Genomic DNA, 57,671 nt, shown 5'->3' on the forward strand with positions numbered 1-57,671 from the left:
AAATGAAAAAAAACTGTAGGCAAACTCGAAAATCTTCGAGTTTGTCTACAGTCTGCCGCTTACCTTAAGTAAGCGTTTTTTATTACTTAATTAATAAGACTGCCGTTCATTTCGAGAGTTTTCTCCCTTTCTACCTCAATTGATGAAACAATATATGCAAAACCATTTAGGACAAAAATCATTACATTTGATTGTACCCGTTCAATTTCCCCTAAATATGTGTTCAAAAGAATAATAACAGAATAAAGAACAACAAAAAATAAAGCAATCTTATTAAGGATAATCAAATCTACACAACTCCTTTAAAAGGGATCTAATATTATCTTATTTAGCAAATAGTAGTCTTATGTATTTTCTTTTAATGTGTTAACATAGTTTGAATAAGCTGGAACCTCTTAAATTCTTTCACGTGGGAACGAATTACATGTATAATATGAAGGGTTCTTTATGAATTTATTAATGAAGTATCAATCGGAAGGATGTATAGAATATGGAAATAATCGGACATACAGTTGAGAAACTTAATGACCCAACCGGAATTTTAGTTGGAGATCGGTATGAATTTTTTATTAATATTGATGTCCCTGAAGATGATGAATTGTTTTCTGGTAATGGTATACATATAAAGGTTATATTTGCGGTAGACGAAAATGGAGCTCGAATTGCCTTGTATCATCTTATTGAGAATGTAACGAATCAATACTTTGACTTTGAATTAGAAGATGATGAACTGGAAATGATAAGTGAATATTGTAAAAAGCATCTAGAATAATTCGCACAATATTAAATGTTTTTAATAAAAATATATAATAAAATATTGTAAATTTCTTTATCGAATACGTTACTTTGTGTAAAATGAAAAAAGTAATGGAAAAAGATTCTTAGTAAGTAAGGAGTAATTAAAATGGAAAAAGTATTCGTATTTGGTCATAAAAATCCTGACACTGATTCTATATGTTCAGCGATTGTGCATGCTGAGCTTAAAAAACAACTTGGAATGACAGTCGAACCAATCCGTTTAGGAGAAATTAATAGTGAAACACAATATGCATTAGATTATTTCAAGGTAGATGCACCTCGCTTAGTGGAGAATGTAGGAGATGAAGTAAATTCAGTTATTTTAGTTGACCATAACGAACGTCAGCAAAGTGCGGATGGAATTGAAAATCTACGCATTTTAGAAGTAATTGATCATCATCGTGTCGCAAATTTTGAAACTAGCGACCCGTTATATTTTCGTGTAGAACCAGTCGGCTGTACGGCAACAATCTTAAATAAATTATATAAAGAAAATAATGTATCAATCAGTAAAGAAATGGCTGGTTTAATGTTATCTGCTATTATTTCAGATTCATTATTGTTCAAATCTCCTACATGTACTGATGAAGATATCCAGGCTGCTCGTGAATTAGCTGGAATTAGTGGTGTGAATGCAGATGAATATGGATTGGAAATGCTTAAAGCAGGGGCCAATGTTAGTGATAAAACGGCTTCGCAACTAATTTCATTAGATTCAAAGGAATTTGCAATGAATGGAAGCAAGGTGCAAATTGCACAAGTAAATGTTGTCGATCCGTCTGAGTTAATGTCTCGCCAAGAGGATCTAGAGGAAGTAATGAATAAGGAAATTAATGAAAAAGGCTTAGATCTGTTCTTACTTGTCATTACTGATATTTTAAATAATGATTCGGTTGCAATTGCAGCTGGTGAGAAGGTTTCGGCTGTTGAGAAGGCATATAACGTAACTCTTAATAATAACACAGCTGTTCTTAAAGGGGTTGTTTCCCGTAAGAAACAAGTTGTACCAGTATTAACTGAAGCATTTTCAAATTTAGTTTCAAAGATATAAAGGTTAAAAACACCGTTCTTTAAATGAGCGGTGTTTTTCTAATAGTTAATAATCATCTGATACTAATTGGCGATCTAAATAGGTTTCGATCATTTCACTTATTTGAAAAGATACTTGTGGCAAGTCATAGTTTTCATACACATGTTCACATTCTTTTTTGTAGTCCAATGTATCATCATAATGCTTCATATGTTGTTCGATAACTGATTCTTCATCACCACGTTGTTTTTGCCGTTGATACACAGTTTCTCGGTCTGCATATACAAAAACACGTATTGCTTTTTCTCCATACATTTTCTTTAAAACTTCTGCTCCTTCTGGATTCAGTGTTAAATATACGATCTTGTGTTTTTTGAATAAATTAACAATATCTACTTCACGAAGGCCATAAAAGTGACCATCGATTTCCACGCTTTCAAGGAATTCATTTTGTTGTTTCATTTGTTGAAAAGTTTCCTTGCTTACAAAGTGGTAATCTTCTCCATTGTTTTCAAAAGGGCGGGGACTTCGTGTAGTGAATGAGGGAACAGTCTGCATGTCAAAAGCTGTAGCAACCATTTTGGCTAGCGTCTTTCTGCCAGAGCCATCAGGACCAGTGTAAATAAAAATCATTTCTTTTTCTTTTAATTTGTACATAAATACCTCCCTATATTGTTTAGATTATTAATTGTAGCAAAATTCTGTAATTTAAGTATAACATAAAATGTACGAGATTTTCTATCGTGACATAAAATGTTCGAAATTTTTTTCTGAATTGTTTCAGATTTTAATACAAATAGTACTCGCTATACATGACATTTATCATGTTTTGCACATGACATGTATGTCTACAGTTATTTCGATAACTCATTTATCATTAAACTTAACATAGTGAGAAGGGATAGATTGAATGGCTAACGAACTTAATCACAAACATTTGAAAAAACAAGTAGCACCTTATGAAAAATCAAATATAAGGGAAAGTGTTTGGCAACTTGTGAATACGCTAATACCATTTTTCGTATTATGGATCCTTGCCTATCAAACATTAAGCATCTCATACTTCATTTCACTTATTTTTTGTATCGTTGCTGCTGGATTCTTGGTTAGAGTATTTATCATTTTTCATGATTGTTGTCATTACTCGTTCTTTAAAAGCCGTCGTGCAAATAAAATTCTTGGAACAATTACAGGTGTTTTAACTTTATTTCCATATAGTCAATGGCAACATGATCACTCAGTACACCATGCCACTAGCTCAAATTTGGATAAGCGGGGTACAGGGGACATATGGGTATTAACGGTCGATGAATACCTAGAAGCAACGTTTTGGGAAAAAGTCGCTTATCGTTTATACAGAAATCCATTTGTTATGTTCATATTAGGGCCAATTTATGTCTTTCTCATTGAGAACCGTTTTAATAGAAGACGTGCTCGTATGAAGGAAAGACTTAATACGTATTTGACAAATATTTTAATCGTAGCAGCTGTTACTTTCATGTGTTTTGTGATTGGGTGGGAGTCATTTCTGCTCATCCAAGGAACGATCTTCATGATTTCAGGAACTTTAGGTATATGGCTATTTTACGTACAGCATACTTTTGAGGATTCTTATTTCGAAGAGGATGAAAACTGGGAGTATGTAAAAGCTGCAGTTGAAGGAAGTTCATTTTACAAATTACCAAAACTACTTCAATGGTTAACAGGTAATATCGGTTATCACCATGTTCATCATTTAAGCCCAAGAGTTCCAAATTATAAGCTTGAAGATGCACATAATAACACGGTTCCTTTACAAAATGTGCCTACAATTACATTAGCTACAAGTTTGCGCTCACTCAAATTTCGTCTTTGGGATGAAGAAAATAAAAACTTTATTAGTTTTAAAGAAATGAAACAGATTACAGTAAAACAAAAAAATAGACAAAATGTCCAGCTTCGTTAAATAAGCTGGATTTCTTTTTGAACTGTGATATCATACTTGTAAATTAAGTAAAATGAGGTTTTGTATGAAAAAATATCTTTTTTTTCAAAAAGGTTCGGGTATTTCTCCATATATTTGGGCTGTTTTTAGCATTCTACCTTTTTATTTTATATTTCAATCATCGTCTACACCTGAGATAATTGTTGGAATCACACTCACAATCATCTTTTTTATCGCACTTCGATTTGCTTTTATATCTAAGAGATGGCCAGTTTATTTATGGACATCAATTTTAATTGCTATCTCGATTACGATGACATTATTATTTCAATTTATCTATTTTGCATTTTATATTGCGTACTATAACGGAAATATTAAAAACCGGATTGCATTTTTAACACTTTACATTATCCACCTTGTTTGTACGACAATTTCGATCAATTATAATGTTGTGATACAAGATCCTTTATTCTTAAAACAATTGCCTTTTATTATCATCATTTGGATAAGCGTGATTTTACTTCCTTTTAATATATATAATAAAAAGAAACAAGGGCAACTTGAAGAACAATTAGAGTATGCCAATAAAAGAATATCAGATTTAGTAAAACAAGAGGAGCGGCAAAGAATCGCACGAGATTTACACGATACATTAGGTCAGAAGCTGTCACTAATTGGGTTGAAAAGTGATTTGGCTCGAAAAATAATATACAAGGATCCTGAGCAAGCAAAAAGTGAATTAAAGGACGTCCAGCAAACTGCAAGAACTGCTTTAAATGAAGTGCGTAAAATGGTTTCACAAATGCGTGGGATTCGAATTAAAGAAGAGCTAATCAGGATTGAGCAAATTTTAAAAGCAGCAGAAATTAACTTTATTTTAAATCATGAAAATAACTTATCTAACGTATCATTGTTTCTTGAAAATCTTTTAAGTATGTGTTTGAAAGAGGCGGTAACGAATGTAGTGAAACATAGTCAAGCCAAAACGTGCTGGATTGATATCGAGCAAACTGACAAGGATATCTGTATTAAGGTAAAAGATGATGGCATTAGTATGGATGAAAACTATGACCTAAGTAATGGTAGTGGTTTGTTGGGAATTAGGGAAAGATTAGATTTTGTAAATGGTAGTTTAGATATTTATTCCAGCAATGGAACAACATTAATAATGAAAGTTCAAAAGATAATTATGGAAACAGATAGGGAGGGTATTAAGTGATTCGAATCGTTATTGCTGAGGACCAACGAATGGTGTTGGGCGCTCTAGGTTCTCTGCTCAATCTGGAAGATGATATGGAGGTTGTAGGGAAGGCGAATAATGGCCAAGAAGCTATTACCCTCGTTCATGAGCTACAGCCAGATATATGTATGATGGATATTGAAATGCCGGAGAAATCAGGATTAGAAGCAGCAGAGGAATTAAAAAAACAAAGCTGTAAAGTCATTATCCTAACTACCTTTGCTCGTACTGGATATTTTCAACGTGCTCTGAAAGCAGGAGTGAAGGGGTATTTATTGAAGGATAGTCCTAGTGAGGAATTAGCAAGTTCAATACGTAGTGTAATGAATGGTAAGCGAGTTTATGCTCCTGAATTAATGGACGATCTATATAGTGAAGAGAACCCACTTACAGAACGAGAAAAAGTCGTCTTAGAGCTAGTTGCTGATGGGAAAAATACAAAAGAAATTGCTGATGAGCTTAGTATTAAAACAGGTACGGTTCGAAATTATATTTCTGCTATTTTAGATAAGCTCGAGGTAAAAAATCGCATTGAAGCAATCACACAATCAAAAGCAAAAGGTTGGTTTAAATAATAGTATGAAGTAAAACAAGTGTAATGATTGCACTTGTTTTTATTTTGGAAAATTATAAGTAGAAAGATGATTCAAAATAATTGTCGGTTTTTGTCGTATATTATATAATAGAAAATTATAGGTAAAAATGTGACAGGAGAGACGAAAGACATGCGTTTAATGGCGTTAGATAAATGTCAGTCTGGGTCGAAATTAGGAAAAACTATTTTTCACGAAGATGGCAGGGTACTGTTAGCACAAGGGGTAAAATTAACTGATACATTAATTCATAGTTTGAAAAAGATGAGTATATATACTGTTTATATAGAAGACGAGGCATCTACAGGGATTGAGATTGTAGACTCCATTCCAGAGGAATTACGTGCGGAGGCAGTAAATGTTATCAATGATGGTTTAAATTCAATTGCAAAATTGAAAGATGACAAACCAAATATACAAAATATGATGAGATCGGACCGTGCAATCAGAGGCTTTAAAAAAATATTTAAAGAAATACATAAATGTTTGAACGATAACCGTGCAGCATTAAATTTATTAGCAGCAACTAAAATTCATGAAAACCATGTGTATACACATAGTCTTAATGTAACAATTTATGCATGCCAATTGGCAATTGCTAATGGTCTACCGTTAAAAGATATTGAAGAAATTGGCCTTGGAGCAATGTTACATGATTTAGGGAAGCTATATATCCCATCTGAAATCCTTAACAAACCAGGTAAACTTACTGAAGAGGAATTTGAAATGATGCAATCCCATTCGGAACTAGGCTTTGATATACTCAGGAAAATTCATGAGATACCATTGCCAGTTTCACATTGTGCACTCCAGCATCATGAAAGAATTGATGGAACGGGCTACCCTAGACGTTTAAAAGGAGACGAAATCCATAAATATGCCAAATTACTAAGTGTTGCAGATGTGTTTGATGCTGTTACAAGCCACCGAGTCTATCGACCTCCAATGTTACCACATGAAGCTCTTGAATTATTATTCGCAGGAAATGGAACCCAATTTGAACATAGACAGGTTCAATTATTTAAAGAATCTATTGCCGTATATCCACCAGGGTTAACCGTGAAATTAAATGATGGGCGAACAGGTATCGTATCTAAGTATAATTTTTATGCAGTGGGAAGACCGGAAATAAGAATTATTAAAGATGAAGAGAATCAAGAAATTAAGCCCTATGAAATTGACATGGCCGCAAAGGAAAATTTAACGGTTAAGATTGTTGATTCAGATACTTTGTTGTAAGAGAGAAGTTGAATCAAATGCGCCTTGGCGTATTTGCGCCCAGATTTTTTCGAGCTTGCGGGAAAAGCTTCCTTTTAAAATCTGAGGCATCCGCCGGAGGCTTTAACTTTATTCAGTCGGGATTTGAACCCCCACTGAATTGGTAATTGATTTGCATTCATCTCACCACTTATAGAAGTGGGAGACTTCTGCTGAATAAAGTTAAACCTTTTTATTTGAATTATCAATGATGATGTGGGAGACTATATTATTGTTAAATGAGGGAGGTAAAAATAAATGAATAATTTACAAGCAACAACTACATTACATAATGGTGTTAAAATGCCATGGTTTGGTTTAGGCGTATTTAAAGTGAAAGATGGCCAGGAAGTGATTGATTCTGTTAAAGCAGCACTAAAACATGGTTATAAAAGTATTGACACTGCAGCTGTATATGAAAATGAAGCAGGTGTGGGACAGGCGATTAAAGAGGCAGGAATACCAAGAGAAGAGTTGTTTATTACAACAAAATTATGGAATTCTGATCAAGGATATGAAACTGCATTACAAGCATTTGATGCAAGTCTTGAGAAACTCGGGTTAGAATATATAGACTTATATTTAATCCATTGGCCAGGTAAAGACAAATATAAAGAAACATGGAAAGCACTTGAAAAATTATACAAAGATGGACGTGTTCGTGCAATTGGTGTAAGTAATTTTCATGTTCATCATTTAGAAGATTTAATCAAGGATGCTGACATTAAGCCGATGGTCAATCAGGTGGAATTTCACCCACATTTATCTCAAGAGGAATTACGAGCTTATTGCCAAAAAGAAGGAATCCAACTAGAAGCATGGTCTCCACTAAAGCAGGGTGAGTTATTATCAGACCCAACTATTATCGCGATTGCAGAGAAATATCAAAAATCTCCAGCACAAGTTATTTTACGATGGGATTTGCAAACTGGTGTAGTAACTATTCCAAAATCAATCAAAGAGCATCGCATTCGTGAAAATGCCGATATTTTTGATTTTGAATTACAATCAGAGGATATGGAGAAAATTAATTCATTAAATAAAGATGAGCGTGTAGGTCCAAACCCAGATGACTTTGAGGTTGGATTTAAGTAAATATAGCTTTAAACATGTAGATACTATTCTGCATGTTTTTTTTATTTTAAATTTGTGGAGATGATTGAAAATTGTTATGATTTAGATAACGATACTCATAATTTTATAGAGAAAGATTCTAGTTTACTAGGAGGGATATCAATGCGGGAAGTTGTAATTATAGAAGGTGTTCGGACACCAGTTGGGAAACGAAGAGGGATGTTAAGTAACATTCGCCCAGATGAATTAGCCGCCCAAGTACTTAAGGAATTAATGGTTCGAACTAATCTTTCACCTGAGCTTGTGGAAGATGTTATTATGGGCTGTGTTTCCCAAGTTGAAGAGCAAAGTTATAATATTGCTCGTACAGCTGTATTAATGGCAGGATTTCCACAACATGTTCCAGGAACAACAATTGACCGACAATGTGGTTCAGGTCAACAAGCTATTCATTTTGCATCACAGGCAATTTTAAGCGGTGATATGGATATCGTCATTGCGGGTGGAGTAGAGAGCATGTCACGTGTTCCATTAGGTTCATCGCGTCAACATTCAACATGGAGTGAAACATTAACCTCAAGCTATGAAATGATTCACCAAGGGTTGTCGGCTGAACGAATTGCTGAAAAGTGGGGATTTACCCGTAAGCAGCTTGATGAATATTCGCTACAAAGTCATAAAAAAGCACTAAAAGCACAAGAAGAAGGCAGATTTAATAATGAAATTATGCCGATTGTGGTTACATTAGAGGATGGAACAAAAGCAGTTATAAAGCATGATGAAGGACCCCGGAAAGAAACAACCCTTGAAAAGCTAGGCTCCCTTAAGCCTGTTTTTAAGGAAGACGGAATGATACATGCAGGGAATGCAAGTCAGATGAGTGATGGGGCGGCTGCATTATTAGTAATGTCAAAAGCTAAAGCACTTGAACTAGGGTTAACTCCTCGATTTCGAATTCTCACACGTACTGTTATAGGTTCTGATCCAACCTTGATGTTAACAGGTCCAATCGAGGCAACGAAGCGAGTCCTTAAAAGGAGTGGACTTTCAATTGAAGATATTGAAACTTACGAGGTTAATGAGGCTTTTGCACCTGTCCCGTTATGCTGGTTAGAAGAAATAAAAGCTGATCCGACAAAGCTCAATCCAAATGGTGGAGCCATAGCATTAGGTCATCCTTTAGGAGCGACAGGAGCAAGAATTATGATATCAATGATGAATGAGCTTGATAGAATTGATGGACGATTTGGCCTTCAAGCCATTTGTGAAGGTGGTGGTATGGCAAACGCAACAATAATCGAAAGACTTAAAGATTAACATAAATTGATGATGGTAACCTATTATTCTTAAAAAAATTTAACGATACTCTGGAGGTACATACAATGGCTGGACGATTTGAAGGTAAGGTAGCATTTATTACAGGTGGGAGTCGAGGAATAGGGAAAGGAATCGTTGAACTTTTTGCATCAGAGGGAGCAAAAGTAGCATTTATCGATGTGAATGAAGAAGCATTAGCAAGTACTACAAGTGAACTGAACGAAAAGGGGTATGCAGTATATTCAAAGATTGCTAATGTGATTGATGCTGAACAAGTGGAAAGCGCTGTCAAAGATGTGTATGAAAAGTTTGGAGCAGTTGACATATTAGTTAATAATGCAGGTGTTATTCGTGATAACCTTCTATTTAAAATGACTGATTCTGATTGGCAGTTAGTAATGGATGTTCATTTGAAGGGTTCCTTTAATGCAGCTCGTGCAGTTCAAAAATATATGGTTCAAAATAAATATGGTCGTATTATCAGTATTTCTTCTACATCAGCACTAGGTAATCGCGGACAGGCGAATTACGCAACAGCAAAGGCTGGTTTACAAGGATTAACGAAAACACTGGCGATTGAATTGGGTAAATATGGTATTACTGCTAATGCTGTTGCACCTGGATTTATCGAAACTGAAATGACAAAGGAAACAGCTGAAAGAATTGGGATTTCTTTTGAAGATTTGATCACAGTAAGTGTGAATTCGATACCTGTCGGGAGATCCGGAAAGCCTGAGGATATTGCAAATGCAGTTGCATTTTTTGCTGATGAAAAATCATCATTCGTTAATGGTCAAGTACTTTATGTTGCGGGTGGTCCTAAAAATTAAATTGGGGGAGTGGTTGCATAAATGTTCTCTACGTTAATAGGCAATGTCTCAAAAAAAGTGAAAAATACGGTTGAAAAAGGTGTAGTTAAAAAATTTGCTGAAGCGATCGGAGATGTACATCCAATTTATTTGGAAGAAGAGGTTGGGAAAAAGTCAATCTATAAAAGGAATATTGCACCACCCACATTTCCAATGGTTTTCGATTATGGGAAGATTGAAGGTATTGATTTAACAGTAAAAGGGTTAATTCACGGTGAACAAGTGTTTCATTATGAAAGGCCGTTATTAATAGGTGAAGATATTAATTGTTACACGGAAGTTAAGAATTATGTGGAGAAAAAGGGATCTTCGGGGACAATGGGTTTCTTAACCTTAAATAGTTATGGTGAAGATATGGAAGGGAAGACCATTTTTACAACGAAAATGGTTGTTATTATTAATGATGCAGTTAGAAAGGGGTTGATGTTGTCATGAAATTAGTTGAATTACAGATTGGTGATTCCCTTAATGACGTTCAGCTCAATCCTGTTACGAGGCTGGATTTAATAAAATATGCAGGTGCTTCTGGAGATTTCAATCCAATCCACACTATTGATGAAGATGCGAAAAATGCAGGATTACCTGGAATTATTGCCCATGGTATGTGGACGATGGGGAATTTAACAAAGCTTTTTACACCATTTTACCAGGAAGGCTTTATACAAGATTATGTCATTCGTTTTAGGGGAATGGTGTTTTTAAATGATACGATTACACTTAAGGCAACATTAACAGGCATAAATGAAAATGCTCTTCAATTCAACGTAATGGCACTAAATCAGACAGAAGATGTGGTGATTAAAGGAAATATTGTGTTCAAGATCCTTTAGTACAGTATCATACTACTATATTAATATACTAAAATTTACCAAATCTATTGACATTCGAAACCGCTGCCAATTAAAATAAAGTTAAATATTTAGCCAATAGGTAAAATTCTGAATAAAATATTATTATTCTAGGAAAAGGAGGCGATGTTGGTATTGATCATACCATAGTCGTCTCTTTTTCTGATTTCTGAATACCTAGACAGGCTAATTGGTAGGAGGATTCTTATGGTCGAATTAACCGGGCATTCATTAACCTTGGAACAAATAAAACGTGTCTGTTATGATGCGGAGTTAGTGTCAATTAGTAAGGACAGCATTAAAAAAGTAGAGGAAAGTAGAAATGCAGTCGAAAAAATTGTTAGCGAAAAGCGAATAATTTACGGTATCAATACTGGGTTTGGAAAATTCAGCGATGTTATGATTGCCGATGATGATGTGAATGACCTACAGTTAAACCTAATTCGCTCCCATGCTTGTGGAGTTGGGGATCCTTTTCCTGAAGTAGTGTGTAGAGCAATGGTGCTGCTTCGATTAAATGCATTATTAAAAGGGTACTCTGGGATACGGACGATCATTGCAGAAAGACTTGCTATGTTATTGAATTTTGGAATTCATCCAATCATTCCACAACAAGGCTCATTAGGTGCATCTGGAGATTTGGCTCCATTATCACATCTTGCACTTGTATTAGTTGGGGAAGGGAAAGTACATTACAACGGAAAGATATGTTCCACTTGTGAAGTATATAAAAAAGAAGGGATAGACCCAATCGTCCTACAGGCAAAGGAAGGCTTAGCTTTGATTAATGGTACACAAGCAATGACTGCAATGGGAGTTATTAATTGGCTAGAAGCTACAAATCTTGCTTTCCAGAGTGATTGGATAGCAGCAATGACTATAGAAGGACTTGAAGGAATCATCGATGCATTTCATCCTGCTATCCACGAAGCGCGTGGGTACTCACAACAAATCGATGTAGCAGAACGAATGAGAATTATTTTAACCGGCAGCAAATTAATTACAAGACAAGGGGAGAAACGTGTTCAAGATGCATATTCGCTTCGCTGTATACCACAGGTCCATGGCGCTTCATGGCAGGCACTTGATTATATCAAAGAAAAACTTGAAATTGAGGTGAATGCTGCTACTGATAATCCATTGATTTTTGATGGTGGGGAAACAGTAATCTCAGGCGGTAACTTCCATGGTCAGCCAATTGCAATTGCAATGGATTTTATGAAAATTGCAATTGCCGAATTTGCAAACATTTCGGAAAGAAGAATTGAAAGACTTGTTAATCCACAATTAAATGACCTGCCTCCTTTTTTAAGTGCTCAGCCAGGCCTCCAATCTGGAGCAATGATTATGCAATATTGTGCGGCAGCTCTTGTATCTGAAAATAAGACATTGGCACATCCAGCAAGTGTGGACTCCATTCCATCCTCTGCTAATCAGGAGGACCATGTGAGCATGGGAACGATAGCGGCTAGGCATGCTCATACTATTATTCAAAATGTGCGTAGAGTTCTTGCAATTGAGTGTATTTGTGCACTACAAGCAGTTCAATATCGAGGGATTGAGAAGATGGCGCCTGATACAAGGAGATTTTACGAAGAAGGTCGAAAAATTGTTCCTTCAATTACCGAGGACCGTGTATTTTCAGACGATATCGAACGAATGACAGATTGGTTGAAACAGGCTACTTTTTCGTTAATTCCATTAAAAAAAGAAAATAGTTTTCTAGAAAACTAAATGTAAAGGAGTTATAGAAATGACAACAAATACAAATCGAACAATTCGTGCAAAAAAGGGCTTGGAGCTAGAATGCAAAGGTTGGGAGCAGGAAGCTGCATTAAGAATGCTCTATAATAATTTGGATCCAGAAGTGGCTGAAAAACCAGAGGATTTAGTGGTTTACGGTGGGATTGGTAAAGCAGCTAGAAACTGGGAATCATTCGATGCGATTGTTAACACATTACAGCGCTTGGAAAATGATGAAACAATGCTCGTACAATCTGGTAAACCAGTTGCAGTTTTTAAAACACATCAAGCAGCACCGCGTGTTCTATTGTCTAATTCTGTGCTTGTTCCAAAATGGGCGAATTGGGAGCATTTCCATGAGTTAGATCAAAAGGGCTTAATGATGTATGGACAGATGACAGCAGGAAGCTGGATTTATATTGGGACTCAAGGTATTTTACAAGGCACGTATGAAACCTTTGCTGAGGTTGCGCGAATGCATTTTGGCGGCTCACTACGCGGTACAATCACATTGACGGCAGGACTAGGGGGAATGGGTGGTGCTCAGCCATTGGCGGTAACGATGAATGGTGGGGTTTGTATTGCGGTTGAAGTTAATCCTAATCGAATTCAAAAACGACTGGATACTAGATATTGCGATAAAATGACGAATTCCATTGACGAGGCAATTAGTTGGGCAGAAGATGCGAAACAAAAAGGAAATGCACTATCGATTGGTCTAGTTGGAAATGCTGCTGAAGTGCATCATGAATTGCTTAAACGGGATTTTAAAATTGATATTATGACGGACCAAACATCTGCACATGATCCATTAAATGGTTATATACCTGAAGGGTTTACTTTAGAAGAGGCAGATTTGCTTCGGAAAGAGGATCCGAAAAGATATGTTGCACGATCTACATCATCAATGGCAAAGCATGTTCTTGCAATGCTTGAATTTCAAAGACGGGGCACAATCACCTTTGATTATGGTAATAATATTCGTCAGGTTGCAAAGGATGAGGGTGTTGAACAGGCGTTTGATTTCCCAGGGTTTGTTCCTGCATATATTCGTCCACTTTTTTGTGAAGGGAAAGGGCCATTTCGTTGGGCAGCATTATCAGGTGACCCAGATGATATTTATCGTACAGATGCTCTTATTAAGGAACTATTTCCAGAGAATGAAGCCCTTATCAGATGGATTGACATGGCACAGGAAAAGGTTGAATTTCAAGGCTTGCCAGCTCGAATTTGCTGGCTGGGCTATGGGGAACGAGTGAAGATGGGTCTTGCCATTAATGAACTTGTTCGAAATGGAGAATTAAAAGCACCGATTGTTATTGGTCGAGACCATCTTGATTGTGGTTCAGTTGCTTCACCGAATCGGGAAACAGAGGCGATGAGAGATGGAAGTGATGCAGTTGGAGATTGGGCGATCTTGAACGCATTAATTAATGTGGCTGCAGGCGGTTCATGGATTTCTGTTCATCATGGTGGCGGAGTTGGAATGGGTTATTCCTTACATGCCGGTATGGTTGTTGTAGCAGATGGTACGGAGCTAGCGGATGAGCGACTTCATCGTGTACTAACAACAGACCCTGGGATGGGAATTGTCAGACATGCTGATGCAGGCTATGAAAAGGCAATTGAGGTGGCAAGGGATAGAGGTGTAGATATTCCAATGTTATAAAGTTTCATTACGATATCTTTAAAACGAACATTCTCGCAAGTGAAAGGATGGAAATGATGAACTATGATTTGATTGTTTACAATATTGGTCAGTTAATTTTACCTAAATCATCACCTAAGCCATTGAATGGTGAAGAAATGAAACAATTAACGATTAAGGAGAATGCTGCTATTGCCGTGCAAGACAAAAAAATCGCCTGGATAGGTTCAACTGAAGAGAGTTATAAATTGGATGCAAGAGAACGTATTGATGCAAAGCGAAGGGTCGTCTCACCAGGACTAGTTGATCCTCATACACATTTAGTTTTTGGTGGCTCTCGTGAAAAAGAACTTGCAATGAAACAAGCTGGAATTCCTTATTTGGATATTTTAGCTAACGGTGGCGGTATTTTATCAACTGTGGAAGCAACGAAACAAGCTTCTGAGGATGAATTATTTGAAAAAGCAGCTTTTCATCTAGATAGAATGATTTCCTATGGTGTTACAACTATTGAGGCAAAAAGTGGTTATGGACTAGATCCAGCAACTGAAATGAAACAATTAAGGGTAGTAAAACGATTAAAGGAAAAGTACCCAATTACGATTGTATCGACATTTTTAGGACCACATGCAATTCCGCCAACTTATAAAGGTAAAGAAGAGCGTTTTTTACACGAGATGATAGATTTATTGGATGATATAAAAGAAAATAAGCTTGCCGATTTTGCCGATATCTTTTGTGAAACAGGGGTTTTTACAATTGAGCAATCTAGGCATTTTTTAGAACGCGCAAAGGAAAAAGGATTTGGTTTAAAAATTCATGCTGATGAAATTGACTCATTAGGTGGAACAGAACTAGCAGTAGCACTTGGAGCAACAAGTGCCGATCATTTAGTTGCTGCATCTGACACTGGCATTAGCGATCTTGCAAATAGTCATACAGTTGCTGTATTACTACCTGGCACAACCTTTTATTTAGGTAAGGACTCATTTGCTAGGGCAAGAAAAATGATTGATGAGGGTGTTGCGGTTGCACTTGCGACCGATTTCAATCCAGGAAGCTGTGTGACTGAAAATATTCAATTAATTATGTCTCTTGCTGCATTAAAACTGAAAATGACAGCAGAAGAAATATGGAATGCAGTTACTGTGAATGCAGCCTTTGCGATTGGAAAACAGGATGAAGCAGGTATTCTTGAGATTGGTAGATTAGCAAACTTTGTCATTTGGGAAGTGCCGAATTATTTGTATCTTCCATACCACTTCGGTGTAAATCATGCAAACAGTGTATATCATAGTGGTAGTAAAATATGGGGGAGACATTGATATGAGGAAATTCACATATCTACAACCAGGGAAATCAGCAATTTTTAAGGACCAGTATGTGACGAAGGTAAATGAATGTTTAGTTCCTTATTCGCAAGGGATGACAGCGGAAATCGGTCTTATTGGGCTTCCATTTTCAAAATCATCCATTTCCTTGTCACAAGCTGAAGATGCACCAAAGGTAATAAGAGGGTGTTTGGGTAGTTATTCCACTTACTCTGGTGAGCGAGAAAAAGATTTTAATGAACAGTTAATTTTAGATTATGGGGATGTACTAACCCATCCGACTGATATTGACGGTACACTAGAACGAATATTTATAAGTGTAAAAGAAATGATTCATACAAAAGTCTGTGATCGATATATTATGCTAGGTGGGGATCATGGAGTAAGCTATCCATCTATTCGGGCCTTTCATGAAGCATTTGGCAGGATTGGAGTCATACAATGGGATGCTCATCATGATGTTCGTAATTTAGAGGATGGTGGACGAACGAATGGAACTCCATTTAGAAGCTTGATTGAGGGTGGGTATTTAAAAGGTGAGGACCTCGTCCAAATCGGAATCCGAGACTTTTCAAATGCGAAAATATATCATGAGTATGCGAAGGAAAAAGGAATTACTGTCTATACAATGAATGATGTTGAGTTAACCGGGATTCAAAAGATCGTCGAACAGGAATTGGAACGATTATCTCAACAGGTTGATATTATTTATCTTTCGGTTGATATGGACGTAGTCGACCAAGCATTTGCTCCAGCTTGTCCGGCGATCGGCCCAGGGGGAATAACATCAAGAGAGCTACTTTCTAGTATTTCTACCGCAATGAAGTATAAGAAGGTTAAAGCGATGGATATCGTTGAAATTGATCCGTCGAAGGATATTCGCGAGATGACAAGTAAGCTAGCGGCTCATGTCATGATGCGATTTATGTTCGTTTAATTTAAAAACCCCCAGTTACTGGGGGCATTTTTTTATTTTTCAGCTGTCATTTGTACAAGAGTTGAAATATCATTAGATATTGCTTTATATGGCACAGATGAAGATTTTAAATTTGTTTTAATCCGATCAATCAAATCAACTGCCTTAGGATTTGTTACAGTTAAAATTTGAACATTGCCATTAAATGCTTTGTTCATATAACTTTTTGCTTTATCCAAATTATCATCTGTTGCTTCATTATTATTTGAAGTTCCCTTGTCTTCACCTTTGCCAGACATACCATTTGTTCCTGTCAATACTTGGTTTTGCACGGAATCATATTGATTGGAAGTTGTTTGTGCAGATCCTCTAGCAAGTATGATCGTATCATCCAACACAAATACCTCAATACCATCGATCCCTTCACCACTCAGTCTAGATTCAAGATGAGCAGAAATACCGCCATCATGCAATCCAGAACTACCAATTAGACTATAAACCGTAGAACCAGTTCCGTGTGTAGTACCACCATGTTCATCAGTTGTTTGTCTTTTTTCTCCATGTTCACTTGGAATAACCAATGGGTCATCCAAGTTTTTGGTTGAGGCATTCGTGTCATAGACACTTAGATTCTCTTTATGATCGCTGTTGTGATCATTTTCGTTTGCTCCTTGTTGCCCCGCACAGCCTGACAAAAGCAAGATAAAACTAAAAAAAAGAATGGCAGCGTTCATTTGAATTTTTTTCATAATTTCCCACCTTTACAAATTTTTTCACGCTTATTATTACCAAGAATATTTTTATTACTCTCCTTTTTTTTATGTATGAATGGATAATTTTGGGGCAATCTAATTTTTGAAAATATTGGAGGTGAGTTTATATGGCAGATGATTCAAAGCAAAGAGAATATCCGGAATCGCCCTCCCGAAGAAGATTTATTAGGAATTCTGGATATGTAATTGGTGGAGTAGCAGTCGGTGGTGTTTTAGGGAGTTTGCTTCCTAAGAAGGATTCGGATAATAAGGAAGTAAAGAAAGACGAAGGAAAAAATACAACCGAAAAAACTGAAAATTTCACACTAGCATTAATGTATTTTACACCTGAGCAATATAAAATTACTGAGGCTGCAACTGAAAGAATATTTCCTGCTGATGATAATGGTCCTGGTGCCAAAGATTTAGGTGTTGCTTTTTTTATTGATCATCAATTAAGTGGCGAATGGGGATTTAATGGTCGAGAGTATATGCAGGCACCATTTTTTAAAGGGGAAAAGGTTCAAGGGTATCAAGGGCGTTTAAAACGACGTGAAATTTTTGATATTGGTTTGCGAGAATTACAAAACCATAGTTTGAGTACTTATAAGAAGAAATTTATAGAATTAAATGAGGATGAGCAAGATGCGATACTAAAGGATTTTGAAGAAGATAAAGTAAATATAACGACGATTTCAGCAAGTGGTTTTTTCAAAATGCTAAGAAGCAGTACGCTTGAAGGAGCTTATAGTGATCCGTTGTATAGTGGAAATCGTAATATGGATGGTTGGAAAATGAGGGATTATCCAGGAAGTCAGATGGCATATACGAATGTCATTGATAAGGACTTTACAAAAATTCCACCACAAAGCTTGCGGGACCATCTTGGTGGGCATTAGTGATGCTGCTGCTTATGCGTAGCTAATACTGAAATGTCATGGGTAACGTTGAATTCTGATGAAACTCATAAGATGAATGATTACAAAATGAATGAATGAATACTTCAAAGACCGTTAATGAGGTGAAAATGTGGCAAAAAAACTACCAAAAGTTGATGTAGTAATTGTAGGTGTAGGATGGGGTGGAGGAATAATTGCTTCAGAGCTTACGAAGAAAGGAATTAATGTAGTTGGCTTGGAACGAGGTAAAGAACGGACAACTGAGGATTATTTTATGGTGCATGATGAGCTTCGATATGCACTACGATATGAATTATTTCAGGATTTGTCTAAGGAAACAATCACATTTCGTGGGAATGAAAAAATTCGTGCATTACCGATGCGGCAATATGGGTCATTTCTTCTTGGCGATGGGTTAGGTGGTGCTGGGGTTCACTGGAATGGACAAACATATCGGTTCCTGCCATATGATTTTGAAATTCGTAGTAAAACAATCGAAAGATATGGTGAAAAGAAAATCCCTAAAGACATGACGATTCAAGATTGGGGAATCACGTATGATGAATTAGAGCCTTACTTCGATACATTTGAAAAAATGTCAGGCATTTCGGGTGAGGAAAATCCTCTTGCAGGTAAGCGTTCTAATCCATATCCAACACCACCGATGAAGACAACACCTGCCCTTGAAAAATTTAAAAAAGCAGCAACAAATATGAAGCTCCATCCTTATTCAAGGCCGTCAGCAAATCTTTCAGAAGCGTATACAAATCCAGATGGTGTCTCACGTGCAGCTTGCCAATATTGTGCTTATTGTGAACGGTTTGGTTGTGAATATGGTGCCAAAGCTGATCCGGTAGTTACAGTTATTCCTGTTGCAAAAAAGACTGGTAAATTTGAAATACGTACACATTCAAATGTAAGGCGAATTTTGTATTCAGGGAATAAAGCTACAGGCGTATTATACACGGATGTTACGACAGGTGAAGAAATCGAACAACCAGCTGATCTTGTAGTTCTGACAAGCTATGTGTTTAGCAACGTTCGGTTGCTGCTAATGTCGGGAATCGGCAAGCCGTATAATTCACAAACAGGTACAGGTGTAATTGGTAAAAACTATGCTTATCAAGTACAAAAAGGGGCTGCAACTGGTTTCTTCGAGAACGAACAATTTAACAACTTTGCTGGTGCAGGAGCACTTGGAATGACACTAGATGACTATAATGGTGATAATTTTGATCACTCAAATCTTAATTTTATTCATGGCGGTTCGATTGCAATTTCACAAACTGGTCAAAGGCCGATACAAAATAACAAAGTGCCATCTGGAACAGCGACATGGGGCAAGGAATTTAAAAATCAATCCATTAAATATGCAAATCGTTCTCTATCAGTTGGAGGACAAGGAGCAAGTATGCCATTTAAGCATCATTATCTTGATCTTGATCCAACCTACAAAGATGCATTTGGTGACCCATTAATGAGAATTACCTTTGATTTCGAGGAACAGGATCGGCAGCTGTCAATGTTCCTTGCATCAAAATGTGAAGAGATTATGAAAGAGATGGGCGCCGATAAAATTGATTCTCTTAAAGAATTGGGACCGTATGATATTACTACCTATCAATCAACACATAACACAGGTGGGGTCATCATGGGAGCTGATCCAAATACTTCTGCGGTTAATAATTACTCGCAAATGTGGGATATGGAAAATTTATTTGTAGTTGGAGCATCAGCGTTTCCACATAATGGTGGCTATAACCCAACTGGGACAGTGGGTGCATTAGCTTATCGTGCGGCAGAAGGAATTTTAACTTATCGTGATAAGGGTGGAATATTAGTGTAATTTCATTTTATGAAAGGAGAATGAAGGATGGGATTAGCGAATATTGGAATACCGGGCTTAATCATTATTTTGGTCATAACACTCATTATCTTTGGCCCAAAAAAGCTTCCCGAAATTGGTTCTGCATTCGGGAAAACTCTATCTGAATTTAAGCGAACCGCAAATACGATTATGAGTGATGAAGATGAAATACCTGATAAAACAACAAAACAGCAACCAGAGGTATAATTTGAAGCAGAATAGGAGGGAAGAAATATGGTCGATGACCTCCAAACTGAAGTGAAATCAGAAGAAACTACAATTGAACATCTGTCGGATTTACGAAAAGCTCTAATAAAATCTACTATTTTCTTTGTCGTCATGTTCGGTGTCATCATTTTTTACATGCCGAAAATACTCCCTCTATTAACAAATGATTATAAAATTGTACTACTGGGTCCTTTAGATGTCGTTCGATTTTACACTGGTGTAGGTGGGGCACTTGGATTAGGTTTGACTGCCCCATTTCTTTGTTTTCAAATTTGGAAATTTGTAAAGCCAGCTTTAGCTCCATCTGAAAGTAGAATTGCTTTAACGTATGTACCATTTATATTAATGAGTTTTATTATTGGTGTTACATTTGGCTATTTTGTCGTATTTCAAATTCTCTTTGAATTTTTAATGGGTATTGGACAAAGTTCTTTTGATATGATTGTTACAGCACGTGAGTATTTTTCGTTTATGCTGATTTCAACAATTTCGCTTGGGTTATTATTTGAGCTACCAATTTCAATGGTTTTTTTAACATCATTAGGAATTGTTACACCCGAGAAGTTAAAAACTACTCGGAAATATTCATATATATGCCTCGGGCTTATATCTGCTTTAATTACACCACCCGATTTTATTAGCCAATTGGTCGTATTAGTACCGTTAATTATCCTATATGAATTAGGTATATTATTATCAACTTTTACATATAAAAAGAAAATTGCTAACCAAGTAAAACTTGCATGAAAAAGGGTCATTTCCGATGAAATTATCAGAAATGACCTTCATTTTTTTTTACGAAACAGGGCCTTGAATTCAAGGTGTTAAACATGTTACTGCATGATTACTAATGGCCCATATGATTCGCTTATTTTGACTTTTTCTTTTCCCTCGCTGCTTTTTTCCTCGCTTTCTTACTTTGAGTTAGTTCAGCACCGAATTCTGTATCACTCTTGTTTGCCCCACCAGTATGAGGCTGATCACGGTTGTTATTTCGATTCGTCATTATTTCCTCCTTTATTATGTATATACATTCCAAGTATTTAGTTTTTTACACCTTGAAATCTAGACATTCACATGCAGTAACTACCATATAGAATGCTTAATATTTGGTAATTTATTCGAAAAAACGGACATTTTTCCAATAAACTATCATAATTTTTAAAATATCTCACAAAATATGTCAGAATAATGATAAAATAGGCGATATTAACAAAATTATATAGTGATACTCAAAAACAGGAGAAAATTTGGGTAGACCTTGAATTAGGGGGAAAACGATTTTGAATAGTAAGTTTAACAGACCAAAGGGTTTTGGTGAAATATTAGACCATACATTTAGTTTAAGTAAAAATAAATTTGCGGACTTCTTCCTAATATTACTCATCATAATGGGACCGGTTTATTTACTCGAAGCATTAATTAACCTAGCCTCTGGCGTCAGTTTCTTCCGGGAGACAGGTGTTGGAAGTGGTTGGTTAGAACAAATTTCTTCAAGTTTTACCGATCCAGAGCTTGTTGAAACAAATCTTGGAGCAGATTTGGGATTAATTTTAATGAGCATCATTAGTTTTGTTATGGCTCCAATAGCACAAGCGGCAGTGCTCATTATGATCAATAAGATACGGAACAATGAGGAATATACAGTTGGTTCCGTTATTAAGCGTGGTTTTTCTAAGTTTTGGCCAATTTTAGGTACAAAAATATTGTACGGACTTATTACATTTGGATTAGTATTCGTACCGTTAATGGTAGTAGGAATGATAGGTGCTATTGGTGCAATTGCTAATCCATTCGCTGGAATTTTACTTGCGATTATTCTTTTTCTCGGTGTGATGGTAGGAGTTGGTTTTTTATTGACACGTTGGAGTTTTTACTTTGGCTCTGTTGTGATAGATAACGATGCTCCAGGATTATCAAGGTCATGGAAATTAACTAGAGGAAGAACCTGGCTATTATTCGGGTTATATATTATTTTTTATTTAATAATCGGGTGTATTAACCTAGCAATCGAACTTACTTTTGGAATCGCGCTAGGGAATAGTGTGTTATTAATGATTCTTGTTAATGTAGGCACATTATTTACAACAATGATATTCAATGTTGGCTTTGCTGTTATGTATTTTGATTTAAAAGTGAGACATGATGCAGATGATCTGAAAGATATGATTGATGATTATAATAAATAGGAATAAGGCATCCTTTAAAAAGTTTGGTGATGTTCATGTTAGATAAAGACAAAGCAAGAGAAGAACTTGAGAGAATTTTAGATGGAATTGAGTATCGTGTATACGATCAGGAGTCTGATGGACTAATAGCAAGATGGTGGGAAGCTGCCAAGGAATGGCTCGGGGAAATACTTGCTGATATCTTTCCATCATTCGAAACGGCTAGCAATGCAGCTGGCCCTTTATTGATAATGATCGGAATCATTGTGATTGGACTACTAGGTGTAGTTACATATTTACTTATTCGTAATGGAAGAAGAAGTCGAAGGTTCCGCGATAATAAGCCATTAGCATCAATGAAAGAGTCGAATTGGTCATACCAAAGGCATTTAGCAGAAGCTAATAAACTAGAGACATTAGAAGAGTATTCGCAGTCGACTCGTCATATGTTTTTAGCATTACTTCTCTATTTTCATGAGAGAGAATGGCTTGAGGCGAGAATATGGAAAACAAATTGGGAATATTATGATGAACTTCGAAGAGTGAACCGTGAGTGGGCTGAACAATTCTACTATCTTGCACTCTTATTTGATGAGGTTACCTATGGGGAACGGACGATCAAGAAGGACGAATATATGCAATTTCGAACTGACGCAATGAGATGGTTAGATCCACAGAATGATACAAATATCATCTAGGAGAAGGAGGTTAAAAGTTTGCAAAAATTGAAATCTAGGAGACGAACATGGATATGGCTCATCGTTTTATTATTTCTTTTCATGGCACTAAGCTATTTTATTCAGTCAAAAGAGCCAACCTATTATCCTAGTTATGTTTCTAAATCTCCTTCTCCAACTGGTGTGAAGGCATTTTATACATATCTTAAGAACGAAACAGAAGTGAAAAAGTGGACTCACTCTCCGACTTTGTTATCAAAGCATACAGACGATCAAATGCTTATCATGATTGAGCCTTTTAGCATTCCTACGACCGAGGAAATGAATGCATATGAGGATTTCATGAAAGCTGGTAATACGATAATTTTATTTAAAAGTAATCCTAAGGGAATGTTTGATCTAAAAGTTGAACCATTTGATTTCGACATCATAGAAAATGAAATGACTGTTTATACCCAAGCAGGGAAAAGTTATGAGGCAGAAGTTAATTCTTCAGTACGTCTTATTGAAGAAAATCATTCAGAGATTTTATTACATGACGATGCGGGTGTAATTGCCCTTAAGAAGTCATTTGGAAACGGTGAATTAATCGTATCACTTACACCAGAGTGGTTAATGAACGGGAAAATAGTAGAAGCTGACAATATCCCTCTCATCATCTCACTACTCAATGAAGAGAACCACCAAATGATTTTGTTTGATGAATACACTTATGTTGGTGATGGGAACTCCACTCTATTAGCGGTATATCCGAAATGGTTTGTCCTTGTGATCATTCTCGGCATCATAATCATGTTACTTTATCTTTGGAATGAGGGGAAGCGCTTTGGCCCGATTTTCACACCGAGAGAGGAGTCAGTTCGATTTAGTGATGAAGGATTAAGAGCTTTAACAGCTTGGTATTTAAAAGGGAATAGATACCATGATTCATTAAAAATACAGGCTGATTATAATAAGCTGCTTATGCAGGAACGATGGGGGATCCCATACAAAAAAGAATGGTTAGACCTTACCACCCAGCTTGAACTAAAATTATCAAACAGTGGACATTTTGATATCAAAGCATTTATAAATGGCTTGAATCATGTATTGAATAAAGGAAAAATCAGCAAGCAAGAATATGTATTATGGTCGAAAAAGCTAGATCGATTACGAAAAGAGGTTGAGGATAGATGAAAAATGAATTAGCATCCTTGTTAGCAAAATATGAACAACGTATTTTAGGACAAAATTTGAATCTAAAATTCTTAGTATCTGCTATTTTAGCAGGTGGGCATGTTTTAATTGAAGGGGTTCCGGGAACAGGTAAGACACAAATGGTAAGAACGCTGGCAAGTCTTCTAGGTGGTAGCTTTAATCGCATTCAGTTTACACCTGACTTATTACCAAGTGATATTACAGGGAGTACCATTTACAATATGAAGGAAAGCTCTTTTCAAACAATAAAAGGCCCAGTTTTTACGAATATTTTACTTGCAGATGAAATTAATCGTACTCCAGCAAAGACTCAGGCAGCACTACTTGAAGCAATGGAGGAAAAACAGGTAACCATTCAAGGGGAAACATACCAATTACCAGAGGTATTCTTTGTTGTAGCAACGCAAAATCCAATTGAGTTTGAAGGAACATATCGTTTACCAGAGGCCCAGCAGGACCGTTTTCTATTTAAGCTGCAAATTGATTTTCCTTCATTTGAAGAAGAAAAAAATGTTTTGAAACAAGTGTTAGAGAATGATGTTAAGGATGATCAAGCTTCAGCAATTCTCGATATGGGCACTTTTTTATCAATTCGAAAAGAAATTGAGAAAGTAACTTTAGGGGACGGCGTCTTAGATTATATTATGCAAATTGTTCGAAAAACGAGGGAATCTGAAGTAATTAGATTTGGAGCAAGTACGAGGGCAGCAATTTCGATCGGCAAAGCGGGTCAATCTTGGGCATATTTATCAGGTCGTGATTATGTCACTCCAGATGATATTAAGATCATTGCTAAGCCAGCAATTAGACATCGGATTCAACTATCTCCACATATAGAATTGGAGGGAGTAACCGTTGACCAAGTCATTGAAGAGCTTGTGGGGTCGATTCCTGTTCCAAGATAGGGGCATTGTACCGACAAAGAGATTTCTTATCTTTTTTCTTATACTTTCATTCGCACTACTGATAGGAACGAGCTGGGATATTTCATGGGGATACATTGTAATAGTGGTATGTACTTTTTTATTATTAAGTTTTTTAGATTTGTTTTTTTCACCAAATAAAAAATACATTTCAATTTCTCGGAAACTCCCAGAGGAAATGGAGAGAGGCATTGCTTACGAAGCTGAAATTCATGTAAAGAATGATTCCGATTATAACTTTTCATTTCGAATTGTGGATGGACTTCCACAATCCTTTGAGAGACCCTTTCCTTTGAGTGGAGAAGTATCAAAGGATTCAACTACAGCAATAAAATACGAAACGAAAGCACCTGTTAGGGGCGATTATGAAATAAAAAAACTGTATTTTCGATATAAAAGCAGTCTCGGATTATGGGAAAAACAGATGACAGCTGAAATTATAGATTCTGTCAGGGTAATACCAGATCTTTCTGAGACGAGGCAGTATTTAGAAAATGCACAGAAATTTTTATTATATGAAGGTATTCATATCCGTAAACAGCATACAGGTACTGGAGATTTTGCAAAAGTTAGAAGCTATGTGATTGGAGACGATCCGAGAATGATTAACTGGCGACAAACCGCAAAACTCCAAGAAGTGATGACGAACGAATTTGAACCAGAGCATGGGAAATATATTACCTTGCTAATAGATTGTGGGCGAATGATGGGGGTAGAATTACAAAAAGGAAATCGTCTAGAAAGAGCAGTGGAAGCTGCTTTAACTGTAGCTGTTGCTGCCTTACAAAAAGGGGATTATGTTTCTGTTTTAGCTTTTTCAAAGGATGTTAAGGTTTTCGTGCCTCCAGCAAAAGGAATGTCACATTTACAAACAATTCTTAGAGCAATCTATCATCTACAAGTCGATGCAGCTGAGTCTAATTATGCAGCAGTTCTTACATTTTTAGAATCCGTTCAAAAGAGACGAAGCTTTCTGTTATTGTTTAGCGATATTCAGACCTTTTTACATGAAGAAAATGCGTTAGCATATTTAATGCGGCTAAGAAAGCGTCATTTATTTTTAATGATTGGGATTGAAGATCAAACATTAATTAATCGAATAAAATTAGAACCTATGTCTGCTCAAATTGCAATGTTAAAAAGCATGGCCCAACAGCAAATGCTTTTTAAAAAGAGGGAAAAAGGCAAATGGGAGAAACAAGGCCTCCAAATGATAGAGGCCAAGGAAGAGAAACTAGCTACGACGGCGGTTTCTTATTATATTGATCTTATGAATCGAAACTTACTTTAGAATGTCTTTTCACTAGTAATAATTTTCCCGTTAATACATAGAGGATAAGACCGATTACGGTAATAAATGCGACTGTATATTTGGCTTCCAACGAGATAGCGGCTGGTGTAATAAATCCTTCAATGATACCAGCGATTACGAATAATGGTATGGTCCCAAGTAAAAGCTGAACGGAGCGTTTTGCATGCTCTTTTAATTGGTACCCTCTTGAGAATTGACCAGGAACGAATAGCTTATAGCCCATTAATAAACCTGCTCCGCCAGCGATAAAAATAGCTGTAAGCTCAATCATTCCATGGGGGACGATATACGCCCAAAAGTCATATGATTTATCATAATGCCAAAATAACGCTGCAAGGGCTCCAACGATGATTCCGTTATAAATTAATAGGTACACGGTTAATATTCCGAATGTAATTCCGCCAGCGAATGCTAAAATAGCTACTTGAATATTATTAGTCATAATCGAGGCAGACATGAGTGGTGAATCAACTGCACCATCACTACTACCTAATGCATCAGGATCAACACCTTGGGCAATTTCAGATGGAAGAATGGTATAGATATTTTGAGGATCATTCATAACTGAGAAGAAACTGCCTAATCCGCCTAATGTAAAAAGAATCATAGCAATAATGACAAATTTCCATTGTTCTAACAATAAGCCAATAAATTTTGTGCTAAAAAAATAACGAATCTGAGTCATACTTGTTGATTGATCTTTGTATAAGAGATTGTGAGATTTGGATACTAATCCATTTAAATATAATGTTACTTCTTCATTTGGAAAATAGGTTTGACTGTAGGAAAGATTCTGTGATGATTTTTGATAAAGACGATGAAATTCATTTATATCAGTGCTAGTTATGGAACTTCTTCTTTTATGTAAAATATTCATTAAATTTTCAAGTTGCTTCCATTCTTCACGATGCTGTTTAACAAATTGCTTAACATTCATTTGAACACCTCTTTTTTACAAGATTGTATTAATTTATCAGCTGTCCTTTTGATTATAGTAAATTTTCGAATAAATAGAAACCTTTTAGTGGAGGTATGCAAATGAATCAAGAACAAATGGATATTAAAACACCTGAATTCGTTTCGATTCAATTTCAACTAGCTGGTCTAGGGAGCAGGACTGCTGCATTTTTACTTGATCAAATTCTATTACAGATCATTAATATATCAGTTTTTATCATTCTTCTTATCATTATGTATGGGGAGCCCAGATGGTGGTTTCTAGGTGAACAATCTTCCATTCCAATTGCCCTAACCATCATTGGATTATTTCTACTTAATTGGGGCTACTTTTTTGCTTGTGAGTTCTTTTCAGGAGGACGAACGTTAGGAAAGAAACTTTTGGGGATCCGTGTTATTCAGGAAAACGGTCATAGTATTACATTATTATCGAGCTTTATTCGAAATCTCCTACGGATCATTGATTCATTACCTGTTAGTTATTTTCTAGGGATGATTATGATATTTTTCCATTCTAAGCATAAACGATTAGGAGATATAGTTGCTGGTACGATTGTCGTCCATGAAAGAAGAAGGAAGCGAAAGAATAAACTCTCTAAAATTGAAAAAGAAATTGAAAGTAGGGGGCTTTCTAAGAATGACCTCATGATTGATGAGTGGTCATTAAAATCAATAGGAGCGAAGGAATGGAAATTAGTACAAACATATTGCAATCGCTTTTTACAATTAGGTGAAGATGAGAGAGAAAGACTAACAATGCAAGTAGCAGAGATTTTATTTCCGAAAATTGGCTTGGACGTAACGGGAAAGAACTATCATGATGTAACAAATGCTCTTCTTGTTCTTTATTTAATCCTAAAAGACGAGTGGGAGTTTGAACTGTGAAAAAAGGATGGAGCAATTTTCCATCATTTTTTTATTTTATAGTGGACTTTTATTTTTTTTAGCATATAATATAATTAACAATTAACATTTTGTTTATTATAATTGATAAAGGGGAAACACGATGTCGAATTTGGATGCATTAAAACAATATGATGTAAAAAGATATCGCACACCTGATGGATATACTTCTGATATTGCCGTTTTCACCATTATTTCAGAAAAAGTTGATGAGTACAAACCTCCAAGCATGACTTTAAAGATTATGTTGATCAAACGTTCTTTGCAAACAGCAGAAGGACATGTCAATATTGAAGCTGGAAAGTGGGCACTACCGGGTGGATTTGTTCAGGATAATGAATCAGCATTTGAGGCTGCAAAACGTGAGCTTGAAGAAGAAACAGGGGTTGAAGGAATTCATATCAAACATTTCGGTGTCTATGATAAACCTGGTAGAGATCCACGAGGATGGATTATCTCAAACGGACACTATGCAATTGTACCAGAACGCTCATTATTAAAAAGAAGGGCTAATGACGATGCGTCTGAGGTAGATTTATTTTCAATTGAAGAGGTACTCTTGTTGGATTTAGCTTTTGATCATTTAGAAATGATAAAAGATGCAATAAAAATGATTACAAATGATTTATTACAAACAACAATTGCTAAAAAGTTCTTGCCACTACAGTTTACGTATTCTGAATTACAAGCTGTGTTATTAACAATTACTAACGATCCTGCCATCGCAAGCGAACAAAGCTTTGCCCGAAAGATTAAATCATTACCATTTATAAAACAAGTTGTTGGTAAAAAAACGCAAAGAACTTCAAAAGTACCTGCTCAATTGTATGAATTTGTTGAAATGGATGTTGTAAAACCCATTTATACTGCAAGATATTAAATTTTTTTCATTATAATGATTAACATTTAGTTAATTAAATTAAGGAGGAGTTAGAAATGAAAAAAGCATTACTTAATGTTGATTACACATTTGATTTTGTAGCAGAGGAAGGTGCATTAACTTGTGGAGTACCGGGTCAGCAAATTGAATCAGCAATTGTCCGCATTACTGAGGAGTTTATCCGCAACAAGGATTATGTTGTATTTGCGATTGATCTTCATAAAGAAGGCGATCATCTCCACCCAGAAACGAAGCTATTCCCACCACATAATATTGAGGATACAAAAGGGCGATTGTTATACGGAGAATTACAAAACCTATATCAAAATCATCAAGATAATGAAAATGTGTATTGGATGGATAAAACAAGGTATTCAGCATTTGCCGGGACAGATCTTGAAATTAAATTAAGAGAACGAGGCATTACAGAGGTTCATCTCGTTGGGGTTTGTACAGATATTTGTGTACTTCATACAGCAGTCGATGCTTATAATAAAGGATTTAAAGTCGTAGTTCATAAAGATGCTGTTGCTAGTTTTAACCAAACAGGTCATGAATGGGCATTGGAGCATTTTAAAAATTCGATTGGGGCAGAGGTTATCTAATCAGCCAAATAAGTAAAAAGGGAATTTGTTTCCCTTCTTATTGAAACAATAATAGAAATGCAACACCTTATTGGAGGTATTCATGATGGAAATGATTAAAAATGACGATAGTCTCGCTTTGCATACGGATCTCTATCAAATAAATATGGGTGAAACCTATTGGAATGATGGTGTTCATAATCGAAAGGCTGTCTTTGAAGTGAATTTTCGGAAGCTTCCTTTTGGTAATGGTTATGCCGTATTTGCAGGATTGGAAAGAGTGATTGAGTTCCTCGAAAATTTCAAATTTAGTGCGACAGATATTGAATATTTACGTTCAGAGGGTTTTAATGAAGAGTATTTGGAATTTTTATCAGAATTACGTTTCACAGGTACTGTTCGCTCAATGAGGGAAGGAGAATTAGTTTTTGCTAATGAGCCGATTATGCAAATTGAGGCACCGCTTATTGAGGTTCAATTAATTGAAACGCCAATCTTAAATATTATCAATTTCCAAACATTAATTGCTACAAAGGCTTCAAGGATCAAACAGGTAGTTGGGAATGAAATTGCAATGGAGTTTGGAACAAGGCGTGCCCAAGAGATGGACGCAGCTATTTGGGGAACGAGGGCAGCATATATTGGTGGTTTTGATGCAACGTCAAATGTCAGAGCCGGAAAATTATTCGGTATACCTATATCAGGTACACATGCCCATTCAATGGTTCAAGCATATCGCGATGAGTATACGGCTTTCAAAAAATATGCAGCAATTCATAAGGATTGTGTGTTTTTAGTTGATACGTATGATACGCTAAAATCTGGTGTACCCAATGCGATTCGTGTTGCGAAGGAAGAAAATATAAATTTAATAGGAATCCGTCTCGACAGTGGAGACCTTGCTTATTTGTCAAAGGAAGCAAGGAAGATGCTAGATAAAGCTGGTTTCACAAAGACTAGAATTATCGCATCAAATGATTTGGATGAAAACACAATTATTAATCTAAAATCTCAAGGTGCGAAAATAGATAGCTGGGGAGTTGGAACAAAGCTGATAACTGCTTATGATCAACCAGCACTTGGAGCTGTCTACAAGCTTGTCTCAATTGAAGATGAAAACGGCAAAATGATCGATACAATTAAGATTAGCGGAAATCCAGAGAAGGTTTCTACTCCAGGTATGAAAAGGGTCTACCGAATCATCAATAACTCAAATCAAAAGTCTGAAGGAGACTATATTGCCCTCGAGCATGAAGATCCAGGGGATGAAAAACGATTGAAAATGTTCCATCCTGTTCATACCTTTATCAGTAAATTTGTTACAGACTTTGAGGCAATTGAATTGCTTCATACTATTTTTAAAAATGGTGAAAAAGTATATGAGACTCCATCTCTTCAAGAAATTCGCGACTTCTTAACAAGGAATTTAGAAGTTCTATGGGATGAATATAAGCGTGTAACAAGACCTGAGGAATACCCAGTAGATTTAAGTCAGGCTTGTTGGGATAATAAAATGCAAAAAATTGAAGAGGTAAGAAGAAAAATTGACGAAAAAATCGCTGGAGTAAAAAAGCAATAAAATGGAGGTTATAGCATGAGCATTCAACATGAAATCATGAAGGATTTACAGGTAAAGGCTGTTATCGATCCGAAAGAAGAGATTCAAAATCGTGTTAAATTCTTGAAGGAATACCTACTTAAAACGGGTGCTAAAGGCTTTGTTTTGGGGATTAGTGGCGGTCAGGATTCAACATTGGCAGGAAGGCTCGCACAGCTTGCAGTCGAGGAATTACGAAATGAAGGGAAGGAAGCGAAGTTCATTGCAGTCCGCTTACCTTATAAAGTTCAAGCTGATGATGATGATGCAATGTTAGCTTTAAGCTTTATTCAGCCAGATGAAACGGTTGTTTTTGATGTTGCTCACACTGTCGATGCATTTGAGAATGACTATAGTACAAATATGAAACAGAATTTAAGTGATTTTAATAAAGGAAATGTTAAGGCTCGTGTCCGGATGATTGCGCAATATGCGGTTGGTGGTATGAACAATCTGCTTGTGATAGGAACGGATCATGCTGCAGAAGCTGTGACTGGATTTTTCACAAAATATGGTGATGGAGGAGCAGACCTCACACCTTTGACTGGATTAACGAAACGACAAGGTCGTGCTCTTCTCATTGAATTAGGGGCGACTGAACGCTTATATTTAAAAGCACCAACAGCGGATTTACTTGATAACAAGCCATTACAAACAGATGAGACTGAATTAGGGATTACGTATGAGGCAATTGACGACTATTTAGAAGGTAAAACAGTTTCAGGTGAGATTGCTAGTAAAATTGAAGAACGCTATATAAAATCAAAGCACAAACGGCATATCCCTGCATCATTATTTGATAACTGGTGGAAATGATTTGTTTTTAGGAAGCAGGTGTAGATTTTGAAATCATGTATTGTTATAGGTGCAGGGATACTAGGTGCCTCAACAGCTTATCATTTGGCAAAATCAGGGGCGAAGGTTATGTTAGTAGATCGCAATGATAATGGGCAGGCAACCGATGCAGCTGCAGGGATTGTCTGCCCTTGGCTTTCTCAGCGTCGCAACAAGGCTTGGTATGCGCTCGCAAAAGGTGGGGCGAAATATTATGCTTCTTTGGTGGAACAATTGGAGGCTGACGGAGAAACAGATATAGGTTATAAAAAGGTAGGTGCGATAAGTCTTCATTCAGATGATAGTAAATTAGATAAAATTGAGGAACGTGCTCTTTTACGGCGTGAAGACGCACCAGAGATTGGAAACATAACGCGACTGACTCCCTCTGAAACACGCGAATTATTTCCATATGTATCAGAAGAATTTGCATCAGTTCATATAAGTGGTGCAGCACGTGTAAATGGAAGAGCATTAAGAAACGCAATGATTAATGCTGCTAAAAAACATGGGGCATCTTTTATTAGTGGAAATGCTTCATTAGTTTTTCAAGAAAAAGTCGTTTCAGGTATTGAAGTAGATGGTCAGTTAATAGAAGTAGATCAAGTGATTGTTGCTGCAGGCGTATGGGCTAATGAATTATTACAGCCGCTTGGTGTAAATTCCCTGGTAACATCACAAAAAGCTCAAATCGTTCATCTGCATATAGCTGACACTGATACTTGTAATTGGCCAGTTATTATGCCACCAAATGATCAATATATATTGGCTTTTGAAGACGGTCGAGTGGTCATTGGAGCGACTCATGAGAATGATGTTGGCTTAGATACCCGAATAACAGCTGGAGGCTTACATGAAATTTTTGATAAAGCTTTAACGATCGCACCGGGCTTAGCGAACGCCACAATTACGGAAACAAGAGTAGGATTTCGGCCATTCACACCTGGCTTCCTACCAGTAATTGGACGACTACCTGGTTATGATGGATTATTACTTGCAAATGGCTTAGGTGCATCTGGGTTAACAGTTGGTCCATATATGGGCTCAGAACTAGCAAAGCTTGCTTTGGGATTGGAAACTGAAATTGACCTTAGTATGTATGATGTTGCAGGCGCTATAGGATGACGGAGGACTATTGGAAAGGTAGGGTTGAATGATCAGATGTTATTACTCAATTAGCGATTGACTTATTTAATAGATTGGTAGATAGTAGCGTGTGGTGGGAAAGATACCTGGGCTATTATGGTGTATTTTCTTTGCCACCTTATGCTACTATTTTTTCTTTTCTCTGTTGCTAATTTCCTCTGAAACCACAAAAGCTAAATCTTCATTACCGAAAAGCGACAAAACGCCTAGTAGGGTATCATCTGAAATATCTCCAGATTCACTTTTTGGAACAGTTAATTCTATCGCTTGTTTAAGTGCATGGTTATCTGCTTGAAATGGATACGCTCGTTTGTAGACTTCCTCAGGGTCAAGATCATGATTGACACACCATTGGGCGAAGACAAGAATCATCATCTGCTCGTCCCTTTGGTATTTTTTAATGATTTGCTCTTCAATTTCTTTTTGACTCAATTTTGTTTCTCCTTTTTTGAATGGGGACTATCCCCTTTTTCTCCTTATTTGGACTGTGAGATGTTACACCATATTATGTGTACCAACTTTCAAGACAATATCTTCATTTGACATGGTTAACCCTCTATCAACTATTCAAATTTTATCAAAGGTTGGATTACATACCAAGTAATTTTTATAATATAAAAGAGATGTGTCCCTATTTGGAAGGAAAGTCTATTTTCGAAATATTATAAATGGTAAAATAAAGTAAATGAAAATTTGGGGGCTATCTTTTGAATGTGAAAATATTTTGGGCAGGTATTTTAATTGTTCTAATAGGTTGGGGCGGAAATTTCATCTATTATGAATCCAAGCAGATAGAACAGCCTATTTTTCTTGATCACTATTACGAAATGCATTTGAATGAAGAGAAAGTAGACATAACTTTTTATTATTTGACGAACAAGAAAGACACATCAAGCGTGAATTACGTGGATATTAATGGTGTTGACGCCTATCCCATTTCTGATGATTTTTCTTTCGTGTGGGTCGACACGAACACTCCTCAGTTTGAACAAGAGTTTTCACACCAGTATTTAAAATCGATTACTGTTTCTATTCCAAGTGATTCAATTCCATTGGAAAATAGTCGAGATGAAGTTTGGACTTTCGGTGAAATGGATGTGTTCTTTTCTGATGGTAAAACCATTCACGCCGATATTGGCAAGGTTGCTATTTCAAAACGAAGAAATATCCCAGGAGTGTTAGAATCTCGAATTGGAAGTAGCAGTAATCAAGGCGTGAGTGAACAATCATTTGTCGCCACAGAACCGATTACAATTAATGATATTTTGTTCCCATTTCCTGAAGACTTATCTCAAGAACTATTTGTTAAAATTGACCTTGACCATGAAAAGTTGAAGAAACTTGAACAACTTATGGACAATCCTGATATTCCAAAATGGTATCAAGACGATCTAAATAAAAATCGGGATGACGCACCAGGAATATCGATAAGTGATAATATCCTTCCATTAGAGTTGGAGAAAGATGATTGGGTTCGCTTATTGATGTACACCGATCAGACCAGGAGTAGTTATTTCTATTTTACTTTTAAAATTATCGGAACTTCAAAAGAGGATGAACCTTTTTTAATCGAAGTACCAATTATTGATCATCCTTACTTAAACGAGGAGAAAATTAAAGAAATTATCGCAAGTAAAGGAGGAGAGAATAATTGAACCAAGGATTTAAACGTCTATTTTGGGGTTATCTCTTAATCCTTTTAGAAATACACTATTTAGTGGTCGACATCCTACCTGATCCGTTGGGATATTACTTGATTTGCTCAGGAGTGGTGAAATTATCAAGAGAATTCCCATTATCTACTAAAGCTAAAAACTTAGCAATTTTGATGATATTTATTTCGATACCAACTGTATTCATTCAACAAAACGCTCCGGAATTAAATCAAAATTGGTTATGGAGCAGTTACGCAACAGCAATAGACATTTTGAATCTAATTCTCGTATTCTATTTATTTCAAGTTATTATGAAAGTCGCTACCAAACTTGGTGACTTAGCACTTATAAGTAGAAGTGCGATCACTTTCAAAGTCTATATTATAGTCATGCTCATTATTACATTTTCACAATCTTTCCTAATGAACACAACGAGTGATTGGATGTACGGATACGCTATAATCACAATTCCAATCTCGTTAATAATGGAAATCTTGTTTCTTTTATTATTGAGGAAAGTAGGGAAGGAAGTGAAGAATAGGGGAGAGTCAACTATTAAGTTATATTAGTCAAAATATGATAAGTAGGTGAAACATGTCAAAAAAAAGACTAATGCAAATAGCCTTTGTCGTCTTCTTCGTAATTTTAATAACTATTAATTATAATCCAACTTTGGAAAAGGCAATAAGTCAAAATATTGGGCCTGGTAATGTAATCGATGTTTTTAATAGCCAAAATAATGGCGTTGTCGTGTACAAATTTCTGAGTAATGATGGTTCTGAATCTCTTAATATTGGCGCATATGAGAAGAATATAGGAAGTTACGAATATATCTCAAACAACGAATTATCAATTGGTTTATCAACCACCAACCTTAGAGGATTTCTTACAAATTATTTTTTCACACACCCAAAAACGGATAATAAATATTTATATGGGATTATTAATACTCCTCAAAATGTAAAGGAAGTAAGAGCTAGTTATGATATACAATCTGAAAGTATAGCTGCGATGTCGATGGTTGTGAAGCAAATGTTCTTAATTCCAGTTGTTAATAATGTTGAACAGGCAGAGAATTGGTTGTTTTCTTTTTATGATGAAAATGGGAACTTATTAAAAGAAACGTCTGAATTTGCATACTGAATATAGTGGTTATTATACATTTTGATAAGAATAGTATGTTTTAGATCGAATTGATAATTGTTAATTCGAAAGGAGAGGTCTGATGAATAGACGAGTAGGTTTTGTTATTTTCATCGTGATGTCATTTGTATTGGTAGGTTGTATTGAAAAGTCACAGTCAATAGAAACGAAGACCTTGACGGAATTTTATGAAAAAAATCTTGATGATGTCAATAAGATTGTCATCATGCATGGGAGTGGGGATAAAAAAATCGTAAATGATTCAGCTAAAATAAAGGACATCCTAGTCAAAATAAAGGATATTAAGTTTATTCCAGAAGAAAATCAAGAAGGTAGAGTTGGTTGGCTTTATTCAGTTGCTCTTTATGTTGATGATGAAGAAACGTTTAAATTTCTCCCATCGAAAGTTAACGACAATTACTACTATACGGAACCGGAAATGATTCCTATTATTGATGATTTTTATAAAAGTCTAGATATTCAAGATAAGTAAAAAAGCTTGATACTGCATTTTTGAAAAAACGTGGAATTATCCCTCAACATGTAATCGATGTTTTTAATAGCCAAATAATGATGGTTCTGAATCGCTTAATATCGGTGCATGTGAAAAGAATATTGGAAGTTTTGAATTTATACTTATTAAAAGAAACGTTTGAATTTACATACTGAAATTAGTGATTACTATACATTATGGTGATAGTAAGGAGTTATCAATGCGAAAAACAATGATTGAACCTTGGTCTGAAAAATGGGGGTTTATGAATGAGGAGAAAGATGATCGTTTTTCTTTCAATTTGTTTTTTGTTTTTAGGTGTTGTTATTAGTAGTTGTTTACTGAAAAAGGATAATGTAAAAGATATTATCAAATATGATGGACGCAATTATTCGAATATTTCCGATGCAGATTGGCTTGAAGAAGAAATACATATGTATCAGAAAGGCGAGAAGATTGGGGAAATCAAAAGAAATTCAAAATTACCATTTCTATTATGGAATTTTTCAGCTACTAAATTACCTAAAGGTACTATTTTGTATAATACAGTTGGCACGAAAGAAGGAATAGTATCAATCATAATTTTAGCTGAAACAGAAAATGGGGATATCTTATATTATCGATGGCTGCCTAAGGAATAAACAATGTTAATGAACTTACTCTATAACTTCAATCAATTTAGATGAAATTAATAAACTATTTCGCTTAAGGGAGTGAGCGTTATGAATCTAAATCATACCAATAATATTTCAGTAGATGAGTTTTTTAAAATTCGCGAAAGCACGGAAGAATTAGTAGAGTTTGTTGATGGGACAGTGTATATGTCGCCTTCTCCATCACCGAAACATCAACGGATATCTGGAAAATTATTTATAAGTTTTAGTAATTTTCTTAGCGGGAAAGAATGTGAAGTATTTCATGCTCCATTGGATATTGAATTAATAAGTGAAGTAATAAATGGGACAAAAATTGTTATTCCAGACCTTAGTGTAATTTGTGATAAGGAGGGTTTTACTGACAGGCGTTATGTCGGTGTTCCTGGTTTAATCGTTGAAATACTTAGTCCTTCCAATCAAACACATGATTTAGTTACAAAATTAAATCTATATATGAATTATGGTGTTAAAGAATATTGGATTATTAATCCAATGCTAAATTCGGTATCTGTCTATTCTTTAAATGAAGAGGAAATGTATGAACAGCATGATTTGAAAACAGAGATTGGGAAAATAACATCAAAATTTTTAAAAGGATTTAATATTGATTTAGAGTATTTATTTGGTCAATAGTGGTGATGGGACGAAAGGAGTGATCTGATGAAGAAACGAGTAGGTTTAGTTTTTTGTATAGTCATGATATTTGCATTGTTTGGATGTATTGAAAAGTGGATGCCATTAGAAACAAAGACTTTATCTGAATTTTATGAGGGTAATCTTGAAGAAGTTAACAAGGTAGTCATTGCTGACGGGACTACAGGTGGCAAAAAAACACTGAATGATTCAAAGCAAATTAAGGATTTTTTAGACAAAATTAAGGATATTAAGTTCATTCCAGAAGAAAATCAAGAAGATGTAAAGGGTTGGCGTTATTCAGTTGCTCTTTATGTAGATGATGAAGAAACGTTTAAATTTCTCCCATCGCAAGTTAACGGCAATTACTACTATACAGAACCGGAAATGATTCCTATTATTGATGATTTATATAATAGTCTAGTTATGCAGGAGGAATAAAAAAAGCGGGACGGTGTATTTCAGACAAGGAGAACCGTCCCACTGAATCACTTAGATCCCCATAAAACGTTTACGATTTCTTTTTTGAATAGGTTTGTGTCGATGTTACATGTGTCAGCGTCTAGTCCGTATTGCCAACCAAATGCTTTTGAGCCTTCAGGTGCTTGTGGTTTAAATTCTGGCGCTTTGTCCTGAGTCGTAATACCATTATTCGGAGCTGCAGTCCAAATATAGTTGTTATCTGAGATGGCATCATTACTTTTAGCTGCTGCATTATATGCATCATATAATTTTTGTTCTGGATCAAATACACCGTATATACCAGATTCATATTGTGAAGTTTCGATTGTTTCATACCAACCTGTTATAAACTTTGAATCTACTGGATAATTTGGTTCAATATCAGCGAATATTGCTACACCTTCTGGAATACCTAAATCTTTTGCAAGTTTAATAGCTTCTTTCGCTTGTTTGACACCATTATCGTATCCTGTCGCGTTATCAAAATGATTGTAGATTGGGAGTATATAGTCGCCTTTTGAATGAATTAATTTCACTTGTTCGGCAGTAAGCCCGTTAGAAACTCCTTCGATATCACCAATATAGCGACCAAACACGACTGGATCACCAAAGTTTTCTTTTACACAAGCATAAAATTCTTCAGTTGTTTCACTCGCAGAATCGATACCCCAAACTACTTCTGGCAAGTTCTCATCAGGTTTTGTTCCGTATTTGTCTTCTTTGTTACCGTCATTATTATTACCCTTGTTATTTTCTGCATCTTCATTTGAGCTACCTTCACTTTGATTATTTCCAACCTCATTTTTTACATTTGCTTCAACATGATCACCAAAATTGTTTTGTAGGTTATTTTCAAATTGAGTAGCACTTCCAAAGAAACTATTTTCGATAATATTGTTTAGCGTAACCGTTGCATTTCCTTTCAATAGGTTTTCAATTGTATTAGTAACCTTAGCTGTACCGCTTCCATCACCACTATTAGTAATTGAGTTGTCGATAGCTGCTTTCGAAGCATCAGAAATATTATTTGTAATTGCTGTATTGACAGTGACATCACCGTCACCTTGAATATTATTTTGGATATTATTATTTATCGTGATATTTACGTCATTCGCTTGGTTAGAAGAATTAGTAGATGTTTCGGTTGTATGATTTGTGTCTGATGAAGCAGATTTTACTTTTTCATCTTCATTAAGAAAGAAGAAAACGGCAAGACTCGCTAGGATGACCAGTACGGACGACAAAATGATATTGTAACTTCTTTCCTTCATCTTCTCACCTCAATTTTCATTTATTGAATGAGAATAGTGTTTTTTCCAGTACTCTCATTCTCTATATCATATGAAAATAAAGGCTCCCCAGTGTGGACGACATATAGACAGAACGACATAATTAATATCGTACTAAAGTATTATCAGAAATAAAAAATAAAATGTGGCTATATGATAAAATTATGATGAAGGTCATAATGGGAGTGATTTTTCATGGCGAAGAAACATTGGAAGAGGGCTGTTTTTTTAATACTTGTTGTATTTCTTATATTTATCATTTATTCCGGTTTTAGTATTTGGGCTTTTAGTGAAAAGGAGGAATTAGTGAAAACAGATGCAGCTGTTGTGTTAGGTGCTGCTACATGGGACGATCAACCATCACCGGTATTACGTGAAAGGATTAATCACTCAATTTGGTTATATCAGAATGGGTATGTCGATAAGATAATCTTTACCGGTGGCAAGGGGGAAGGTAAAAAGTATGCAGAGTCCGAGGTTGCTAGAAACTATGCCATTAATAATCAGGTGAATCACGAAGATATTTTAATTGAAACTGAATCTACAATTACTGAGGAAAACCTTACATATGCGTTTGAGATTGCGACAAAAAATAACTTAAAGACTTTTACAATTGTAAGTGACCCATTGCATATGAAACGTGCGATGTTAATGGCGGAGAACACTGGAATGACCGCTTATCCAGCACCGACCCCAAGTTCTGTATATAAGACAGCGAAAAGTAAAATTCCTTTTTTTCTACGAGAATTATTCTTTTACAGTGGGTATATAATTAGTCAACCATTTCGTTAACATATTTTTTTGTCTTTTAATGCACATATTTCATTTCCGAACATATATTAACTTCTGTGTGAGAATTTAGTTTGGAAGGAAGATTATCAATGACTTATAATCAAGGAACATCAATCAAAATTAGCAATAATGGTGCGGGGACAGAATTTAAGATTGTCGAATCTAATATGTCTGATCCGACTGAAGGAATATTCGCAGTGGTAACACCTATAAAAAAACAATAACAATATGTAGGAAACCATCTTTAAAATAGTACATAGAAAAGATGGTTTTTTCTTTCCACTCGATAGTGGAAGATTTTATATATTAATTTCTCCTAACGTAATAACAAGTAAGATCAATAAGATCCGAATAAGGCGATCATGAGTAACAGTTTTTAAAAGGATTGCCAGAACAATGCCCGTGTATGGGACTTCTTCTATCGAAATAACAACTAATACCTCTAATAAAGAAATAACTGAATCAATTACAAATTCATTACTTAGGTTATCCATTGCAGTTCACTGTCCTCTTTTTGAATTATGGTATTCCGAAAAAACAAGAACGTGTCGCTCATTCTTCAATTCAATAAATATAGACTTTTTTATAAATATTAGCTTAGTTATGGTAATATTAAATGAGAGAAAGATTTAGTATTTTACGTTCCTTTTGTAGTCAAATGCATTAAAGGGGTTGAATACTCTGATTCATTTCTTAGAATCTGTTCAAGAGGCAATGATTATTGTAATGGCTATTTGCACATTTTTTTACAATTGGCAACTCAGAAAAATAAGGCGGGATAGAAAACTGACTTTCTTTGAATCCATCATGTATATCGTCTCTTATTTCGCATATTTCCTATGGGCAGGGAGTCTTTTTTTGCTTTGGCTAGATTCATAAATACTTGTTCTGAAAGGACTGATTAAGAATGAAATTGAAATTGATTAACAGTGTTAGAACGAATAATTTTAATGACAAGGAAATAATGGACAAAATTAAAGCATTATGGGAAGACGCAACACGAAGCCTACAAAACTATCAAAATAGTATATTTGGTGTTTATTTTGATTATGAAAGCAACTATAAAGGAGACTACTCATTAGCAGTTGCGATTGAAGATGTAGAGGCAAGTTTCGGAATACCCGATACAGAGAATTACACAGTATTTAAAGTCGATACAACTGATAAACAAGGGATTTTTAAAGCGTGGAGTAATATATGGCAGTTAGAAGAACACGGTGAATTAAACCGTGCTTATACAATCGATTTTGAAAAATATCATCCAAATGGCGATGTTGAAATACATATTGCAGTAAAGTGAAACTTCAATCAGTGGGGATTATCATATCCCCCACTGATTGTTAGTTGAACCAATCGGGCTTTTACTGGCAGTTATTCCTCACATAATCTTATCGGTTTTCTTTACGTTTTGAAGTTAGGGATATACTGCCAGTTAATGCGGGATAAAATAAATCAATTAGATAAAAAGTGGGGGTTCTTATGAAAAAGAAAATATCGTTATTAATTGTATGTTGTTTAATGGTGGTCATTACAGCTTGTTCTCAAACAGCTAATTCATCTGAAGGAAATGAGAGTCAGCTTAAAGAAGAAAATAGTAAACTAACTAAACAAGTAAATGAAAATGCAGAGAAATTAAAAGAATTAACAAAGAAATTAGAGGAACAAAATAAACAACTTGAAGATATGACTAAGGAAAAGGAGAATTTTGTATTTGTTAGTAATTTATCAAGAGATTTTGTACAGGCACATACTACAGGTGATGAAGAGAAATTACGTGAGTTAGTATCTGAAGATGTCGTAATTGAAAATAGAGAAAATAACATATATGCCATCATAAAAGGTCATGATTATGAATGGGAGTTATTTAACAATGAAGCTAGTACTCAATTAGATGACTGGGTTATTCAAGGATATGAATATGATCGTGAAACGGATACATATAGTCTGAATATGAGAGAGTTCATAACAGATGAAAATGGAGAGCCAGTTACTCCTCCAACATTTTTAAGTCTAACATTTAAATATGTGGGAGAAGACTGGAAGATTATTAGTATTTCATTTGATGTATAAAATGAGTAAGGATAAAGTGTAACTTCAATCAGTGGGGGTTTTACTGCCAGTTAAAACGGGATAAAATATGCCAGACAGAGCAAGCTTTCTATAGGAGAATCATTCAGAATAGCTGTTGTAAAAAATAGGCCGAGAAAAAAAGGTGATAAAATGGCAAACAAAAATGAAGCTAGATGGAACTTTGACAATAGTTACACCCATTTACCGAAGTCATTCTTTTCTAGCATGAATACAAACCCAGTTAAGTCACCGAAACTGGTTATTTTAAATGCTTGTTTGGCAAAATCATTAGGGTTGGATTCAAAGGAATTACAGAGTGATAACGGGGTAGCTGAGCTCTCTGGCAACGATATACCTGCATATGCTTCACCACTTGCACAGGCATATGCTGGGCATCAATTCGGACATTTTACAATGCTTGGTGATGGAAGGGCACTGCTTCTTGGTGAACAAATCACTCCACAGGGTGAACGCTTTGATATTCAGTTGAAGGGATCAGGAAGAACACCCTATTCAAGGGGTGGGGATGGCCGTGCGGCACTTGGACCGATGTTACGAGAATATATCATTAGTGAAGCGATGAATAGCCTAGGAATTCCAACTACTCGAAGTCTCGCTGTCGTTACAACAGGCGAAGCAATTATTCGTGAAGAATATTTACCGGGTGCCATTCTCACACGAGTAGCTGCAAGCCATCTCCGAGTGGGTACTTTTGAATATGCTGCAAGACTAACTACGGTGGAGGACCTTCAGGCACTTGCGGATTATGCCATACAGAGACATTATCCACATTTAGTGGATCATAAGGAACGCTATTTAGCACTGCTCCAAGAAGTGATTAAAAAACAAGCTTCATTAATTTCAAAATGGCAGCTTGTTGGCTTTATACATGGGGTAATGAACACGGATAACATGACCGTCAGTGGTGAAACAATCGATTATGGACCATGTGCATTTATGAATCAATACGATCCTGCAACGGTTTTTAGTTCCATTGACAGGCAAGGTCGATATGCGTATGGCAATCAGCCATATATTGGCGCGTGGAACCTTGCACGATTTGCAGAAACACTTTTACCACTACTAAATGAAAGTCATGAGGAAGCTGTCAAAATAGCCGAGAATGCGATTTCTGAATATGGTAAGATCTATGAGACAAATTATCTCAAGGGAATGAAAGCGAAGCTTGGGCTATTCAATGATGAAGATCAAGACGAAGCACTAGTTAAAGAGCTTCTCGCAATAATGCTGAAAAATAAAGCAGATTATACGAACACGTTCATACATTTAACGTTTAACACAATCGAAAAATCCGTTTTATATAACAAACCAGATTTTACAAAATGGCATGAGAAATGGCAGGCTAGATTAGAAAGGCAGCAGCAATCAATGGAATCAATTCATGAATTAATGCGAAATAGCAATCCAGCAATTATCCCACGTAATCACCGTGTGGAAGAGGCATTAGATGCTGCAGTTGAAGATGAGGACTACAGTGTGATGGAGCAACTACTTGATGTTCTTTCTAATCCATATGGACATACTCCTGAACAGGCTGAATACGCATCACTACCACCTGATTCGGATGAACCATTTCGTACATTTTGTGGAACTTGATTCACTTTTTCTGCCCTCCGGCATACATGTACGGAGGGCAGATCTTTTTTCCAATGAGCATGGAGGTGATGTAATGATTAAATATGTAATTTTTGATTTTGATGGGACACTTGTTGATTCTAAAAAAGCATTTGTATCTAGTTGGAATATACTTGCAAAAAAATATCATTTTAATGAATTAAAAATGACTGATTTAGAAGCAATGAAAAAGCTATCAATGAAGGAAAGAAGTAAACGATTAAATTTCCCTCTTTATAAAATCCCTTTCGTTATACCGAAATTTTATAAACTATATCAGTCTTCTATTCATGAGATTAAAATAATTGATGGAATCAAAGAGATGCTCCAAAAACTAGATGAAAAAGGATATAAATCTGCCATTATCTCTTCGAATTCACAGGAAAATATTAGTACTTTTCTAAAGGATAATCATGTAACAGGTATAACAAAGGTTCTCTGCTCGAGCAGCATCTTTGGTAAAGATAAGTTGATAAATCGTTTTCTAAAGGATAATAGATTGGCAGCGTCTGAAGTCATTTATGTCGGGGATGAACAAAGGGACATTATCGCTTGTAAACAAACAGGTGTGAAAATGATTTGGGTTGGCTGGGGATACGACTCTATTGAGGTTGTAGAAAAAATGAAGCCTGACTATAAGGTATATAAGCCTGATGAGATTTTGAATCTATTATAGAGGGACTCTCGGGATATTTTACTCGTGATAATAATCCATAAGTACCGTCCTCCTGGTCTAAAAATACTAGCTTTTTCTTCTTGAAGTTGTTAATATCTACTAGGTATGTTTTGATTACAAATTGAACGTGAATCCTATATACTAGGAAAGTGTGTGTCGTGATTATTAAAGAATTTTAAATGAAATGATTTTACTTTTTGAAGGAGTGGCATTTGTTGACTGTTACGAAAGAAGAAACAATGATTGTAGAAATAAATAAATTAGATGAAAAGGGTTCAGGACAAGCGGTTGTATGTCGGGAAAATGAACTTGGCAATCGTAAAAAATTAACACTTACTATTCCACAAACTTTACCAGGGGAAAAAGTACGTGTGACTGTTGATCAGCCTGACCGAAAACGTAGAAGAGCAATGGCTGAGGAAATTATTGATGCTCATCCTGAAAGAATCGGCCCGGATTGTCCACATTTTGAAAAATGTGGGGGATGTGTGTGGCAGCATTGGGATTATGCTGGACAATTAAAGCAAAAGACGAAACATGTGAAGCATGCTGTAGAATCTCAAGGTTTTGATCCGAATCTTGTTCAAGATACAATTGGCATGGACAATCCATGGCATTATCGTAATAAAATGGAGTTCACATTTGCAATAGATGGTTCACTTGGTCTCCATGAACAAGGGAACTTCCGTAAAATTATTTCACTTGAAACATGTTTAATCGCGGGTAAAGAAATGGTTGAAGCTGCAATGGAAGTGGCTGAATGGGTGAAGGACCATCAGTTAAAAGGTTATAACAAAGACCTTCATGAAGGTTTGTTACGCCATTTGATGGTAAGACAGTCATTTGTAACTGGAGAAATGATGCTTGCACTTTTTGCTACTGAAGGTCCGGAAGCACATCTTGAGAAGGCTGCTCAAGATTTGGTTCAGCGCATCGGAAATAAATTCCCACAGGTTAAGAGCTTATTATGGCTTGAAAATACGGATTGGGCAGATAGAACTCAATCAGAAAAGACTCATATCCTAGCAGGAAGAGATTTTATCTATGATGAAATGGATGGCTACCGTTTCCGACTATGGTTTGATACCTTTTTCCAAACAAATCCGACCCAAGCTCAAAAACTAGTTGATTTAGCGATTGAAATGGGGCAACCAAAGAAAACGGAAAAAATGATTGACCTCTTCTGCGGTGTTGGTACATTTTCGCTACCATTCGCAAGTAGAGTAGGAAAGCTTGCTGGAATTGAGATTGTTGAAACTTCAATCGAATCTGCCAAACGTAATGCAAAGGATAATGGCATCGAAAATACTTTCTTTTTAGCAAAAGATGCGCGAAAAGGAATTGATGAAGTATTAGAAAGCTTTGGCAATCCTGAAATTTTATTACTTGATCCACCAAGATCAGGCGCCGGTGGAAAAGTAATGAGAAAAATAGGACGCGCAAAACCTGCGCGAATCGTCTATGTATCATGTAATCCAGACACATTCGCTACCGATATTAAGGAGCTTGTTGAATTTGGCTATACATTAGAAATTGTACAGCCAGTTGATTTATTCCCTCATACGATGCATGTTGAGGCAGTTGCAAGACTTAGTTTGAAACAATAGTTTAATATATAGTGTTTTAAAAAATGACGATTTTATTTTCTAGTACCGATACCTTTCGAATCGTTAAATAATATAATAAAATGTTAATTTTTATTTTACACCGCAAATTGCGGTGTTCAGATTGTCGACAAAAGGCATCGAGAGGACTCCCTCTCGGTGTCTTTTGTCAATTTGGGATGAAATTACGATTAAAATACGTTGATTTCCGCTCCAGATGTTTGCTTTCCGGGGGGCGTTCGCCGAGCCTCCTCGGCGCTGACGCTTCTGCGGGGTCTCGCCTGTAACGCTAATCCCCCAGGAGTCAAACACCTGCCGCTCCAATCAACTAGTTGAGCACTTTCAAGCAGGTTACTAAGCCCAATTTGCAAATTTTTTAAAATATATTGCAGCACAAGCTGCGTCAGTAGCTACCGCCAGTGACTTCTTTACTTTTTCTATAACTTATATGATGATCATCTTAATCAAAACTACGAGGTTGATACTTGGACGACCGATCCCTGAATATAAGTTTTCAACTAAGGGTAGATGAACGAAAAATCAATCGCTGAATCTAGCTTGTGTACTAAATGATCTTCAGGAACTAATTGACCGATTGTCAGCATTTCTAATTACTCACGTTCATTTGCTTGGTTTCTTGCCATCATGGTTCGTCACCTCGAAAAGTATTTTATTAAAAAGTTGAAGTTGATTGGAACGGAGGATGGCGACTCCTCGATAATGCTGCATATTTTCTACATGCGATGAATATGCTGCCGTAGCTTTACTGTCCCACGGGAAAAGCGGTTCGGCCCGACCGTGGAAAGCGACCACACGGAGTGAAAATCATCCTACATCATTTACCCATTTCTATTCTAAATGAAAAAAAACTGCAGGCCGCAAATTGTGGTGTTTTTTGTATAAATAAATGATGAATAGTTCAATCAGATTGACCGAGCTATACATCATTTTATTAATTCCAATAATACAACTCTTCGTTATTTTCAATTAAAAAAGTAGCTACTAAGCATAGCGATTTAAAAGGACTATTGAAAATATTTAATAAGTGTTATAATTTTCAGAAATGAGGTGATATGATGGTGGATAAAATGGTCGATAGTTTACTTGAAAAAGTAAATTATTTGAAAAAGGAACAAATAGAACAATTAAGAGAAGCAATTTCATTTGCTATAAAGGCACATCATGGACAAAGAAGGGCTACAGGTGAACCATATATTATTCATCCATTTACAGTTTGTGAAATACTTACTGATTATAATGCCGACGTAGTTACTCTTATTTCTGCATTATTACATGATGTTGTAGAAGATACAAATTACACCATTGTTGATATCATTCGAAATTTTGGTTCACAGGTTGCTTTAATTGTTGAGGGATTAACAAAAGTGGATAAGGGTACATATCAAAAAGAGGAATATAATGCGATTAATGTAAAAAAATTGCTTACTGCATCTATTGAAGACGTTAGAGTAGCAATTATTAAAATTGCGGATAGACTTCATAATATGAGGACTCTTTCAGTGAAGAAAATTGAACAAAAAGTAGCCTATGCAAATGAAACTTTATCATTTTTTTCACCTCTTGCTGAAAGATTAGGTTTATTCAAAATGCAAGTGGAGTTAGAGGAATTGGGATTTGGATATTTAAACCCGACAAAATATCAAAAGATAAATAAGCTAATAAACAACTATCAAAATCTATTTATCGAAAAGTTCAGGATATTTATTGATGAAATGAAAGTTGGAATAGATACCCCTCCAATCGAGCTAGAATGGGGGAAGGTTCCGATATACAAGTCATACTCATTGTTGCAAGAGGGATCTCCATTTTCAGACTTGTTCACAATCAAAGTTATTACAGATTCAAGTATTGATTGTTATACCGTTCTTGGTAGAATACATACTGCTTATAAACCAATAGATCAACAATTTCAAGATAACCTCGCAATAGAGAAGAATATATTTTCCAACCATTTAAGTACGAAAGTTTTAGTAAATGATGTTGAGGTCAGATTCAATATCCTTACAAAGGACAATTTAAAAAATAATCAATTAGGTGTTTTTAGCTTAATACATGATAATTTAACTAGTGGTGAAATTAAGTCATTGAGTATGGGAATTCTTAAAGATTCGATTGAAGCAGTAAAGTTGATTTCGAAAGATCCAATAGAGTTTTATGATTTGATTTCATATGAGTTACTACAAAAAGAAATTACAGTTTTCACACCTAAATTAGATGCTGTCTTATTACCGGAAGGATCGACAATTATTGATTTTGCATTTAATTTTAATCCTTCTTTGGCAAAAAGAATGATACACGTTCGAGTAAATAACGAGATTAAACCATTGAACACAGTCCTTAATGATCTAGATATTGTGGAAATAATAACAGTTGATAATGATACAGTTAGTTTAGTTTGGTTAAATTATGCTCAAACTGCAAAAGCGTGTAAAGAAATAAATGGCTTAATAATCAACTAAAGGTAATGCAGTTTTGAGAAAAGACCCCTAATTTTTAAACACATGTTGTCCAATGACAACCGTAGTTTCTCTTGAATCTAGCCAACGGCTTGTTGCAATGTCTGGGTTGTAAAAGAATAATGAATCTTCTGCTATATTTCTCATGTCAGTTAGTGCTGCATATACTGCCTTAATGGACTCTTCGTCCGCTGGTTTATTAACTTGTCCATTTGCAACGGGTTGAAATTGTTTGCGCTGATAAATAACTTCTCTTATCGTATCTGGAAATTGAGGGCTTTCTAAGCGATTTAAGACAACTGCGGCTACTGCTACTTTTCCTTCGAAAGGTTCTGTTTGCGCTTCAGCTCGTACAATTCTTGCTAATAAATCAATTTCTTCATCTGTGAATTTACTACTTTCAGTGTTCGTATTTTTCATTGTGATACTTTCTGTCTTAGAAATGGTTACCCCTTTTATAAGTTCAGGTGTGTTTTTTGGAGTATCCGTATTTATATGTTGACCGACAATAATCAGGTCTAAATTTTCAACTTGCGGGTTTGCCTCTGCTAACTCATTTAACGTCATCCCTTGTTCTGCAGCGATTTCTGACATTGTATCACCTTCAACAACCGTATAAGCAAATGCATCGTTAGCAAAAATAAGTGATGCTATTAAAGCTAGTCCAAAAATTAGTTTTTTCATTTGAGAGTCCTCCTAGTTTTTAAGTATTGAGAAACACTTATTTACTCTATGTCTATGAAAAAATAAAATTGGATAGTATTACAGTTTGTTTACATGAAAATGACAAGCGATAGATTAACATGAAGAACATAAAAAGGAGTCCCTTTGGTCTACTGACCTTTAAGGACTCCCTTTATGTATATTTTATTTATTGTTTATGGAAGGATGTTGCCTGCTGCACGATAGATGCTATACCATTCTTCACGTGTCAGTTGAATGTCACTTGCTTTAATGCAGTCTTTTAACCTGTCAATATTCATCGTACCGGTTACCGGCTGCATGTTTGCAGGATGTCGTAAAAGCCAGGCGATCGTAATCGTCGTGTTACTTACTCCATATTTATTAGCTATTTCATTAATTGCTTGGTTCAATTCTGGGAACTTATCGTTATCAAGGAAAACACCTTCAAAGAACCCATATTGGAATGGAGACCAAGGTTGAATGGTAATATCATTCAGTCTACAGTAATCAAGAACACTTCCATCTCTGTCAACGGCAGAATCATTTTCCATATTTACATTAATCCCATTTGAGATCATATTAGCGTTAGTGATACTTAATTGAAGTTGGTTTGCAACTAGTGGTTGCTTCACGTATTTCTTTAACAGTTCGATTTGCATTGGTTTCTGATTAGAGATTCCAAAATGTCTCACTTTTCCAGACTGTTCAAGAATGTCAAACGCTTCAGCCACTTCCTCAGGTTCTACGAGGGCATCTGGACGATGTAAAAGTAGAACGTCAAGATATTCTGTTTTCAAGCGTTTCAATATCCCATCAACAGAATTTAAAATATGTTCTTTCGAAAAATCAAACATTCCCTTACGAATCCCACATTTTGATTGCAAAATCATCTTCTCACGTACAGCTGCATTCATATGGATCGCATCTGCAAAAATCTCTTCACACTCACCACCACCATATATGTCTGCGTGATCGAAGAAATTCGCACCTTCTTCGATAGCTGTTTGGATGAAATGTTCTGCCTCGTTTTTATCAAGTGAATTAATACGCATACAACCAACCGCAATGGCTGGTACCTCAAGTGTGCTGCTTCCTAATTTAATTGTTCTCATGTTTTTCCCTCCATATTATGTAACTTGTAGGTGTGACACCATTTAATTATATATGATACAATTTTCCTGAATGTATTGAAAGTGAGAGGCTTTGTTCTTGGATCATTTTTCAAAAACGTCCAGAAGTTTTAATAGGGGGTAAATCAAAAGATGAGCATCAATATACTTGTAGTTGATGATGAAAAAGAAATTGCTGATTTAGTAGAATTATATTTAAAAAATGAAAACTATCATGTACATAAATATTATAAAGCTGAGGATGCTCTAACATGTATTGCAGAAGAAAAATTGGATCTCGCCATTCTTGATATTATGATGCCTGAAATTGATGGCTTCGAGTTATGTCGGACTATAAGAGAGACTTATCATTTTCCTGTCATTATGCTATCAGCAAAAGGGGAAGAAATTGATAAAATCACTGGTCTGACGTTAGGTGCTGATGATTATATAACGAAACCATTTCGACCATTGGAGCTTGTTGCACGTGTAAAAGCGCAACTACGAAGATTTAAGACATATAATCAGCAGGAATCGGAACAAAATCAAACTTTCCTTGCATTCTCAGGTCTAGTTCTCGATCAAAATACTAGAAAGTGTATGTTAAATGAACAATCTATTTCCCTAACACCAACAGAGTTTTCAATTTTATGGTATTTATGTGTCAATAGGGGAAGAGTGGTCAGCTCAGAAGAAATATTTCAGGCTGTTTGGGGAGAGAAGTATTTAAACAATAATAATACGGTAATGGTTCATATTAGGCATTTACGGGAAAAGATGAATGATTCTACTGAAAAACCAAAATATATTAAAACCGTCTGGGGAGTAGGGTATACGATTGAAAAATGAATTTAGCAAATTAAAAAGAAAAATCATTTTCCAGATTGTAATGATTACTGTAATAGCAGGGTTTATCGGCTATTTTATTAACTATTTGATTATTGACGGTGTGCTGCAAGATCCATTTGCTAATTGGTTTATTAGCTTTTGCGAACGAGTACTACGGTATGACTATATGACTGCACATAATATGTATATTGAATTATTTCGGCAAAATAAACCATTATGGCTAGCAATTGGTTTCATCTTTATTTTACTACTTATCTTCTACTTTGCACTTAACAGATTCACTCGCTATTTTAATGAAATCAGTGCCGGAATGAATAAGCTGGCTGAGGAATCAGAGACAGAAATTCATTTGTCACCTGAGCTTGAATTCATGGAGAAAAAATTAAATTCAGTAAAATCCAAGTTAGAAAAACGTACGAAGGATGCTCTTGAAGCAGAGCAGCGAAAAAATGATCTAGTTGTCTATTTGGCTCATGATATTAAAACACCACTTACATCTGTAATTGGATATTTAAGTCTACTAGATGAAGCATCAGATATGCCAATCGAGCAAAAAGCAAAATATACAAAAATCACATTAGAAAAAGCGATTCGTTTAGAAAGTTTAATCAATGAATTTTTCGAAATAACAAGATTTAATCTTCAAACTATCATACTTGATAAAGAAAAAATCAATTTATCTTTTATGCTTTTGCAAATGGCAGATGAATTCTATCCAATGCTATCTCCGATGGGAAAAGAAGCTGTGGTTCATACACCTGAGAATCTTTTTATACAAGCAGATGCAAATAAATTAGCAAGAGTATTTAATAATATTTTGAAAAATGCAATCGCATATAGTGATGAAAATAGCACAATCGATATTCGTGCAAATACAGATGATCACCTTGCAATTATTCGTTTTACAAATCGTGGTAAATTCATTCCACCTCAAAAATTACAAGCGATATTTGATAAATTCTATCGGCTTGATGATGCCCGTTCAACTCAGACTGGCGGATCAGGACTAGGACTTGCAATTGCGAAGGAGATTATTCATGCTCACGGTGGTACGATAACTGCTGAAAGTAATGAAGAAAAAACAACTTTTACCGTCACCATTCCTATTCAATCTTAAGGAATTCTTAAGAATTAACTAATAGAATGTTAAAAAACAACTCTTTTAATTATGTTTCAATAGAGACATGATCATGAAGGAGTTGTTTTAACATGGGAACAAGAAAACTAATAATAAGGACAATATTACTATTAGGAATTATGACAGTATTCATAATCGCTTATGGTACGAGTGAAAAATCCAATATTTCGATTCAAGATAAATTGATTCATTTAACTAAAAATATTCAATTGAAAGATTCAGAGAAAAGTGAATCTGAACTAAGCAGCACGAACGCTATTTTAGTTAGATTAACTGACAATAAAATTGTTGAGGAAAAGGATAGTCAAGAGGTCATCTATCCTGCATCCCTTACTAAAATCATGACAACCTTAGTTGCAATTGAAAGCATTTCAAATGTAAAGGAACGGGTAATCCTACCAGATAGTATGTTTACAAGACTGTATGAAGAAAACGCATCTATGGCCGGTTACTTACCAAATGAGGAAATTGCAGCAATTGATCTTCTTTACGGCATCATGCTGCCGTCAGGGGCAGAAGCATCTGTTGGATTGGCAACTTATATTGCTGGTTCAGAGGAAAGCTTTGTCCAACTAATGAACGAAAAAGCGGAGCAGCTTGGAATGGATAACACACATTTTACAAACGTGACTGGACTACATAATCCTGACCATTATACAACGGTTAAGGATCTCTCAATACTTCTAAAAGTTGCCTTAAAAAATGATACATTTAGAACAATTTTTACAGCTGAGAGGTATTCCACTTCACCTACAAATCTTCACCCAGATGGAATAACTTTTAAAAGCACTATGTTCAAAAATATTGGTACTAACGAATTGGATAATGGACAAATCATCGGTGGAAAAACAGGTTATACCGAGGAAGCCGGACTTTGCCTAGCTAGCCTTGCAGAAATAAATGGGGAAGAATATATATTAATTACAACAGGGGCCCCAGGAAACCATCAGACTGAACAGTTTAATATAACGGATGCATTATTAGTCTATGGGGAATTATGAATTGGGATATGTTCAAGTCGTGAGAGGACTTATGAAACACTTTCTTAAAAGGGGGATTTTCATCAAATGGATCATTCAGGATTGTTAATGATGGCTATCGTTTGGGGTGTTTTATATATCTATTTTTTAACACCTCTACCTTTTCAAAAATCAACGGAAACAGAACAGCATTCTGAAATGAAATTTGGTAGTGCGTTAAAATTGAGTGTTATAAAAATCACCTTTCATAGAAAAGCAATTCTGGCATTCATCCTATTGTTGATCACCTTGTTTGTAACGTGGTGGTCTCAAGTACAGAATGAAATATATAACGAAATACATGGAATAAGCTTGCAGACAACACCTATAAACTACACGGTAGGAACAATAGTGTATGCAGTAATTATCTATTTGTTAATGGTTGGTAGAAGAGCGTTAAAGTTGTATAAATATATTTGATGAGTTCCCTTAATATAGAATTTTAAAAAATTGCAAATGAATGGGTGCTTAAAAAAGAGGAAATAGGTACTTCCATATAGAATTTTTACAGAGTCTAAAAATCTATTATATAGGTGGGAGCACACATATGAAAAAGCTATTTCAGTATAACTGGCAGGTTAGAGAAGATTGGTTTAGATGGTGCGAAGATATCCCAGAAGAGGAATTACTTAAGAAACGGGTTGGTGGTGTCGGTAGTGTCCTGTACACTCTGTTTCATATCGTAGATGTCGAACAAAGTTGGATTCATTTTTTGAAAACACAACAAAATTTAGAGGAGCCACCGTTTGAAGATTATGCAAGTTTGTCAAAAGTGAAAGCTCTATCAAACCAATTTCACGCTGAGATTGAACCGTTTATACAGTCTTGGACGAATGAAATGGATTCCTTAACAATACAAGCAACTAATTCCAAGGGTCAAACTGCGACTTTTAGACATGGGGAAATAATGCAGCATGTCATTGCTCATGAAATACATCACATTGGTCAGTTGTCTGTTTGGGCAAGAGAGATTGGACGGGAACCAGTGACCGCGAATTTAATATTCAGAGGACTATACGAATGAAAAATTGTGTCACTATAGCGTGCTTTACTTTAAATTGGCTGCCATTTCGGTAGCTTTTTTTCTTCTTCCACTACCGTGAAAATATACTTAAGAAGGGATTTAAACAAATCGTATTGAACTATTAACAGAACATGTTGTTTAGGAGGACTATAATAAATGGATATAAAAGCTGGAGACCCAAGAGATTTGTTAAAAACCATTATTGATGAATATAAGATAACACCCTATAGTATGAGTTTAATCAGTGGGATTGACGAAGTGAAAGTGTTAGAATATGTAAACTATGATACTGATTTATGTTTTTTACCAGTTGAGAAGTTGCTTGATTTTACGGATTTGATATTGTTCCTTTCAGTTGGAATGAAAGATGTAACGCCAGACGAAAGGGTATCATCCATTATTGAACATTTAAATGTTTCTTATAATATCTCGTTTGAGACATTATCGATATATGCAAATATAGAGGAAAAAGAATTAAGACAGTTTATAGATGATTATGACTCTTTATCATTTGAAAAACGCTACAGATTAGGCTTAGTAGTTCTGTTTTTACATTTTGTGCTAACAAAGAAATAAAAGATCGTTGTATGGGGGCTATAGCCAAGTAGGATTATACCTAATTTTGTTGAAATTATTAAGCTAATGAAACAGGATAGTTGTAGAAGTATTATGGCCAACAGCTTGGTGAAAATACCTACAAAGAAGATTTAAAAGTAGGTATTCATTTGGAAAAAATCATCTTAATTTGTAGCTTAATTTTTATAACTGTATCACATCTCAAGTAGAAGCTAAATATAGCACCTATACTTTTAGAACGAAAAGGTATGAAATAATGAGTTATTGTCACATCATTTATATTATATGCAATTATTCTGTAAGTCTTATGTAAGTCTTATGTATGACTAGCGGGGATGTTACTTTAAAAAAGGAGTTGTATAAAATGGATGGAAAAAAAGATACAGAAATAAAATGCTCTCCAAAAGCAGAAAACATTCTACATCAGATCAATAGTAAAACTAAGCTAGGCGACTTACGAAAAATCGCGAAGGACATTAAAAAAGATCACGAACTAGCTATGGAACTTTGGTCATCCGAAGAGTTTTTGCCCAGACTTTTAGCAATCTTGATTATGGACAAAAAACATCTGTCAAAAGATGTGATAAATAAGCTTGATATGGATATGCAGACCCACACTTTTGATGAGCGAAATAACTTAATGGATTGGTTAATGGCTAATCAGCTTACCAAGGACAAGAAGATAATTGCGTTGATGGAGTCATGGGAAAATAGTCCTTCTGCTCTTCAAAGGCGAGCTTTCTGGTATTATCAAGGGCGATTGAGATGGACTGGACAAACACCACCTGATAACACCGCTGACTTGCTTTCTGCAATAGAAGCTAATATTACGCTGGAAGAACCGGAAGTTCAATGGGCTATGAATTTCACCGCAGGCTGGATAGGCGTTTATGATGAAAAGAATCGTGCACGTTGTATTAAACTTGGTGAAAAAACGGGTCTTTACAAAGATGAAATAGTAGCAAAAGGATGTACTCCCAACTATTTGCCAGAGTTCATTACGATTGTGGTTAACAAACGACATAATAATTAGTTGCCTCTCAAAAACTTATTAGGGTTTGATGTAAAAAATAAAGGAATTCAAAGCCTTAATTTTTACCATAGGCTTATAAATAAAATCACCTCATTTGTGAAACATACAAATGAGGTGATTGACTTTGAGGATGGAAAAAATTATAGGCTCATTACTTATAATTTTATTTATAGTTTCTTTTACCGATAATGCCCAAGCTAATGAACAGCAAGATAATTCTAACTATTTTAAAGTTGATTTAACTGGCTATGAAGTATATTCTTTTGGTGATTTTAATCAAATTGGTTATAAAATCACTCCTCTTTCACAGTTATTTTTAGGAATAATTCAAACAGAGCAAGAATGGATTGACGAACCTCGTTTTTATATCAAAGGAAATAAGGGATATTTTCACCTGTGGAAAAAAGATGGGACAAATGTAATCTACACAATTGAAAAGCAAACAAGTGGGGATTTAAAAGATGTTTGGAAAATTGTAGATGTTCGAAGAAAAAAAATCAACAGAATTCCAGTACCAAAGAAATTACTTAAAGATGCATTAATTGAACGATTAGTTGACCCGATTTTTAACGCGGTTGATAGTTATTACGGTGAGCCTAAACTTTGGTTTAGAGGTGATGAAAAGGTCCTTAAAATTAAAAATTATAAGGGTGGTATTAACGTGACAGTGCAAGTGATGACATTTGAAGGAGCCCATAATCCTCCTTATGGCGAAGAAACAATAACCTTCCAGATTTCAAGTGGTGGTAATGTTAAGGTTCTAAAATATAAACATAGAGACATTCCAGAAAATGAATGGACTAAGTTGCAACTGCGGTAAAAGAGTAAGATATTGTAAAAAATTATACTTAAACAAACAGGTACGTTTATGCATCAAGATGAACCACCTTTTTCGTTGAATTCCTTATTGAACAAACGCAAGATAGTTAAATAAGGATATGAACCATGAACTTTGGGAATAATCTAGCCTGTATATGGTGAAATTTGGATATAACGCGAATTAAAAAGGAGGTAAAAGAACACTTGGGTCCCTTTATAATATTCCTTATTGTTGTATTATCAGTTGTAAGTGACTTCCTATGGATTGATCAAGATCGTAAAAGATGGGGTTGGATGAGTAGTTGGTCCAATAGAAATCAAGC

At 35.5% G+C, this 57,671-nt stretch carries 64 protein-coding genes and 1 pseudogene (1 of these 65 running past the window's edge); 54 read left to right on the top strand and 11 right to left on the bottom strand.

Going from position 1 to position 57,671, the window contains the following annotated elements; translation table 11 throughout:
* Positions 1 to 86 precede the first annotated feature (86 nt).
* Complete coding sequence (locus MJG50_RS15130; protein WP_240256589.1) at positions 87 to 287, bottom strand: hypothetical protein; 201 nt, start codon at positions 285 to 287, stop codon at positions 87 to 89.
* Between the two features lie 203 nt (positions 288 to 490).
* On the opposite strand from MJG50_RS15130, the gene MJG50_RS15135 reads away from it, so the two are divergent.
* Positions 491 to 772 carry a DUF6509 family protein gene (locus tag MJG50_RS15135; RefSeq protein WP_240256590.1) on the top strand — a complete coding sequence of 94 codons (282 nt, stop codon included), beginning with the start codon at positions 491 to 493 and terminating at the stop codon, positions 770 to 772.
* A 132-nt stretch (positions 773 to 904) separates the two neighbouring features.
* Entirely contained in the window at positions 905 to 1,849 is a 945-nt protein-coding gene (locus MJG50_RS15140) for a manganese-dependent inorganic pyrophosphatase (protein ID WP_240256591.1), read from the top strand.
* 45 nt (positions 1,850 to 1,894) lie between these two features.
* Here MJG50_RS15140 and MJG50_RS15145 read toward each other — a convergent pair whose 3' ends face one another.
* The gene (locus MJG50_RS15145) at positions 1,895 to 2,485 is read right to left on the bottom strand and encodes a guanylate kinase (RefSeq protein ID WP_240256592.1); all 591 of its coding nucleotides are present in this window, start codon (positions 2,483 to 2,485) and stop codon (positions 1,895 to 1,897) included.
* 253 nt (positions 2,486 to 2,738) lie between these two features.
* Between MJG50_RS15145 and desA the strand changes: the two genes are divergently transcribed.
* From desA to hutG, 13 genes are all read left to right on the top strand, one after another.
* Entirely contained in the window at positions 2,739 to 3,773 is a 1,035-nt protein-coding gene (desA, locus tag MJG50_RS15150; RefSeq protein WP_240256593.1) for a Delta(5) desaturase DesA, read from the top strand.
* Positions 3,774 to 3,837: 64 nt separating this feature from the next.
* Positions 3,838 to 4,971: a sensor histidine kinase gene (locus MJG50_RS15155; protein WP_240256594.1), complete on the top strand. Its 1,134-nt coding sequence runs from the start codon at positions 3,838 to 3,840 to the stop codon at positions 4,969 to 4,971.
* Entirely contained in the window at positions 4,968 to 5,567 is a 600-nt protein-coding gene (locus tag MJG50_RS15160; protein WP_240256595.1) for a response regulator, read from the top strand. The genes MJG50_RS15155 and MJG50_RS15160 overlap by 4 nt, the downstream gene beginning before the upstream one ends.
* A 159-nt stretch (positions 5,568 to 5,726) precedes the next feature.
* Positions 5,727 to 6,824 carry an HD-GYP domain-containing protein gene (locus MJG50_RS15165; protein WP_240256596.1) on the top strand — a complete coding sequence of 366 codons (1,098 nt, stop codon included), beginning with the start codon at positions 5,727 to 5,729 and terminating at the stop codon, positions 6,822 to 6,824.
* A gap of 276 nt (positions 6,825 to 7,100) precedes the next feature.
* Entirely contained in the window at positions 7,101 to 7,937 is an 837-nt protein-coding gene (locus MJG50_RS15170; RefSeq protein WP_240256597.1) for an aldo/keto reductase, read from the top strand.
* 141 nt (positions 7,938 to 8,078) lie between these two features.
* On the top strand, positions 8,079 to 9,233 hold the full coding sequence (locus tag MJG50_RS15175) for a thiolase family protein (RefSeq protein ID WP_240256598.1): 1,155 nt from the start codon (positions 8,079 to 8,081) through the stop codon (positions 9,231 to 9,233).
* A gap of 65 nt (positions 9,234 to 9,298) precedes the next feature.
* Positions 9,299 to 10,063 (top strand): 3-oxoacyl-ACP reductase FabG, encoded by a 765-nt coding sequence (fabG, locus tag MJG50_RS15180; RefSeq protein ID WP_240256599.1) that lies wholly within the window; start codon positions 9,299 to 9,301, stop codon positions 10,061 to 10,063.
* Positions 10,064 to 10,084: 21 nt separating this feature from the next.
* Entirely contained in the window at positions 10,085 to 10,537 is a 453-nt protein-coding gene (locus tag MJG50_RS15185; protein ID WP_240256600.1) for a MaoC family dehydratase N-terminal domain-containing protein, read from the top strand.
* Positions 10,534 to 10,932, top strand: coding sequence for a MaoC/PaaZ C-terminal domain-containing protein (locus MJG50_RS15190; protein WP_240256601.1), 399 nt, complete (start codon positions 10,534 to 10,536; stop codon positions 10,930 to 10,932). The genes MJG50_RS15185 and MJG50_RS15190 overlap by 4 nt, the downstream gene beginning before the upstream one ends.
* 225 nt (positions 10,933 to 11,157) lie before the next feature.
* A complete protein-coding gene (gene hutH / locus MJG50_RS15195) occupies positions 11,158 to 12,684 on the top strand; it encodes a histidine ammonia-lyase (protein WP_240256602.1) in 1,527 nt (508 codons plus the stop codon).
* 19 nt (positions 12,685 to 12,703) lie between these two features.
* Entirely contained in the window at positions 12,704 to 14,362 is a 1,659-nt protein-coding gene (hutU, locus tag MJG50_RS15200) for a urocanate hydratase (protein WP_240256603.1), read from the top strand.
* Between the two features lie 56 nt (positions 14,363 to 14,418).
* Positions 14,419 to 15,666 (top strand): imidazolonepropionase, encoded by a 1,248-nt coding sequence (hutI, locus tag MJG50_RS15205; protein WP_345893244.1) that lies wholly within the window; start codon positions 14,419 to 14,421, stop codon positions 15,664 to 15,666.
* Between the two features lies 1 nt (position 15,667).
* A complete protein-coding gene (gene hutG / locus MJG50_RS15210) occupies positions 15,668 to 16,609 on the top strand; it encodes a formimidoylglutamase (RefSeq protein WP_240256605.1) in 942 nt (313 codons plus the stop codon).
* Between the two features lie 32 nt (positions 16,610 to 16,641).
* On the opposite strand, the gene MJG50_RS15215 is transcribed toward hutG, so the two are convergent.
* Entirely contained in the window at positions 16,642 to 17,337 is a 696-nt protein-coding gene (locus MJG50_RS15215; protein WP_240256606.1) for a hypothetical protein, read from the bottom strand.
* A 131-nt stretch (positions 17,338 to 17,468) separates the two neighbouring features.
* Here MJG50_RS15215 and MJG50_RS15220 point away from each other — a divergent pair, with 131 nt between their 5' ends.
* The 4 genes from MJG50_RS15220 to tatC all read left to right on the top strand — a co-directional run bounded on the left by MJG50_RS15220 (position 17,469) and on the right by tatC (position 21,081).
* On the top strand, positions 17,469 to 18,239 hold the full coding sequence (locus MJG50_RS15220; RefSeq protein WP_240256607.1) for a gluconate 2-dehydrogenase subunit 3 family protein: 771 nt from the start codon (positions 17,469 to 17,471) through the stop codon (positions 18,237 to 18,239).
* A gap of 130 nt (positions 18,240 to 18,369) precedes the next feature.
* Positions 18,370 to 20,085, top strand: a complete 1,716-nt coding sequence (locus MJG50_RS15225; protein WP_240256608.1) for a GMC family oxidoreductase — start codon at positions 18,370 to 18,372, stop codon at positions 20,083 to 20,085.
* Between the two features lie 27 nt (positions 20,086 to 20,112).
* The gene (gene tatA / locus MJG50_RS15230) at positions 20,113 to 20,313 is read left to right on the top strand and encodes a twin-arginine translocase TatA/TatE family subunit (protein WP_240256609.1); all 201 of its coding nucleotides are present in this window, start codon (positions 20,113 to 20,115) and stop codon (positions 20,311 to 20,313) included.
* Between the two features lie 27 nt (positions 20,314 to 20,340).
* Complete coding sequence (gene tatC, locus MJG50_RS15235; protein ID WP_240256610.1) at positions 20,341 to 21,081, top strand: twin-arginine translocase subunit TatC; 741 nt, start codon at positions 20,341 to 20,343, stop codon at positions 21,079 to 21,081.
* Between the two features lie 121 nt (positions 21,082 to 21,202).
* Here the strand turns inward: tatC and MJG50_RS15240 are convergent, their stop codons facing one another.
* A complete protein-coding gene (locus tag MJG50_RS15240; protein WP_240256611.1) occupies positions 21,203 to 21,340 on the bottom strand; it encodes a hypothetical protein in 138 nt (45 codons plus the stop codon).
* A gap of 277 nt (positions 21,341 to 21,617) precedes the next feature.
* On the opposite strand from MJG50_RS15240, the gene MJG50_RS15245 reads away from it, so the two are divergent.
* The 5 genes from MJG50_RS15245 (at position 21,618) to MJG50_RS15265 (ending at position 26,590) form a co-directional block, all read left to right on the top strand.
* The gene (locus tag MJG50_RS15245; RefSeq protein WP_240256612.1) at positions 21,618 to 22,523 is read left to right on the top strand and encodes a DUF7847 domain-containing protein; all 906 of its coding nucleotides are present in this window, start codon (positions 21,618 to 21,620) and stop codon (positions 22,521 to 22,523) included.
* Positions 22,524 to 22,558: 35 nt separating this feature from the next.
* Entirely contained in the window at positions 22,559 to 23,200 is a 642-nt protein-coding gene (locus MJG50_RS15250; RefSeq protein ID WP_240256613.1) for a DUF4129 domain-containing protein, read from the top strand.
* Between the two features lie 18 nt (positions 23,201 to 23,218).
* Positions 23,219 to 24,355 (top strand): DUF4350 domain-containing protein, encoded by a 1,137-nt coding sequence (locus MJG50_RS15255; RefSeq protein ID WP_240256614.1) that lies wholly within the window; start codon positions 23,219 to 23,221, stop codon positions 24,353 to 24,355.
* Positions 24,352 to 25,281: an AAA family ATPase gene (locus tag MJG50_RS15260; RefSeq protein ID WP_240256615.1), complete on the top strand. Its 930-nt coding sequence runs from the start codon at positions 24,352 to 24,354 to the stop codon at positions 25,279 to 25,281. The genes MJG50_RS15255 and MJG50_RS15260 overlap by 4 nt, the downstream gene beginning before the upstream one ends.
* A gap of 196 nt (positions 25,282 to 25,477) precedes the next feature.
* Positions 25,478 to 26,590 (top strand): DUF58 domain-containing protein, encoded by a 1,113-nt coding sequence (locus MJG50_RS15265; protein WP_240256616.1) that lies wholly within the window; start codon positions 25,478 to 25,480, stop codon positions 26,588 to 26,590.
* Here the strand turns inward: MJG50_RS15265 and MJG50_RS15270 are convergent.
* On the bottom strand, positions 26,568 to 27,548 hold the full coding sequence (locus tag MJG50_RS15270; protein WP_240256617.1) for a stage II sporulation protein M: 981 nt from the start codon (positions 27,546 to 27,548) through the stop codon (positions 26,568 to 26,570). The genes MJG50_RS15265 and MJG50_RS15270 overlap by 23 nt on opposite strands.
* A 101-nt stretch (positions 27,549 to 27,649) precedes the next feature.
* Between MJG50_RS15270 and MJG50_RS15275 the strand changes: the two genes are divergently transcribed.
* From MJG50_RS15275 to MJG50_RS15300, 6 genes are all read left to right on the top strand, one after another.
* The gene (locus MJG50_RS15275) at positions 27,650 to 28,453 is read left to right on the top strand and encodes an RDD family protein (RefSeq protein WP_240256618.1); all 804 of its coding nucleotides are present in this window, start codon (positions 27,650 to 27,652) and stop codon (positions 28,451 to 28,453) included.
* Between the two features lie 121 nt (positions 28,454 to 28,574).
* A complete protein-coding gene (locus MJG50_RS15280; RefSeq protein WP_240256619.1) occupies positions 28,575 to 29,351 on the top strand; it encodes an NUDIX domain-containing protein in 777 nt (258 codons plus the stop codon).
* A 56-nt stretch (positions 29,352 to 29,407) separates the two neighbouring features.
* Positions 29,408 to 29,956, top strand: a complete 549-nt coding sequence (locus MJG50_RS15285) for a cysteine hydrolase family protein (RefSeq protein WP_240256620.1) — start codon at positions 29,408 to 29,410, stop codon at positions 29,954 to 29,956.
* A gap of 85 nt (positions 29,957 to 30,041) precedes the next feature.
* Positions 30,042 to 31,514 carry a nicotinate phosphoribosyltransferase gene (locus MJG50_RS15290; protein ID WP_240256621.1) on the top strand — a complete coding sequence of 491 codons (1,473 nt, stop codon included), beginning with the start codon at positions 30,042 to 30,044 and terminating at the stop codon, positions 31,512 to 31,514.
* A gap of 15 nt (positions 31,515 to 31,529) precedes the next feature.
* Positions 31,530 to 32,348, top strand: coding sequence for an NAD(+) synthase (gene nadE / locus MJG50_RS15295; protein ID WP_240256622.1), 819 nt, complete (start codon positions 31,530 to 31,532; stop codon positions 32,346 to 32,348).
* 27 nt (positions 32,349 to 32,375) lie between these two features.
* Positions 32,376 to 33,491 carry an NAD(P)/FAD-dependent oxidoreductase gene (locus MJG50_RS15300; protein WP_240256623.1) on the top strand — a complete coding sequence of 372 codons (1,116 nt, stop codon included), beginning with the start codon at positions 32,376 to 32,378 and terminating at the stop codon, positions 33,489 to 33,491.
* Between the two features lie 147 nt (positions 33,492 to 33,638).
* Here MJG50_RS15300 and yxiS read toward each other — a convergent pair whose 3' ends face one another.
* A complete protein-coding gene (gene yxiS / locus MJG50_RS15305; protein ID WP_240256624.1) occupies positions 33,639 to 33,944 on the bottom strand; it encodes a protein YxiS in 306 nt (101 codons plus the stop codon).
* A gap of 275 nt (positions 33,945 to 34,219) precedes the next feature.
* On the opposite strand from yxiS, the gene MJG50_RS15310 reads away from it, so the two are divergent.
* The 7 genes from MJG50_RS15310 (at position 34,220) to MJG50_RS15340 (ending at position 38,533) form a co-directional block, all read left to right on the top strand.
* Positions 34,220 to 35,167, top strand: a complete 948-nt coding sequence (locus MJG50_RS15310) for a hypothetical protein (protein ID WP_240256625.1) — start codon at positions 34,220 to 34,222, stop codon at positions 35,165 to 35,167.
* The gene (locus MJG50_RS15315) at positions 35,164 to 35,736 is read left to right on the top strand and encodes a hypothetical protein (protein ID WP_240256626.1); all 573 of its coding nucleotides are present in this window, start codon (positions 35,164 to 35,166) and stop codon (positions 35,734 to 35,736) included. Before MJG50_RS15310 ends, MJG50_RS15315 begins: the two co-directional genes overlap by 4 nt.
* Positions 35,737 to 35,761: 25 nt before the next feature.
* Positions 35,762 to 36,310, top strand: a complete 549-nt coding sequence (locus MJG50_RS15320) for a hypothetical protein (protein WP_240256627.1) — start codon at positions 35,762 to 35,764, stop codon at positions 36,308 to 36,310.
* An 82-nt stretch (positions 36,311 to 36,392) separates the two neighbouring features.
* Positions 36,393 to 36,803 carry a hypothetical protein gene (locus MJG50_RS15325; RefSeq protein ID WP_240256628.1) on the top strand — a complete coding sequence of 137 codons (411 nt, stop codon included), beginning with the start codon at positions 36,393 to 36,395 and terminating at the stop codon, positions 36,801 to 36,803.
* A gap of 269 nt (positions 36,804 to 37,072) precedes the next feature.
* Positions 37,073 to 37,444 carry a hypothetical protein gene (locus MJG50_RS15330; RefSeq protein WP_240256629.1) on the top strand — a complete coding sequence of 124 codons (372 nt, stop codon included), beginning with the start codon at positions 37,073 to 37,075 and terminating at the stop codon, positions 37,442 to 37,444.
* A gap of 81 nt (positions 37,445 to 37,525) precedes the next feature.
* Entirely contained in the window at positions 37,526 to 38,092 is a 567-nt protein-coding gene (locus tag MJG50_RS15335) for a Uma2 family endonuclease (RefSeq protein ID WP_240256630.1), read from the top strand.
* A gap of 27 nt (positions 38,093 to 38,119) precedes the next feature.
* Positions 38,120 to 38,533 (top strand): hypothetical protein, encoded by a 414-nt coding sequence (locus MJG50_RS15340; protein ID WP_240256631.1) that lies wholly within the window; start codon positions 38,120 to 38,122, stop codon positions 38,531 to 38,533.
* Positions 38,534 to 38,580: 47 nt separating this feature from the next.
* Here MJG50_RS15340 and MJG50_RS15345 read toward each other — a convergent pair whose 3' ends face one another.
* Positions 38,581 to 39,825, bottom strand: a complete 1,245-nt coding sequence (locus MJG50_RS15345) for a glycoside hydrolase domain-containing protein (RefSeq protein ID WP_240256632.1) — start codon at positions 39,823 to 39,825, stop codon at positions 38,581 to 38,583.
* A 213-nt stretch (positions 39,826 to 40,038) separates the two neighbouring features.
* On the opposite strand from MJG50_RS15345, the gene MJG50_RS15350 reads away from it, so the two are divergent.
* Both MJG50_RS15350 and MJG50_RS22205 read left to right on the top strand, forming a co-directional pair.
* On the top strand, positions 40,039 to 40,635 hold the full coding sequence (locus MJG50_RS15350) for a YdcF family protein (protein WP_240256633.1): 597 nt from the start codon (positions 40,039 to 40,041) through the stop codon (positions 40,633 to 40,635).
* Between the two features lie 89 nt (positions 40,636 to 40,724).
* Positions 40,725 to 40,859, top strand: coding sequence for a hypothetical protein (locus tag MJG50_RS22205; protein ID WP_275695634.1), 135 nt, complete (start codon positions 40,725 to 40,727; stop codon positions 40,857 to 40,859).
* A 75-nt stretch (positions 40,860 to 40,934) separates the two neighbouring features.
* Here the strand turns inward: MJG50_RS22205 and MJG50_RS15355 are convergent, their stop codons facing one another.
* On the bottom strand, positions 40,935 to 41,129 hold the full coding sequence (locus MJG50_RS15355) for a hypothetical protein (protein WP_240256634.1): 195 nt from the start codon (positions 41,127 to 41,129) through the stop codon (positions 40,935 to 40,937).
* 413 nt (positions 41,130 to 41,542) lie between these two features.
* Here MJG50_RS15355 and MJG50_RS15360 point away from each other — a divergent pair, with 413 nt between their 5' ends.
* The 5 genes from MJG50_RS15360 to rlmD all read left to right on the top strand — a co-directional run bounded on the left by MJG50_RS15360 (position 41,543) and on the right by rlmD (position 46,623).
* Entirely contained in the window at positions 41,543 to 41,935 is a 393-nt protein-coding gene (locus MJG50_RS15360) for a GyrI-like domain-containing protein (protein ID WP_240256635.1), read from the top strand.
* Positions 41,936 to 42,114: 179 nt separating this feature from the next.
* Positions 42,115 to 42,705, top strand: coding sequence for a hypothetical protein (locus MJG50_RS15365; protein ID WP_240256636.1), 591 nt, complete (start codon positions 42,115 to 42,117; stop codon positions 42,703 to 42,705).
* Positions 42,706 to 42,855: 150 nt separating this feature from the next.
* The gene (locus MJG50_RS15370) at positions 42,856 to 44,322 is read left to right on the top strand and encodes a protein adenylyltransferase SelO (RefSeq protein WP_240256637.1); all 1,467 of its coding nucleotides are present in this window, start codon (positions 42,856 to 42,858) and stop codon (positions 44,320 to 44,322) included.
* Between the two features lie 73 nt (positions 44,323 to 44,395).
* Complete coding sequence (locus MJG50_RS15375) at positions 44,396 to 45,016, top strand: HAD hydrolase-like protein (protein ID WP_240256638.1); 621 nt, start codon at positions 44,396 to 44,398, stop codon at positions 45,014 to 45,016.
* Positions 45,017 to 45,255: 239 nt separating this feature from the next.
* Complete coding sequence (gene rlmD, locus MJG50_RS15380) at positions 45,256 to 46,623, top strand: 23S rRNA (uracil(1939)-C(5))-methyltransferase RlmD (RefSeq protein ID WP_431307297.1); 1,368 nt, start codon at positions 45,256 to 45,258, stop codon at positions 46,621 to 46,623.
* Between the two features lie 444 nt (positions 46,624 to 47,067).
* Here rlmD and MJG50_RS15385 read toward each other — a convergent pair.
* Positions 47,068 to 47,225, bottom strand: a pseudogene (locus MJG50_RS15385) (transposase); the annotation flags it as partial.
* Positions 47,226 to 47,696: 471 nt separating this feature from the next.
* Here MJG50_RS15385 and MJG50_RS15390 point away from each other — a divergent pair.
* Positions 47,697 to 49,100: an HD domain-containing protein gene (locus MJG50_RS15390; protein WP_240256640.1), complete on the top strand. Its 1,404-nt coding sequence runs from the start codon at positions 47,697 to 47,699 to the stop codon at positions 49,098 to 49,100.
* Between the two features lie 27 nt (positions 49,101 to 49,127).
* Here the strand turns inward: MJG50_RS15390 and MJG50_RS15395 are convergent, their stop codons facing one another.
* Together MJG50_RS15395 and MJG50_RS15400 are read right to left on the bottom strand one after the other, a co-directional pair.
* The gene (locus tag MJG50_RS15395) at positions 49,128 to 49,781 is read right to left on the bottom strand and encodes a cell wall hydrolase (RefSeq protein WP_240256641.1); all 654 of its coding nucleotides are present in this window, start codon (positions 49,779 to 49,781) and stop codon (positions 49,128 to 49,130) included.
* Positions 49,782 to 49,975: 194 nt separating this feature from the next.
* Entirely contained in the window at positions 49,976 to 50,893 is a 918-nt protein-coding gene (locus tag MJG50_RS15400) for an aldo/keto reductase (protein WP_240256642.1), read from the bottom strand.
* A 150-nt stretch (positions 50,894 to 51,043) separates the two neighbouring features.
* Between MJG50_RS15400 and vanR the strand changes: the two genes are divergently transcribed.
* From vanR to MJG50_RS15445, 9 genes are all read left to right on the top strand, one after another.
* The gene (gene vanR, locus MJG50_RS15405) at positions 51,044 to 51,739 is read left to right on the top strand and encodes a VanR-ABDEGLN family response regulator transcription factor (RefSeq protein WP_240256643.1); all 696 of its coding nucleotides are present in this window, start codon (positions 51,044 to 51,046) and stop codon (positions 51,737 to 51,739) included.
* A 40-nt stretch (positions 51,740 to 51,779) separates the two neighbouring features.
* Positions 51,780 to 52,856 (top strand): vancomycin resistance histidine kinase VanS, encoded by a 1,077-nt coding sequence (gene vanS / locus MJG50_RS15410; RefSeq protein WP_240256656.1) that lies wholly within the window; start codon positions 51,780 to 51,782, stop codon positions 52,854 to 52,856.
* Between the two features lie 92 nt (positions 52,857 to 52,948).
* Entirely contained in the window at positions 52,949 to 53,878 is a 930-nt protein-coding gene (locus MJG50_RS15415) for a D-alanyl-D-alanine carboxypeptidase family protein (RefSeq protein ID WP_240256644.1), read from the top strand.
* Positions 53,879 to 53,944: 66 nt separating this feature from the next.
* The gene (locus MJG50_RS15420) at positions 53,945 to 54,316 is read left to right on the top strand and encodes a hypothetical protein (RefSeq protein ID WP_240256645.1); all 372 of its coding nucleotides are present in this window, start codon (positions 53,945 to 53,947) and stop codon (positions 54,314 to 54,316) included.
* A gap of 127 nt (positions 54,317 to 54,443) precedes the next feature.
* Positions 54,444 to 54,920 (top strand): DinB family protein, encoded by a 477-nt coding sequence (locus tag MJG50_RS15425; protein ID WP_240256646.1) that lies wholly within the window; start codon positions 54,444 to 54,446, stop codon positions 54,918 to 54,920.
* 156 nt (positions 54,921 to 55,076) lie between these two features.
* Positions 55,077 to 55,496, top strand: coding sequence for an HTH domain-containing protein (locus tag MJG50_RS15430; RefSeq protein WP_240256647.1), 420 nt, complete (start codon positions 55,077 to 55,079; stop codon positions 55,494 to 55,496).
* 364 nt (positions 55,497 to 55,860) lie between these two features.
* Positions 55,861 to 56,529 (top strand): DNA alkylation repair protein, encoded by a 669-nt coding sequence (locus tag MJG50_RS15435; protein ID WP_240256648.1) that lies wholly within the window; start codon positions 55,861 to 55,863, stop codon positions 56,527 to 56,529.
* Positions 56,530 to 56,659: 130 nt separating this feature from the next.
* Positions 56,660 to 57,349 carry a DUF3888 domain-containing protein gene (locus MJG50_RS15440; RefSeq protein ID WP_240256649.1) on the top strand — a complete coding sequence of 230 codons (690 nt, stop codon included), beginning with the start codon at positions 56,660 to 56,662 and terminating at the stop codon, positions 57,347 to 57,349.
* Between the two features lie 203 nt (positions 57,350 to 57,552).
* Positions 57,553 to 57,671 carry the 5' portion of a hypothetical protein gene (locus MJG50_RS15445; protein ID WP_240256650.1) on the top strand. Its footprint extends 70 nt past the window's final position, so the window shows 119 of its 189 coding nt (coding positions 1-119); its start codon is at positions 57,553 to 57,555; the stop codon falls past the right edge of the window.

Origin of the sequence: Fredinandcohnia quinoae (assembly GCF_022427965.1) — a bacterium.
Classification (GTDB): Bacteria; Bacillota; Bacilli; order Bacillales; family Bacillaceae_L; genus Ferdinandcohnia; species Ferdinandcohnia quinoae.

What these genes read in the sequence shown, in the direction of transcription:
- fabG (WP_240256599.1), top strand. Translation starts at nt 9,299, where the DNA reads ATGGCTGGACGATTTGAAGGTAAGGTAGCATTTATTACAGGTGGGAGT.
- MJG50_RS15290 (WP_240256621.1), top strand. Translation starts at nt 30,042, where the DNA reads ATGGAAATGATTAAAAATGACGATAGTCTCGCTTTGCATACGGATCTC.
- MJG50_RS15165 (WP_240256596.1), top strand. Translation starts at nt 5,727, where the DNA reads ATGGCGTTAGATAAATGTCAGTCTGGGTCGAAATTAGGAAAAACTATT.
- MJG50_RS15420 (WP_240256645.1), top strand. Translation starts at nt 53,945, where the DNA reads ATGGATCATTCAGGATTGTTAATGATGGCTATCGTTTGGGGTGTTTTA.
- MJG50_RS15260 (WP_240256615.1), top strand. Translation starts at nt 24,352, where the DNA reads ATGAAAAATGAATTAGCATCCTTGTTAGCAAAATATGAACAACGTATT.
- MJG50_RS15375 (WP_240256638.1), top strand. Translation starts at nt 44,396, where the DNA reads ATGATTAAATATGTAATTTTTGATTTTGATGGGACACTTGTTGATTCT.
- hutG (WP_240256605.1), top strand. Translation starts at nt 15,668, where the DNA reads ATGAGGAAATTCACATATCTACAACCAGGGAAATCAGCAATTTTTAAG.
- tatA (WP_240256609.1), top strand. Translation starts at nt 20,113, where the DNA reads ATGGGATTAGCGAATATTGGAATACCGGGCTTAATCATTATTTTGGTC.
- MJG50_RS15170 (WP_240256597.1), top strand. Translation starts at nt 7,101, where the DNA reads ATGAATAATTTACAAGCAACAACTACATTACATAATGGTGTTAAAATG.
- tatC (WP_240256610.1), top strand. Translation starts at nt 20,341, where the DNA reads ATGGTCGATGACCTCCAAACTGAAGTGAAATCAGAAGAAACTACAATT.
- MJG50_RS15250 (WP_240256613.1), top strand. Translation starts at nt 22,559, where the DNA reads ATGTTAGATAAAGACAAAGCAAGAGAAGAACTTGAGAGAATTTTAGAT.
- MJG50_RS22205 (WP_275695634.1), top strand. Translation starts at nt 40,725, where the DNA reads ATGACTTATAATCAAGGAACATCAATCAAAATTAGCAATAATGGTGCG.
- MJG50_RS15240 (WP_240256611.1), bottom strand. Translation starts at nt 21,340, where the DNA reads ATGACGAATCGAAATAACAACCGTGATCAGCCTCATACTGGTGGGGCA.
- MJG50_RS15270 (WP_240256617.1), bottom strand. Translation starts at nt 27,548, where the DNA reads ATGAATGTTAAGCAATTTGTTAAACAGCATCGTGAAGAATGGAAGCAA.
- MJG50_RS15340 (WP_240256631.1), top strand. Translation starts at nt 38,120, where the DNA reads ATGAAGAAACGAGTAGGTTTAGTTTTTTGTATAGTCATGATATTTGCA.
- MJG50_RS15145 (WP_240256592.1), bottom strand. Translation starts at nt 2,485, where the DNA reads ATGTACAAATTAAAAGAAAAAGAAATGATTTTTATTTACACTGGTCCT.
- hutI (WP_345893244.1), top strand. Translation starts at nt 14,419, where the DNA reads ATGAACTATGATTTGATTGTTTACAATATTGGTCAGTTAATTTTACCT.
- MJG50_RS15275 (WP_240256618.1), top strand. Translation starts at nt 27,650, where the DNA reads ATGAATCAAGAACAAATGGATATTAAAACACCTGAATTCGTTTCGATT.
- rlmD (WP_431307297.1), top strand. Translation starts at nt 45,256, where the DNA reads ATGATTGTAGAAATAAATAAATTAGATGAAAAGGGTTCAGGACAAGCG.
- MJG50_RS15280 (WP_240256619.1), top strand. Translation starts at nt 28,575, where the DNA reads ATGTCGAATTTGGATGCATTAAAACAATATGATGTAAAAAGATATCGC.
- MJG50_RS15215 (WP_240256606.1), bottom strand. Translation starts at nt 17,337, where the DNA reads ATGAAAAAAATTCAAATGAACGCTGCCATTCTTTTTTTTAGTTTTATC.
- MJG50_RS15425 (WP_240256646.1), top strand. Translation starts at nt 54,444, where the DNA reads ATGAAAAAGCTATTTCAGTATAACTGGCAGGTTAGAGAAGATTGGTTT.
- MJG50_RS15185 (WP_240256600.1), top strand. Translation starts at nt 10,085, where the DNA reads ATGTTCTCTACGTTAATAGGCAATGTCTCAAAAAAAGTGAAAAATACG.
- MJG50_RS15320 (WP_240256627.1), top strand. Translation starts at nt 35,762, where the DNA reads ATGTCAAAAAAAAGACTAATGCAAATAGCCTTTGTCGTCTTCTTCGTA.
- MJG50_RS15330 (WP_240256629.1), top strand. Translation starts at nt 37,073, where the DNA reads ATGAGGAGAAAGATGATCGTTTTTCTTTCAATTTGTTTTTTGTTTTTA.
- hutU (WP_240256603.1), top strand. Translation starts at nt 12,704, where the DNA reads ATGACAACAAATACAAATCGAACAATTCGTGCAAAAAAGGGCTTGGAG.
- MJG50_RS15155 (WP_240256594.1), top strand. Translation starts at nt 3,838, where the DNA reads ATGAAAAAATATCTTTTTTTTCAAAAAGGTTCGGGTATTTCTCCATAT.
- MJG50_RS15325 (WP_240256628.1), top strand. Translation starts at nt 36,393, where the DNA reads ATGAATAGACGAGTAGGTTTTGTTATTTTCATCGTGATGTCATTTGTA.
- MJG50_RS15350 (WP_240256633.1), top strand. Translation starts at nt 40,039, where the DNA reads ATGGCGAAGAAACATTGGAAGAGGGCTGTTTTTTTAATACTTGTTGTA.
- hutH (WP_240256602.1), top strand. Translation starts at nt 11,158, where the DNA reads ATGGTCGAATTAACCGGGCATTCATTAACCTTGGAACAAATAAAACGT.
- vanS (WP_240256656.1), top strand. Translation starts at nt 51,780, where the DNA reads ATGATTACTGTAATAGCAGGGTTTATCGGCTATTTTATTAACTATTTG.
- MJG50_RS15220 (WP_240256607.1), top strand. Translation starts at nt 17,469, where the DNA reads ATGGCAGATGATTCAAAGCAAAGAGAATATCCGGAATCGCCCTCCCGA.
- MJG50_RS15395 (WP_240256641.1), bottom strand. Translation starts at nt 49,781, where the DNA reads ATGAAAAAACTAATTTTTGGACTAGCTTTAATAGCATCACTTATTTTT.
- MJG50_RS15175 (WP_240256598.1), top strand. Translation starts at nt 8,079, where the DNA reads ATGCGGGAAGTTGTAATTATAGAAGGTGTTCGGACACCAGTTGGGAAA.
- MJG50_RS15400 (WP_240256642.1), bottom strand. Translation starts at nt 50,893, where the DNA reads ATGAGAACAATTAAATTAGGAAGCAGCACACTTGAGGTACCAGCCATT.
- MJG50_RS15140 (WP_240256591.1), top strand. Translation starts at nt 905, where the DNA reads ATGGAAAAAGTATTCGTATTTGGTCATAAAAATCCTGACACTGATTCT.
- MJG50_RS15370 (WP_240256637.1), top strand. Translation starts at nt 42,856, where the DNA reads ATGGCAAACAAAAATGAAGCTAGATGGAACTTTGACAATAGTTACACC.
- MJG50_RS15430 (WP_240256647.1), top strand. Translation starts at nt 55,077, where the DNA reads ATGGATATAAAAGCTGGAGACCCAAGAGATTTGTTAAAAACCATTATT.
- desA (WP_240256593.1), top strand. Translation starts at nt 2,739, where the DNA reads ATGGCTAACGAACTTAATCACAAACATTTGAAAAAACAAGTAGCACCT.
- MJG50_RS15285 (WP_240256620.1), top strand. Translation starts at nt 29,408, where the DNA reads ATGAAAAAAGCATTACTTAATGTTGATTACACATTTGATTTTGTAGCA.
- MJG50_RS15365 (WP_240256636.1), top strand. Translation starts at nt 42,115, where the DNA reads ATGAAAAAGAAAATATCGTTATTAATTGTATGTTGTTTAATGGTGGTC.
- MJG50_RS15355 (WP_240256634.1), bottom strand. Translation starts at nt 41,129, where the DNA reads ATGGATAACCTAAGTAATGAATTTGTAATTGATTCAGTTATTTCTTTA.
- MJG50_RS15135 (WP_240256590.1), top strand. Translation starts at nt 491, where the DNA reads ATGGAAATAATCGGACATACAGTTGAGAAACTTAATGACCCAACCGGA.
- vanR (WP_240256643.1), top strand. Translation starts at nt 51,044, where the DNA reads ATGAGCATCAATATACTTGTAGTTGATGATGAAAAAGAAATTGCTGAT.
- MJG50_RS15335 (WP_240256630.1), top strand. Translation starts at nt 37,526, where the DNA reads ATGAATCTAAATCATACCAATAATATTTCAGTAGATGAGTTTTTTAAA.
- nadE (WP_240256622.1), top strand. Translation starts at nt 31,530, where the DNA reads ATGAGCATTCAACATGAAATCATGAAGGATTTACAGGTAAAGGCTGTT.
- MJG50_RS15390 (WP_240256640.1), top strand. Translation starts at nt 47,697, where the DNA reads ATGGTGGATAAAATGGTCGATAGTTTACTTGAAAAAGTAAATTATTTG.
- MJG50_RS15360 (WP_240256635.1), top strand. Translation starts at nt 41,543, where the DNA reads ATGAAATTGAAATTGATTAACAGTGTTAGAACGAATAATTTTAATGAC.
- MJG50_RS15435 (WP_240256648.1), top strand. Translation starts at nt 55,861, where the DNA reads ATGGATGGAAAAAAAGATACAGAAATAAAATGCTCTCCAAAAGCAGAA.
- MJG50_RS15440 (WP_240256649.1), top strand. Translation starts at nt 56,660, where the DNA reads ATGGAAAAAATTATAGGCTCATTACTTATAATTTTATTTATAGTTTCT.
- MJG50_RS15345 (WP_240256632.1), bottom strand. Translation starts at nt 39,825, where the DNA reads ATGAAGGAAAGAAGTTACAATATCATTTTGTCGTCCGTACTGGTCATC.
- MJG50_RS15190 (WP_240256601.1), top strand. Translation starts at nt 10,534, where the DNA reads ATGAAATTAGTTGAATTACAGATTGGTGATTCCCTTAATGACGTTCAG.
- MJG50_RS15265 (WP_240256616.1), top strand. Translation starts at nt 25,478, where the DNA reads ATGGAGAGAGGCATTGCTTACGAAGCTGAAATTCATGTAAAGAATGAT.
- MJG50_RS15415 (WP_240256644.1), top strand. Translation starts at nt 52,949, where the DNA reads ATGGGAACAAGAAAACTAATAATAAGGACAATATTACTATTAGGAATT.